The sequence below is a fragment of the Rhizobium sp. BK399 genome (assembly GCF_014194695.1).
GTDB lineage: Bacteria > Pseudomonadota > Alphaproteobacteria > Rhizobiales > Rhizobiaceae > Rhizobium.
Window position 1 is genome coordinate 170275 of the sequence record NZ_JACIAH010000007.1, and the last position, 56098, is coordinate 226372.

Genomic DNA, 56098 nt, shown 5'->3' on the forward strand with positions numbered 1-56098 from the left:
ATGAAGATCTTGCGGGAATAGTCAGCCGGGGTGAAGCCGTAAGCTTCGGGCGACAGTTCCTTATAGTCTTCGACCGGTGCCGCAATCCCCAGCGGATCGAGCTTGGCATGCAGGTGGCCGCGCATGCGATAGGCGCGGATCATCATGATGGCGCGGACGGAATCGCGCGTTGCCTGCAGGATGTCGGCACCATCGGTTGGCTTGCCGGCGGCTTCCGCCTTGCCCTTGACCTTGGTTTCGATGATCTTTTCGACTGTGCCCCAATCGCCATCGAGCGCAGAAACAAGGTCGCTCTTCGGCTGCAGGGGCCAGTTCGTCTTGCGCCAGGACGCACCCTTGGCCGCCTTCTTCACATCTTCCGGATTGTCTTCCAGTGCCTTGAAAAAGGACTGCCATTCCTCGTTGACCGAGCTCGGGTCTTCTTCATAGCGCGCATAGAGCTGCTCGATATACGCAGCATTGGCGCCATCCAGGAACGAGGTGATCTGAAACTGCTCGTTGGCTTCTTGCCGTGCCATGGTTACACGCGGACGCTTTCGTCCGCCTCCTGACTTGTGATTCCGCCGGATACTCGACCGGCTTGCCGCATTTGTCGTTAGCCGCCTGTCCGCGGCTCATTCATTCGAAGTCGAGGCCCGGGCAGACGCTAAGCCTGCCCGGGATATAGATCGGATCAGCCCTTGAGGACTTCAACCAGCGTCTTGCCGAGGCGAGCTGGCGACGGCGAAACGCGGATGCCAGCCGATTCCATGGCCGCGATCTTCGATTCCGCGTCACCCTTGCCGCCGGAGACGACAGCGCCGGCGTGGCCCATGGTGCGGCCCTTCGGAGCGGTACGGCCGGCGATGAAGCCTGCCATCGGCTTCTTGCGGCCCTTCTTGGCTTCGTCGATCAGGAACTGGGCTGCGTCTTCTTCAGCCGAGCCGCCGATTTCGCCGATCATGATGATCGACGTCGTGGCTTCGTCGGCCAGGAACATTTCCAGCACGTCGATGAACTCGGTGCCCTTGACCGGGTCGCCGCCGATGCCGACAGCCGTCGTCTGTCCGAGGCCTTCATTGGAGGTCTGGAACACGGCTTCGTAGGTCAGCGTGCCGGAGCGCGAGACAATACCAACCGAACCCTTGCGGAAGATCGAGCCCGGCATGATGCCGATCTTGCATTCTTCCGGCGTCAGGATGCCCGGGCAGTTCGGCCCGAGCAAGCGCGACTTCGACTTGTCGAGCTTGGCCTTGACGCGCACCATGTCCATGACCGGGATGCCTTCGGTGATGCAGGTGATGAACGGAACTTCGGCCTCGATCGCCTCGATGATCGCATCGGCGGCGCCTGCCGGCGGAACGTAGATCACAGTCGCATCGGCGCCCGTCCGTTCCTTGGCTTCGGCAACGCTTGCAAAGATCGGCAGCACCGTGCCGTCGACGCCCGACGACCAGGTTTCGCCACCCTTCTTCGGGTGAATACCGCCGACCATCTTGGTGCCGTAATAGGCAAGCGCCTGTTCGGTGTGGAAGGTGCCGGTCTTGCCGGTCAGGCCCTGAACGAGAACCTTGGTGTCTCTGTTGACGAGAATAGACATTCTTTCGGTCCTTCCGGATTAGGCCTTGATCGCCGCGACGATCTTCTTCGCCGCGTCGTCGAGATCGTCGGCAGCCGTAATCGCCAGACCCGACTCGTTGAGGATTTTCTTGCCGAGTTCGACGTTGGTACCTTCGAGGCGAACGACGAGCGGAACCTTCAGACCGACTTCCTGCACAGCTGCGACAACGCCTTCGGCGATGACGTCGCAACGCATGATGCCGCCGAAGATGTTGACGAGGATGCCCTCGACCTTCGGGTCAGCGGTGATGATCTTGAAGGCAGCCGCGACCTTCTCCTTGCCAGCGCCACCGCCGACGTCACAGAAGTTTGCCGGCTCCTTGCCGTAGAGCTTGATGATGTCCATCGTCGCCATGGCAAGGCCTGCGCCGTTGACCATGCAGCCGATGTTGCCGTCGAGAGCCACGTAGGCGAGATCCCACTTCGAGGCCTCGATTTCCTTGGCGTCTTCCTCGGTCTCGTCGCGCAGCGCCTTGACGTCGTCATGGCGGAACAGCGCATTGCCGTCGAACGACATCTTCGCATCGAGAACGCGCAGGTGGCCGTCCTTCATGACGATCAGCGGGTTAACCTCGAGGAGCGCCATGTCCTTTTCGCCGAACGCCTTGTAGAGCGCCGGGAACAGCGACTTGGCATCTTCGGCGGCAGCGCCGGTCAGTTCGAGAGCCTTGGAGATCGCGGTAACGTCGGCCGCCGTGACACCAGCCTCCGGATCGATGGCGATCGTGTGGATCTTCTCAGGCGTGTCGTGGGCGACGGCTTCGATGTCCATGCCGCCTTCGGTCGAAACCACGAAGGCAACGCGGCCAACCGAGCGATCGACCAGCAGCGAGCAGTACAGTTCGCGAGCAATGTCGGCGCCGTCTTCGATGTAGAGGCGGTTGACCTGCTTGCCGGCTTCGCCCGTCTGCGCAGTGACCAGCGTGTTTCCGAGCATCTCCTTGGCGTGAGCGACGACTTCATCGATCGACTTGGCGAGACGAACGCCGCCCTTGGCGTCGGGGCCGAGTTCCTTGAACTTGCCCTTGCCGCGGCCGCCGGCGTGGATCTGGCTCTTGACGACATAGAGCGGACCCGGCAGCGACTTGGCAGCAGCTTCGGCTTCCTCGACCTTGAGGATCGGCACACCCTTGGCGACCGGCGCGCCATAGCCCTTCAAGAGAGCCTTGGCCTGGTATTCATGAATATTCATGGATCTGTTCCTGTTTGGATTGCGTCGGCGCGCAACTGATTACTTCAGCGCAGGCGCGATGTTGATGCAGGCTTCGCACAGGCCGGCGACAGCACCGACGGACTTGTCGAACGCTTCCTTCTCGGCCTTATTGAGATCGATCTCGATGATGCGCTCGACGCCACCGGCACCGATGACGGTGGGCACACCGACATACATGTCCTTAACGCCGTACTGGCCGGTCAGCTGTGCTGCGCAGGGCAGGACGCGCTTCTTATCCTTGAGGTAGGATTCAGCCATCTCGATCGCCGAAGCGGCCGGCGCGTAGTAGGCAGAGCCGGTCTTCAGCAGGCCGACGATTTCGGCGCCGCCATCACGGGTGCGCTGGATGATCTCTTCCAGGCGCTCCTTGGTGACCCAACCCATGGTAACGAGGTCGGTGAGCGGAATGCCGGCAACGGTGGAGTAGCGAGCGAGCGGCACCATCGTGTCGCCGTGGCCACCGAGAACGAATGCGGTGACGTCCTGTACTGAAACGTTGAATTCCTTCGAGAGGAACAGTCGGAAGCGTGAGCTATCGAGAACGCCGGCCATGCCAACGACCTTGTTGGCCGGCAGGCCGGAGAACTTCTGCAGCGCCCAGACCATGGCGTCGAGCGGGTTGGTGATGCAGATCACGAACGCGTTCGGGGCATACTTCTTGATGCCGGCGCCGACCTGTTCCATGACCTTGAGATTGATGCCGAGCAGATCGTCGCGGCTCATGCCCGGCTTGCGGGCGACGCCGGCGGTGACGATGCAGACGTCGGCGCCTTCGATCGCGGAGTACTCGCTGGCGCCGGTGAGGTTGGCGTCAAAGCCTTCGACCGGCGAGGACTGAGCAATGTCGAGGCCCTTACCCTGAGGAATACCATCGGCGATGTCGAAGAGAACGATGTCACCCAGTTCCTTCAGGCCGGCGAGATGCGCCAGCGTGCCACCAATCATGCCAGAACCAATGAGTGCGATCTTGTTACGCGCCATTTCGCTGTTTCCTTTGCGATCAAAATTCGTCAGGCGACGCGCGGAGGGGGCATCGCCCAATGCCGCAATCGCATAGCCCCAAAGCCAAAAAATGGCAAATGATTATTTTTGAGCGAGGAATTTCAATCGTTTAGATCATAAAATTCTTACGTAAACGTAAGACAATTTGTCACCAAAACATTACTCGGCGGCCCGCCGTTCGTGGTGCAATGCGAGATACTCGGCGCTGCGCATTTCGAAAAGGCGCGACACGGTACGATCGAATTCGAAGCCCTCGGTACCACGCGCTTGTGTCAACAAATTTTCAGGCATCGCTGCTGCGGACACATAGAGCCGCACGGCATGATCGTAAAGCGTATCGATCAGGATAATGAAGCGTTTGGTCTGGTTGCGCTTCTCGGGACCTAGCAGCGGCACGTGATCCAAGAAGATGGCGTCGAAGCGTTCGGCAATGGCCAGGAAATCGGCTGGGCCCAACGGCTTCTCGCAGAGATCGGCGAAGGTGAAGCGCGCCATTCGGTCGACGGCACGTGGCACGTGGATCGATCGTCCCTTCATGGGAATTTCCAATGGCTGCGCCTTGCGGCCATGAAGCGCCTGCATCCAGGACGCATCCATCGCCATGTCCGTCCGGTCATCGATTGGCGTCAGGTAGACAGGTTGGCTATCGAGTTTCTCCATCCGGTAGTCGGTCGGAGAGTCCAACGTCACGATTTCGACGTTCTGCTTGAGAAGATCGACGAAGGGCAGGAACAGGCTTCGATTGAGGCCGTCCTTGTAGAGGTTATCGGGCTCGACATTCGAGGTCGCGACCAGCAGGCACCCGCGCCGGAAGAGTTCGGAAAAAAGCCGCGATAGGATCATCGCGTCAGCAATATCCGTCACCGTGAACTCGTCGAAGCAAAGCAATTCGGCCTCATCATAAAGAGCTGCCGCGACGACCGGGATGGGGTCGGCCTGCTTGGTCTCGCCTTGCTTGAGCTTCAGCCGGTGCGCTGCGATGCGATTGTGCACATCGGTCATGAACTCATGGAAATGCGCGCGCCGCTTCTTCGCGCAGGGTGCCATCGCGAAGAACATATCCATCAGCATCGTCTTGCCGCGGCCGACGCTGCCGTGAATGTATAGGCCCTTGACCGCCTCCGACGACTTCTTCTTGTTGGCGAACAGCCAGCCGAGAGCGCTTCCCTTTGCCGCCGGCCGCCGCTGCTTCAATCCCGACAGCACTCGATCCAGGCATTTCGCCACATGCATCTGGGCTGAATCGATTTGAAGCGCGCCCGAAGCCGTCAGCGACTTCAATTGTTCGCTGACGCTCAGGCTGTAGTCTGGCATGGGTTGCATAAAGGTCCGCCTATGGAGGATCGGCGGCCTTCGCCGCCCAATCTTTTAACGGCTGAGGCTGATCGGCTGTCCGGTATTGGTCTGGCCGCTGAAGGCATTGTCGGCTGTCTTGTAGACGCTGCCGATCTGGTTGCCGCTGCGGTCCTTCAGGAGAACCTGCTTGCCCGAGACTTCCCAGGAACCCATCGCCGTCAACTCGCCGACGCAACCGCGCGTACCGCCGCGCGAGCCGCTGCCGAGATTGGTGAGCGTCAGGAACATGTCGCAGGAGCCGTTGACGCGCCAGCTGCCGACCATCGATTCCTTGGTGACATCCATTGCATTCGCCGCCATCACGCCCGGCTGACCGCCAGCGACAGGTGCCGAGGTCGTCGGAGCAGCAGGGAACTGCGAAGAGCCGGAAGGCGGAGGAAGCTGCCCACCCTGAACCGACGGAACCGGCTGCGCCGTCAGTGGCGCCGGGGCGGAATAGCTCGCATCATTGTAAGCGGTGCGCTGGCAGCCAGCTAGCGACAGAATAACCACGAGACCTGTCGCCACATGTCTGAACTGCATCATGATACTCCCGATTTTTCCAGTATTGTCCTGAAATTGCCGCGCAATCACGGCGGAATTATCTTGAAAGGCTGTATTGAATCAAGCCAGCGCGAGGAGAAATTGTGTCGATGTGGGAGCAACGCCGCAACTCCGAGACAAATTTGGCGCAATCTCGAACAAAGCAACGCTCCGTGATCGCAGAGAGAAAAGGGCCGCATCGGGCCCTATGCTGAATTGATCAAACGCGGCGCTCGACCATCATCTTCTTGATTTCGGCGATCGCCTTTGCCGGGTTAAGACCCTTCGGGCAGGTCTGCGCACAATTCATGATTGTGTGGCAGCGATAGAGGCGGAAGGGATCCTCGAGGTTGTCCAGGCGTTCGCCGGTCGCCTCGTCGCGGGAATCGATCAGCCAGCGATAGGCCTGCAGCAGGACAGCTGGACCGAGATAGCGATCGCCGTTCCACCAGTAGCTCGGACAGGAGGTCGAGCAGCAGGCGCAGAGGATGCACTCGTAGAGGCCATCGAGCTTCTGGCGATCTTCGTGGCTTTGCTTCCATTCCTTGGCAGGCGTCGGCGAAACCGTCTTCAGCCACGGCTCGATCGAGCGATGCTGGGCATAGAAGTTGGTGAGATCAGGGACAAGATCCTTAACGACAGGTAGGTGAGGCAGCGGATAGATCTTCACCGAGCCTTTGATCTCGTCCCGGCCCTTCGTACAAGCAAGGGTATTGGTGCCGTCGATGTTCATCGCACAGGAACCGCAGATGCCCTCGCGACAGGAGCGACGCAACGTCAGCGTCGGGTCGATGTTGTTCTTGATGTAGAGGAGACCGTCGAGCACCATCGGGCCGCAATTATCGACATCGATATAGAAGGTGTCGATCGACGGGTTCTGGCCATCGTCGGGGCTCCAACGGTAGACGCGGAATTCGCGGGTATTCTTGGCGCCAGCCGGCTTTGGCCACACCTTGCCTTCGCGCATCTGGGAGTTCTTGGGAAGAGCGAGTTCAACCATGTCCAGTTCCTCTTAGTACACGCGAGCCTTGGGCGCGATCTTCTGGGGATCGATGCCCTCTGCGATGAGCTCGGTGTGAACCGGGCGGTAGTCGAGCTTGACGTCGCCTGCCTCGTTGACCCAGGCGAGCGTATGCTTGCGCCAGTTGACGTCGTCGCGGCCGGCGAATGCGCCTTCCGTGTAGTCTTCGCGGGCGTGAGAACCGCGGCTCTCTTTGCGTGCTTCGGCGCCGTAGATCGTGGTGATGGCATTGGCCATCAGGTTCTGCAGCTCGAGTGTTTCGACAAGGTCGGAGTTCCAGATCATCGAACGGTCGGTGACCTTGATGTCACGCATTTCCTGCCAGATGGCGGAGATGCGCTTGCAGCCTGACTCCAGCGATTCCTGCGTACGGAACACGGCAGCGTCCTCCTGCATGGCGCGCTGCATCTTTTCGCGCAGCACCGCCGTCGGCGTACCGCCGCTGGCATTGCGCAGGCCATCGAAGCGATCCATGATCTTGTCACAGGCGGCGACATTCAGATGCGGCACCGGTGCTGCACGGTCGATCACCTCTCCAGCGCGGATCGCGGCAGCGCGGCCGAAGACCACGAGGTCGATCAGCGAATTGGAACCGAGGCGATTGGCGCCGTGCACCGAGGCGCAACCGGCCTCGCCGACCGCCATCAGGCCCGGAATGATCCGCTCAGGATTGGAACTGTCGGCGTTGAGCACTTCGCCCCAATAATTCGTCGGAATACCGCCCATGTTGTAGTGAACGGTCGGCAGAACCGGGATCGGCTCGCGCGTCACGTCGACACCGGCGAAGATCTTGGCGCTCTCGGAAATACCCGGCAGGCGCTCGTGCAGAACGGCCGGATCGAGGTGGTCGAGATGCAGGAATATGTGGTCCTTGTTCTTGCCGACGCCGCGACCTTCACGGATCTCGAGCGTCATGCAGCGCGAAACGACGTCGCGCGAGGCAAGGTCCTTGGCCGAAGGAGCATAGCGTTCCATGAAGCGCTCGCCCTCGGAGTTGACGAGGTAACCGCCCTCGCCGCGTGCGCCTTCGGTGATCAGACAGCCCGAACCGTAGATGCCGGTCGGGTGGAACTGAACGAATTCCATGTCCTGCAAAGGCAGGCCGGCGCGTGCCGCCATGCCGCCGCCGTCGCCGGTGCAGGTGTGCGCCGAGGTCGCCGAGAAATAGGCGCGGCCGTAGCCGCCGGTCGCCAGCACCACCATCTTGGCGGCGAAGCGATGGATCGTGCCGTCATCGAGGCACCAGGCGACGACGCCGGTGCAGCGGCTGCCGTCATCCGACATGATCAGGTCGAGCGCGAAATACTCGATGAAGAATTCGGCGTTGTTGCGCAGCGACTGGCCATAGAGCGTGTGCAGGATGGCGTGGCCGGTACGGTCGGCCACGGCGCAGGTGCGCTGTACCGGCGGGCCTTCGCCGTAGTTCTGCATGTGGCCACCGAACGGCCGCTGATAGATTTTACCTTCTTCGTTACGCGAGAAGGGAACGCCGTAGTGTTCGAGCTCATAGACCGCCTTCGGCGCTTCCATGGTCAGATACTGCATGGCATCGACGTCGCCGAGCCAGTCAGAACCCTTGACGGTGTCATAGAGGTGCCATTGCCAGCTGTCGGGCGTCATGTTGCGCAGAGAAGCGGCGATACCGCCCTGCGCGGCGACCGTGTGCGAGCGGGTCGGGAATACCTTGGTGATGCAGGCCGTGCGGAAACCCTGTTCGGCCATCCCAAGCGTGGCGCGAAGACCGGCGCCGCCGGCGCCGACGACGATCACGTCATATGAGTGATCGACGTATTTGTAGGCCTTCCCATTCTGAGCGGGTGAAGTCGGTGCCATGATACGGTTATCCTACGAATGCAATTTTCAGAATGGCGAAGAGACAGAGCCCCGCCATCAGGATCGAAAAGAAGGTATTCAGCATCAGTAGGCCGATCTTGGCAAACTCGCCGTGAACGTAGTCCTCGATGATGACCTGCATGCCGAGCCGCATGTGAATGATGCCGGACACGACCATCAAACCCATGATGACTGCGACAAGCGGGTTCGACAGGGCGTGAACCACGTCGGAATAAGGCTCGCCCGCGTGGACGATCATGAAAATGATGAAGAAGAGAAAAAGGGGCACATTGGCAACCGCAGTGACGCGCTGGCGCCAGAAATGATCGGTTCCTTCCTTGGCCGAGCCAAGGCCGCGAACCTTACCCAGGGGGGTGCGCATATCCATGAGAACAACCTTCAGAAGCGAATAAGGAAGCCGATCACCCAGACCAGCACGGTCAGACAGAGCGATATGACGATTGAGGCCTGGGCCATCCTGGTCGAGACTTCCTTGTCGAAGCCGTAACCGAGATCCCAGACGAAGTGACGGAAACCGCCGACCATATGGTGCAAGAGAGCCCAGGTATAGCCGAGCAACACGAGCTTGCCGACGATGCTGCCGAGGATCCAGTTGACCCAGTCATAGTAGGCTTGACCGGTCGCAGCCGCGATCAGCCACCAGGCGACCAGCAGCGTCCCGACGTAAAGAGCGCCACCGGTAATGCGGTGAACGATCGACATGACCATGGTGGGGATTGGTTTGTAAATTTGCAAATGCGGCGACAGGGGCCGGTTATTTGTCACATTCGCCATCAGAACCTCGCGGCGTCTTCTCTGCGCTCCCGACATCAGGGAGCATTCAAGGCGATCACACGAAGGACAAATTTGTTTGTGTGCGTCGCATCAATGGCGACGTTTAATCACGTAAGCCCCTAACGACAAGTATAATTGCAACCCCAATTTAATTTAATCGATTTGCGTCTCTGGGTGGCGCGAACTGCGCTTGACGGCCGGCCTGGCTCCCGACGCAAGCGGCATGTCGGGGTGTCTTCTGGACAATTAGCTGCTTTTGGCGCATTTTGCGGTTAACGCTTTGTTAACAGTTCCATTTTGGAGATCCGCGCGATGCTGAAGCTTGCCTCCGTGCTCGTTTCCCTTGCCGCTGCCGCTTTGATCGCAATGCCGACCTCCGCCGGCGACTTCGGCCACAATTCGTTCTCTCGCCACGGTGGCAAGGTTTTCATTGGGCATCGTACTCCCATGATCCTCGGCCGGCCGTTTCGTGGCTTGAACCATGGGCGCCCACATTTCGCCGATGGATACGGCCGGTTCGGCTATGGCCACGGTCGCACGCCTTTGATCAAGCGCGCCTCGTTTCCTTATCGCGGCTACAACGGCTTTGGCGGCGGTTACGGCGGTTATGGTGGACGCAATGTAATCGTCGTCGTTGCGCCACAGAGCGGCGGAAGCGTAGGCGGCACCTATGCGGGATCGTCCTACGTCTACGACAGCGACGGCGGAACTTACGCGGTCGGCAGCAGCTATGGCTTTCCGGTGCCAGTCCAAACCACCGGTCTGGCGCCAATGGCCAAGGTCATCAGCGTGACGGCAAAGAGCAGCGCTTGCTCCTACGAGGCAGGTGTTTGTGTGATCAGGCCGTGAACCGCCAAACAGTTGTTTTCTTCACCTCGCTGTCCTCAAGTGCCCGCGTAACCGGGACTTGATAGGCTGCGCAGAATTCCAGGCGCTCCCTGGGAAGGTAGGCGCGGCCCGGATCGCCGACGAAGACCGTGATGCCCTGGCGACTGAGCGTCTCGAACCACGGAACGATCGCCGTGGCAAAATCGCTGTCGTAGAAGACATCGCCAGCGAGCAGAATATCCGCTTCGACGTGGCTGCCGATCAGATCGGCATCGCTGAAATCGACCTCGACCTTGTTCAGCCCGGTGTTGAGCCGCACAGCGGTTTTCGTCCAGGGATCAATGTCGGCGGCAACGACTTTGGCCGCTCCGGCCATTTTTGCCGCGATCGCGACAAGGCCGGAGCCCGTGGCGAAATCGACAACGCGCTTGCCGGCAACAGTATCAGGATGGTCGAGTATGTACCGCGCCAGTCCCTGACCGCCCGCCCAGGCAAACGCCCAGAACGGCGGCGGCAGACCGATCTCCGCGAGTTCCTCTTCCGTCTTGAGCCACAAGTCATGTGCCTCAGCCGCCAGATGCAGCCGAATCTCCGGCACATGCGGCGGCGCCATCACGCCGGTATTGGCGCGGATGAAGATTTCGGGATCAGTCTTCAATGGTCGCTCAACGCGGCGGATTGTCGAGCCCGCCCAAGCGGCAGATCTCCAGATACTCCTCGTCCGTGACCGGCTGGACCGAAAGTCGCATGGAGGTGACGAGCGACATCTTGGCGAACTTCTCGTTGGCCTTGATGTCCTTCAGCGAGACCGGCTTGGGGATGTCGCAGACGGCGCGAATATCGACGCAGTCCCAGCGGTCATCGCCCTTGGCGGTCGAGTCAGGGTGAGACAGTGCGCAGACCTCGACGATACCGACGATCTCGAGGCCCTCGTTGGAGTGATAGAAGAAGCCCTTGTCCCCCAACTGCATCGCCCGCATGTTGTTGCGCGCGAGATAGTTCCGGACACCGGTCCATTCGGTGCCCTTCTCGCCGGCAGCCTTTTGCTGCTCCCACGACCAGGAAGCGGGTTCGGATTTGTAAAGCCAATGCGCCACGCTCATGCCTCCGGATTGTTGAAGACCCAGTTGAAGGGCTTGATATCGACGCTCTCAAAGAGACCGGCCTTGGTGTAGGGATCGCTGTCGGCCAGCGCCTTAGCTGCTTCGATCGTATCGGCATGAATGATCACGAGGCTGCCGCAGGGCTTGCCTTCGGCGTCCAGAAACGGGCCGGCCATCTTCAGCACACCCTCGGCATTGAGCTTGTTGAGGTGTTCCACGTGGGCGGGTCTCGCCTCCATGCGAACGTTGAGATGATCGGGTTTATCCTTGCAGAGGAGAGCAAAAAGCATATCGGAACTCCTATTCAGTCGTTATCGGACGCGTCATGAGCTGATCGATGGCCTCGGGGATGCCGAGCTTGCCTTCGATGATGGCGGACACGGCATCGGTAATTGGCATGCTGACACCAAGAGACTGTGCCAGGCGCGATGCCACGGCGGCGGCAAACGCACCCTCGACAAGTTCGCCATGGGAGGGATCGACCGTCTCGCCGCGACCGAGCGCGATCCCGAAGCGCAGGTTGCGCGACTGATGGCTGGTCGCCGTCAAGACCAGATCACCAAGGCCGGAGAGGCCAGGCACAGTATCCGCCTGCCCGCCTTTGGCGACGACAAACCGCGACATCTCGGCAAGCCCGCGGGCAATTAGCGCCGCGCGCGCAGAGTCGCCGATCCCTGCGCCCTCCACGATCCCGCAGGCGATCGCCAGGACATTCTTCAGTGCGCCGCCAAGCTGGACGCCGATCCGATCAGACGAGGCATAGAGCCGGAACGTCCGCCCGGAAATGGCGTGGGCCAGCCTTTCGGCAACGTCTATATCCGCTGCGGCGATCGCCATCGCCGTTGGCAGTCCCTTGGCAATGTCGGCAGCAAAGCCAGGCCCCGACAGCACGGCCACGGGGTGACCCGGAATTTCGCGCTCCAGCATGTCAGTCAAGAGGTTGCCTGTCGCCCTCTCGATGCCCTTCGCGCAGGTCACCACGATGGCATTGCTTGCAAGATAGGGTCGGTACTGCCTCGCCGCATCCGCCTGTGCCTGCGACGGCATCGCGAAGAGCACGATCTCAGCATCAGAAATTGCATCCGGTTCGGCGGAAAAGCCGAGCGCCTCCGGCAAGGCAATGCCCGGCAAGGCCGCGTCATGCCGGTGCTCGGCCTTCAGGTCGGCGATCAACTCAGGATCGCGGCCGACCAGCGTGACTGCATTGCGCTCCGTCAGGGCAATCACTGCGGCAAGCGCCGTTCCAAAGGCGCCAGCGCCGACGACAGCAATCTTTTCGCTCATGCTTTCGCTCCACGCTTGCCGAAGCCAAGCAATGTCTCGGCGTTTGAATCCAGCGGCCAGCGCGACCGCGGCTGCACATCGAGATCATCCGGCTCGACGCCCGTTGCCATGCGCTCCAGACCTGCCCAGGCAATCATCACAGCGTTATCCGTACACAAATGCAGCGGCGGCGCGACGAAACGAAAGCCATGCTTGTCGCAAAGCGACTGCAAGGTACTGCGAACCTCCAGATTGGCCGCAACCCCACCGGCAACCACAAGGGCCGGTCGACCGTCGACATTTGGGAATTCGGCCTTGAAGCGCTCGAGCCCACGGCCAATGCGATCCTTCAGCGTGCCCGAGATTGCCTTCTGGAACGAGGCGCAGATATCCGCGACATCCTGCTCCGTCAACGGCGCGATTTCGCTCGCCGCCTGACGCACAGCCGTCTTCAGGCCGGAGAACGAGAAATTGAGCTTTGTCTCTCCAACTAGCGGTCGCGGAAAGTTGAACCGATCGGGGTTACCGCTCTTGGCGGCGCGCTCGACCGCGGGTCCGCCGGGATACGGCAGACTCAGCAACTTCGCCGTCTTGTCGAAGGCCTCGCCAAGCGCGTCGTCGATCGTCGTACCCCAGCGTTCATATTGTCCGACGCCGCGCACGAGAATAAGCTGCGTATGGCCGCCGGACACGAGCAGCATCAGATAGGGAAATGCAAGCCCGTCCGTCAGCCGCGCCGTCAATGCATGCCCTTCGAGGTGATTGACCGCATAGAGCGGTTTCCCGGACGCCTTGGCGATCGCTTTGCCGGTCATGAGCCCGACGAGCAGACCACCGATCAGCCCAGGCCCCGAGGTTGCCGCGATGGCATCGATATCGGAGAGTGACACATTGGCGCGTTTCAAGGCCTCGTCGATCAGCGTATCGAGGGCCTCGACATGGGCGCGCGCGGCGATCTCGGGCACCACGCCGCCGTAAGCGCTATGCTCTTCGAGCTGGCTCAAGACAACGTCAGAGCGCACTGTCGGCTGCCCGTCGATAGCACGCTCGACCACTGCTGCGGCGGTTTCGTCGCAGCTTGTTTCGATGCCGAGGATGCGTAGAAAGGGCGCCATGAAACCTGATCGTTGATTGCGATGGGTCTTAAACCCGTTTACGAGGAACTCCGGTAACAACGGATCAATGCGGATGCAAACAAAACCTTTCCGGATCGGCACCCGAGGTAGCCCGCTGGCGCTCGCCCAGGCTCACGAAGCGCGTGACAGGCTGATGGCAGCGCATGGGCTTCCCGCAGAGATGTTCGAAATCGTCGTTCTCAGCACCAAGGGCGATCGCATCACCGACCGCTCGCTGGCCGAGATCGGCGGCAAGGGGCTTTTCACCGAAGAACTGGAACAGCAGCTTGCAAGCGGCGATCTCGACATTGCCGTGCATTCCGCCAAGGACATGCCGACACGACTTCCGGAGGGGCTCTGTCTTTCCGCCTACCTGCCACGCGAGGATGTCCGCGACGCGGTGATCGGGCGCACGGCGCCGAAGCTGATCGATCTGCCACATGGCGCAACCGTTGGCTCTTCGTCGCTCCGCCGCCAGGCGCTGATCCGCAGAATGCGGCCCGACATCAACGTCATTACCTTTCGCGGCCTTGTCGATACGCGACTGAGAAAGTTGCAGGAAGGCCAGGTCGACGCCACGCTACTTGCGCTCGCCGGCTTGAAGCGTCTCGGCAAGGTCGACGTGATAACCGATATTCTTTCGGCGGATACCTTTCCGCCCGCACCGGCACAGGGGGCGATCTGCATCGAAAGCCGCATTAGCGATGCCCGCGTCGACGACCTGCTTGTACCCATCAATGATGCCGCGACCTTCGACGCGGTTTCCTGTGAAAGGGCTTTTCTCGCCGCTTTGGATGGCTCCTGCCGCACGCCAATCGGCGGCTATGCCATTTGCGAAGGCGACCAGGTTCGCTTTTCCGGGCTGATCATCACGCCTGACGGTCGCAATCAGCACGCTGTCAGCGTCGACGGCCACAGGCGCGACGCGGCCGCCCTTGGCACCCGTGCCGGGCAGGAAATCCGCGCACGCGCCGGCAGCAGCTTCTTCGACGACTGGAGTTGACGCTTCGATGCGCGTGCTCGTGACCCGTCCTCAGCATTCGGGCGAGCGCACCGCCAAGCGTCTTCGCGAGTTGGGGCACGAGCCCATACTGCTGCCACTGTCGCGACCGGTTCACGACGCCAGTGCGGCGCTGCGCGGCTTAACCACGACCAAGGGCAGCATAGCGATCACCAGTGCCGAAGCGATCAGGGCGCTTACATCGCATGCAGCCGAACTTGCCATCCATCGTGCGCGCCCCGTCTTTGCGGTCGGCGATGCAACGGCCGAAGAAGCGCGGAAGATCGGCTTTACCTCCATCACCGCATCAGGCGGCAGCGGCACCGACCTTGCCGAGACAATCGCGAAACAGGCAGGCGGCGCTGTCGTCTATCTCGCCGGCTCGCCAAGAGCAGCGACCTTCGAGAAGCGTGCGCAGGAAATGGGTCTGCAGATCGTCGTTGTGGAATGTTACCGGATGGAGCCGATCGAGCCCTCACCTCAAACGTTGGAAACGATCCTCATCGATCAACGGCCCGACGCGGTGCTCCTTTATTCACGCCAAACGGCTGAAAATTTCTTCCATGTGGCCGCGGCACTGATGCAGGACGGCAGCACGGATGGAATGCGCTTTCTTTGCCTCAGCAAGTCCGTCGCGGAGGTGATCCCTGCGCCGCTGCAGAGTGCGGTCAGCATTGCGGAGATGCCGGAAGAGCGCAGCCTTTTGTCGCTCCTTTGAACGCAAGCGCGCCCAAATTTTATCAAACCTCTTTCCTTGAATAGCATCACTGACTAGTTTCGTTGCAATGCATCAGTAAGAGGATCTCATGGCACCAGGAAATCCGCCTCGCCACTCGAAGAACACCGAAGAGCCGGTCACCATCGATCTGGACGCGCAGGAATTTGCTTCTGCCAAGGATGCCGAAACGAAAGCCGATAAGCCGTCCGAAGCGCCCGATACGAACGCTGCGGACGAGCCTCCAGCACAGCCCGACCTGACCAGCGAGCCGTTGCCCGAAGAAACGCTGGTGGCCGCTGCCGAACCCTCACCAGAGCCGCACGAGCCAAGCAATCCCGTTCCGCCAGCACCGCCCGCCGCCCCACCGCACAGCGGTACGTCGGGCCTGATCGCAGCCGGGATCGTCGGCGGCCTGATTGCGCTTGTTGGCGCAGGCGCCATTCAGTATGCCGGCTACCTGCCAAGCTCATCGGCGCCTGCGACACCATCGGCTGACGTCGCCAACTTCTCCGCCGAGATCGACGGCCTTAAGCAATCAGTCGCCAATCTCGCCGCCGCTCCGCCCACCTCCGACACCGGTGCGCTGGAACAACGTATCGCGGCATTGGAGGCGACGACCAAGAACCCGCCCGCTGCGGCCGACACGACTGCGGTCGATGCTCTCAATCAGAAGATTGCAGATTTGACCGGCCAGGTCGATCAACTGCGTGGCGCCGTCACTCAAGCGTCGGAGCAGAAATCCTCCGACAGCGCGGATATTGAGCAACGCCTTGCCGAGGCGGAAAAGAAGCTCAATGAGCCACGGCAGGATGTCGCCGTCGCCCGGGCGATCGCCGCCGCCGCGCTGAAGGCAGCAATTGATCGCGGCGGTCCGTTCGTCGCCGAACTCGACACCTTTGCAGGGGTTTCCCCCGATGATCCGGCGACCGCGGATCTGCGCAAATTTGCGGAGACCGGCGTTCCCTCGCGTGCCGAGTTGGTCCGCCAGGTGCCGGATGTCGCAACAGCAATCGTTGATTCCGTCAATCAGACCGATGCCAACCAGAGTTGGTCCGACCGGTTGATGGCGGGCGCCAAGTCGCTTGTAAAGGTCCGGCCTGTCGGCAACGTCGATGGCGAAAGCGTCGAAGCGATCGCCGCACGCATGGAAGACAAAGTGAAAAACGGCGACCTGCAGGGCGCCGCATCGGAATGGGCCGCCTTGCCGGCTGAGGCCAAACAGGCCTCCGCCGCATTCCAGCAATCCCTGGAAGCCCGCATCCGCGTCGAGGATCTCGTGGGCAGCGCAGTGTCCAAGGCTGTTTCCAACGCTGGCAAGGAGGGCTGAGGCATGATCAGGCTCGTCGTATTCGCCCTCCTCGTTCTGGCGCTTGGCTATGGATTTTCGTGGCTGGCCGATCGCCCGGGCGATCTTTCGCTGATTTGGGAAGGCCAGCTCTACCAAACCCGGCTCATCGTCGCTGCGAGCGCCCTGATCGCGCTCATTGCGGTCGTGATGATCGTATGGTGGCTGCTGCGAACAATCTGGACGTCGCCCTATTCCGTCACCCGCTATTTTCGCGCCCGCAAGCGCGATCGCGGCTATCAGGCGCTGTCGACTGGCTTAATTGCAGCAGGCGCGGGCAACGCGCTGATGGCTCGCAAAATGGCCGCCCGCTCCCGCGGTTTGATCCGCGCCGATCAGGAGCCGCTGATCGCACTTCTCGAGGCGCAGGCCGCGTTGATCGAGGGCCGCCACGACGAAGCGCGTGCCAAGTTCGAGGAAATGACAAACGATCCCGAGACTCGCGAACTCGGGTTGCGTGGGCTGTATCTCGAAGCCAAGCGCCTCGGCGCCAACGAAGCGGCCCGGCAGTATGCCGAAAAGGCTGCCGACAACGCGCCCTATCTGCCATGGGCCGCCCAGGCAACGCTCGAGTATCGCAGCCAGGCCGGGCGCTGGGATGATGCGATGCGGTTGCTGGAGCAGCAAAAGGCAGGTCGCGTCATCGAAAAGGCCGAGGCTGACAGGCTTCGCGCCGTTCTGTTGACCGCTCGCGCCACCGAGAAACTCGAGAACGATCCGGCGGGCGCGCGCGACGACGCTACGCATGCCCTCAAGCTTTCGGCCGACTTCGAGCCTGCCGCAATTATCGCCGCGAAAGCCCTGTTCCGTGAAGACAAGCTGCGCAAGGCGGCCTCCATCCTCGAACAGGCATGGAAGTCGAACCCGCATCCGGACATCGGCGGCACCTATGTGCGTGCGCGCAGCGGCGATTCTGCTGCCGACCGCCTCAAGCGCGCCGAGCGCCTGGAAGCAATGCGGCCAAACAACGTCGAATCTCTGCTCCTGGTCGCTCAGGCCGCTCTCGACACTCAGGATTTTGCCAAGGCCCGCGCCAAGGCGGAGGCCGCCGCCCGCATCGAGCCACGCGAAGCCGTTTTCCTGCTGCTTGCCGACATCGAGGAGGCCGAAACCGGCGATCAAGGTCGTATTCGCCACTGGCTTGCCCAAGCCCTGAAGGCTCCGCGCGATCCGGCATGGGTGGCGGACGGTTTCGTTTCCGACAAATGGTTGCCGCTCTCGCCAGTCAGCGGTCGATTGGACGCTTTTGTCTGGAAAGCGCCGTTCGACCACGTGGACAAGGCAGTTGACGAAAGCACAACGATCTCGATCGACAGCGCTCTGAAAACGCTCCCCCCCGTGCGCGAAGCCCGTTCTGAAAACCTGGCAAGCGATCATCGCATCATCGAACTCGAGCGGGCTGCAACGATCGCCGAGGCGGCGCGACCGTCTCCGAAGCAGCCGGGAACAAGCAAACAGCCGACTGACGCAGCACCTTCACCCGAACCGCGCCCCTTCTTTGGCGGCCTGCCGGACGATCCCGGCGTTCGCAATCCAGCAGCGGAACCAGAACCCAAGACACGGCTCCGCCTTTTCTAATTAAACAGGACCTAAATGTTCGAACGCTTCCAGGAATTCTTTCAGAATCTGACTTCCGACAACACAAAGAAGGGCTTTGCGCCCGACGATCCGCGCATCGCTGTGGCCGCGCTCTGCATGCAGGTCATGGAGGCCGATGGGCAGGTCAAGGACAGCGAAACGAAGCGACTTCGCAAGCTGCTGAAGGATCAGTACGGGCTCGATCGCAAGCAACTCGACGCGCTGATCGCCGCCGGCCAGGAGGCGGAAAGCGATGCCGTCGACTACTACCGCTTCACCTCGGATCTCAAGCGTCACCTTAACACCGAACAGCGGCTCGAGCTGATCGGGGTTCTCTGGGACATCGTCTATGCCGATGGAGAGCGTAGCGAGATGGAGGATGATGCGATCTGGCGCATTGCCGAGCTTCTCGGTGTCTCCGCCCGCGAGCGTATCCAGAAGCGGCAGGAGGCAGCGCGACGGGTCACGGATGCCGAGGTGGTGCAGGACGATGCCGACTGACCGTTTACCGGAGGACGACAAACGTCCCGTCTTGATCGTCCTCCATCAGGAGCGTTCGAGCCCCGGACGGGTCGGTCAGCTACTGGTCGAGAAGGGATACCGGCTCGATATCCGACGCCCGGTTCTCGGCGATAGGCTTCCCTCGACGCTTGCGGAACATGCGGGTGCCGTCGTCTTCGGTGGTCCGATGAGCGCCAACGATACAGATGACTTCGTCAAGACGGAAATCAATTGGCTCGATGTGCCGCTCAGAGAAAAGCGTCCACTGCTCGGCATCTGCCTTGGCGCGCAGATGCTTGTCCGGCAACTCGGCGGCAAGGTCCAGGCAAATGCCGACGGCTCCACCGAAATCGGCTGGTATCCTTTGCGCCCGACCGAGAAAGGCCGCCTGCTGATGCACTGGCCGAGGATGGTCTATCACTTTCACCGCGAAGGCTTTGACCTGCCACACGGAGCGGAATTGCTGGCTGAAGGCGACACCTATCCCAATCAGGCCTTTCGTTATGATGGCCATGCCTGGGGGCTCCAGTTCCATGCCGAGCTGACACGCGCGATGATGCACCGCTGGGTGGTCCACGGCGCTCATCGCTTCATACTTCCGAATGCGCAACAGGGCCGTGAACACCTGGAAGGACGCATGCTCTTCGACGCGCCGCTAAAGGCATGGCTGAGTGAGTTCCTCGATATTGTTTTCGAGGCCAAGAAATCCGTCGCAACGTCCAAGGCCGTCCTTTCCGCTTAGCGGCGTGCGCCCTGCACCGCGGCGTGCTAGGATCGCCAACGACCACTTTGGCGATACCCGCCAGTAAGAATGTTCCGATCCAAGATCAGATCTTCGGATTTCCGTACCCGAGCAATGACGAGCAAAGCTATCTCCGGAGGAATTCCATGGCCAATTACGAGCAGAGACTTGCCGCGTTGGGATTGGTTCTACCGCAGCCATTGAAACTGCCTTCCAATATGGTCCTGCCATTTCCGTGGGTGAACGTGCGCGGTAATCGCGCATTCGTCTCGGGTCACGGCCCACAGAATACCGATGGTACGCCTGCAGGCCCGTTCGGAGCGGTTGGTGAGAACATCTCCATTGAGGAGGCCAAGGCATCCGCTCGGAAAGTAGCGCTTTCCATGTTGGGCAGTCTGAAGCGGGAACTAGGCAGCCTTGATCGCATTACTGGCTGGTGCCGCGTTTTCGGTATGGTGAATTGCGCGCCGCGCTTTGCCAATTCGCCGGCCGTCATCAACGGTTTCACCGAGCTGATCATCGAAGTGTTCGGACCGGAAGTCGGTAGCCACTCCCGATCAGCGATTGGCGTTGCCGGCCTACCGCTGAACTTTCCCGTCGAAATCGAAGCAGAGGTCATTATCTCGACCTGAAGACCGTCACGCCTGTCCAAGCCGCTCGGGCGCATCAAGGCTGTCGATCTTGCGCAGCTTAGGAAAGCTCGTTGCCCAAATTGCCGCTACGGCAAGTGTCCCAATGCCGCCAATGACAACCGCAGGGACGGCGCCAAAAATGGACGCCATGGTGCCGGCGCGAAACTCTCCGAGTTCATTGGAGGCGCCGACAAAGACCATGTTGACGGCATTGACTCGGCCGCGCAATTCGTCCGGCGTCCAGAGGGCGATCAGGCTTTCCCGCACATAGACGGAAATCATGTCGGCCGCCCCCATGATGGCCAGCGCTGCGATCGATAGTTCCGTGCTGGTCGAGAATCCGAACGCGATGGTGCCAATACCGAACAGGGCAACGCCGATGAACATGGCAACGCCCGCACGATGCCTGAGTGGATAGGCAGCGAGAAAAATCGCCATTGCAATGGCGCCGACCCCGGGTGCCGATCGCAGGAGACCAAGCCCCCATGGGCCGAGGGTCAGGATATCCCGCGCAAAGATCGGCATCAGTGCCGTCGCGCCACCGAGCAGCACCGCAAAGAGGTCCAGCGATATGGCGCCGAGTACGACCTTCTCGGCACGGATGAAGCGGAAGCCACCGAGGATCATATCCCAGCTCTTGGCTTCGCCGGTCGTTTTCTGCGGCGGTTTGGGGATCATGTAGAGCAGTGCTGCGCCCAGTGCGGCGAAGACAACAGCAACCGTGTAGGCCGTGTGAGGACTGATGCCATACAAGAGACCGCCGAGAACCGGTCCTGTAATCGCCGCTAGTTGCCATGAGGACGAATTCCAGGCGATGGCATTCGACAAGTCTTGTGCTGGCACAAGGTTTGGTGCGAGCGACTGAACGGCCGGCGACATGAAGGCGCGTTCGATGCCAAACACCAGCAGCACAGCAAATACCGGTAGTGGCGAGAACGTGCCCGTAATCGTCATCAACAACAGTGCGAGCGTGCACAGCGCGCTTACGAGCGAGCAAAGGGCAGCGATCGCACGCCGGTTATGCCGGTCGGCGACCGACCCCGTGACAAGGATCAGTACCAAGGACGGCAGAAATTGCACCAGGCCAATCAGGCCGAGATAGATGGCGCTGCCGGTCTGATCGTACATCTGCCAGCCAACTGCCACGCTGACGATCTGTTGCGAAAAGGACAGGAGAAATCGTGCGAAGAAGAACCGAGTATATGAAGGATGCCGGAACGCGGCAAAACGGTCTCCGGTTGGCGAAAAGGACATGAGGGCTTTCCAGGACAACAGGCCAGACGCCAACGCACGACGCCGCTGTTAAACATGATTTACAATGCGTTTCGAGACAGCACTTGCTCGTTTAGTCGCCAATGTCTACATGTCTGTCAACAACGAACTGGAGATTGCAATGCTTGCGCTTTTTCAAACCATTGATTTGGCTTTGAATCTCTATACTTGGGTGCTGATCGCCAGCGCCATCTTCTCCTGGCTGTATGCGTTCAACGTAATCAACTCCAGCAATCAGTTCGTCAATTCGGTCGGCATGTTCCTCTACAACGTCACCGAACCGCTGCTACGGCCGATCCGTCGCGTGCTGCCGAACCTTGGCGGTATCGACATTTCGCCAATCATCCTGCTGCTGATCATCTTCTTCGTGCGCTCGCTGATGTGGAATTCGATCTTCCCGCTGGTGGCATGAACCGGCCCTGGGCTGCTTTCACCGACCACATATCTCTGGCAGTTCGCTTGACGCCCAACGGCGGGCGCGATGCCATTGACGGCATTGAAGTAGACGCCGAGGACAAGTCTCACCTCAAAGCCAGGGTGGCTGTGGCTCCCGAGAAGGGTAAGGCGAACAAAGCCTTGATCGCGCTCATAGCGAGGTCGCTTGCGGTCGCGAAATCATCCGTCAGTATCGCCTCCGGCGACACATCGCGTAAAAAAATCCTCCGGATCGATGGCGACCCGGAGGATTTGATCAGGAAATTGAGTGCTCGTCTCGAAAGCTGATTACGCTTTTTCCTTCTTGGCGCGTTCGATCGCCTCGAGGATCAGTGCGCCAGCTTCCTTGGAATCGCCCCAACCAAAAATCTTCACCCACTTGCCGGGCTCAAGATCCTTGTAATGCTCGAAGAAGTGCTCGATCTGCTTCAGCGTGATATCCGGAAGGTCGGTGTAGTCCTTCACCTTCTCGTAGCGCAGCGTGAGCTTCGGCGAAGGTACGGCGATGATCTTCTCGTCCTTGCCGGAATTGTCTTCCATCTTCAGAACGCCGATTGGGCGCACGTTGATAACACAGCCCGGAACGAGCGGACGGGTGCTGGCGATGAGGACGTCGATCGGGTCGCCGTCTTCGGAGAGCGTATGCGGCACGAAGCCGTAGTTGCCCGGATAAGTCATCGGCGTATAGAGGAAGCGATCGACAACCAGCGTACCGGCTTCCTTGTCCATTTCGTACTTAATCGGGTGGCCGCCGACGGGCACCTCAACGATGACGTTGACATCTTCCGGCGGGTTCTTGCCAATGGAAACGGCGTCGATGCGCATAGAGCTTCCCTCTAAAGGTTAAGTCGATGGTTGCCAGATACTGGGAATCATCCCGCAACGCAACACGCCAATGTGGATTGGGCCCGTCTAAGAGGTCGTCAAGGCGACACGCGACTTCTCTGTTGTTCCCTTACAAGGGGCCGACCGGATCCGAACGACATCCCCTGTCGGCCTGACTGGCGCAGGCAATCGCCGAGCCAGCTCAACCCTGCCCACAAGCGTTGGCCAAGCATGATGCGACGCTGGAGCTGATGGGCAAGTATGCCGCTCAATAGACCGGACACGACCGATACTGCGACCGGTAGCGGCGCGTTAAAGGTCGCGGGATCGGCGCTATCAAACAGGGCCTCCGGCAGAATCCGGTGTAGCAGGTAAATGTGATAGCTCCCGGCAGCGATCGCAACCAGCACGGCGGCAAGCGTCGCGGGCAGCTTGACCCGAGGCACGTAGAGAAGGACGGCAAGTACCGGCAACTGCATACCATAGAGGACCCAGGACCCTGACCAGTTTCCGCCAGTATAGGCCATAAGCGGCATGACCGCGCATCCGGCGGCGATTACCGCAAGTCGTCGGCTCCTCGAATTTGCAAAAGCCGCGCACCATCCGAAAACCGCAAGGTGCAACACCCAGGCAAGGGTGAATATCTGCCGCTGCCCAACTGGCGAGAGCGCCGGGACCGCGAAATGCGCGAGGACGGCAAACGCCAAAAACAGCATGCCGAAACGGAAAGGATCCCTTGCCGCAGAACGGCGAATGCTCGGCACAGCAAACAAGGCTCCCCAAAGCACCAGAAGCTGCGCGAAAGCCTCCACGAACCAGTAGAGATAAGGCAGCATTTCATGTCGATCAGGCTCAGCGAAGCCAAGGTTGCCGACCAGGAAGACCGAGGCCCACGGTATTGCACCCCAGGCAATACTGAAACCCAGGACGACAAGGTAGTAGGGCCAGAGAACTAGGCTAAGCGGCAGCAGAAAACGCCTCAGGTCCCCGGCGAAAAGCGCACTGGACTGGAAGCGCGCCAGCCCGTATCCGCACAGCACCAACATTGTGCCCGCACCGCCAGGAATGGGCCACGGCGTGGCGTGATGGAGCACCACCAGCAGGATTGCAATGGATTTCAGGAGAATGTCACTGGCGATCGTTCGTTGGGGGCTCGACGAATGCGATAGACCCGCCAGCACACCGACAGTTATCTTTTCCCAACCATCCGGCACCCTGCCAAGCAGCCGCTCGAGACCGACTGTAAGCTCGAGATAACGCAACGAATCCCCGCCAAGCTCTGCAAAGCTGTCGTTGGGCGAGACGCGTCGGGGAAAAAACACTTCGCGAAACAGGCTCAAGACCGTGGCTTGCTCGCACGCCGTCGGGGATTCCATGCGTAGGCGGAGGTGTGCGTAGTCAATCTTACCGTTGGCAAGCCGCGGCAGCTCCTCAAAGCCGATCGCGCGCACCTGTGGCAAGCCGATGCCTGCAATCACCGCCAGCGCCTCACGAACATCCTCCTCGCGTTGCGACCCTGCAAAGGCCGCAAGCAGCTGCTGGTCGTTGCCCACGACCGCGGCTGTGATGCCTTTCGCAGCCAGCGCTGCTTCAAGCGCATCGTGGCCGAGACGGACACCGCCGATCTTGGACATCCGCCGCAAACGGCCCGTGATCCGAAACAGTCCGTCCGCATCGCGCGCGGCCAGATCACCGGTCCGAAGCTCCTCAATATCAGCACCGCGCGCCAGATCTTGACGGGTGTCGGCGTAGCCGAGCATGACGTTGGGCCCACGATAGACCAGCTCGCCGGCAACGTCGGTGTCCGTGATTATTGCACCCTTCTCGTCGACCAGCCACAGCTCACCGCCCGGCACCGCGGTCCCGATCCGATCTGCACTCCCAGGCAGATGCTCAGGAGGGACGTAAGCAATTCGTGCGGTCGCTTCTGTCTGTCCATACATCACGTAGAAGCGCTGCCCCTCGTATTGCAGCCACCCGTGGTAGCGCCGCACCGCCTCCAACTCCATACGTCCGCCGGCAACCGTCATGAAGCGAAGATCGGGATAGTGCTGCTCGCGAAACCCGCGTTGCTCGAGGAGCTCGTAGGAATGCGGAACACCTGCGAAGTTGGTGCATCGGGCGGCACTGAAATCATCGAGGAATGTCGGTTCAAGGACAGATGTACCTGGCACCCAGATCGCGGCACCGACGGCAAGGTGGGAATTGAGAACAGACAAACCGTATGAATAGTGAAGCGGCAGGACCAGCGCACCAACATCGCTTTCCAGCAGTTCAAGATAGTCGGCAATCTGCTCTGCGTTGGCGGCCACCGCTGTCTTCGACAACCTCACGGCCTTTCCACTGCCCGTACTACCCGATGTCACAAGCATGAGGGCAAGATCAGGATGCACCGCCACATCACCGGAATTGAGGTTTGTTTCGGTGAGCCGCCAGCGCCGACCCTCACGGCGGTAGACGATCTCGGGCGCAAACCGCTCAAGGAAGGATGACCAGGCGACGCGGTCCTCAGACGGCAGCAATGCAACCGCGTGCCCGCCGGCAAGGGCTGCGAGATAGGCAATAATTGAATGCTCCGAATGCGCAGCTTCGATGGCCATCAGCTTTTTGGTTGGGCCCAGAGCGCGGCCGAGTGTTGCGACGCGATCGGCAAGCTCGCTGTAAGTAATGGCGGGTCGGGAGGGCAGCAGCAACGCGGGCCGGTCACCCCCGCGGTCGAGACGCGTCCAAAAGCCATCCAACATGCTTGTCCCCCTCACGCGCCAAGAGCGTGAGCCGCGACTTATATAAGTTGAATGTTATTTGCAAGTTTTCGTGACGACGGCAACTGTCAATTTCGCTGGAAAAAACGATAGGGAAAGGAAGATCCTCAACCCCAGATGAAGCCGATCTTTTTTAGCTGCTTCTGGTCGAAGGTTTCCATGCCTTCGCAATAGTCGATACCACCATGGCTGCGGTAGAAGTGAGCCCCGTTCTCGTTCTCCTCAAGGCACCACACAACCAGCCCTTTGCAGCCCAATGACTTCAGAAGGCGTCTCGCTTCGCCGAAGAGCATATGTCCGAGGCCAATGCCCTGATATTCTGGGCGAAGGTAGAGTTCGTAGATCTCACCTTCCTGAGGCAGGGCGCGGGCGCGATTGAGGCCAAGCGTTGCGTAACCAGCGACCGTTCCGGCAACATCGAGAACGAGAAGCGTTGCCGGCCCTCGGGTGGCCTTGCGCCACCAATTCTCACCGCGACGCTCGATCATCTGTCGCAACGCACGGTGCGGGATGATTCCCGCATAGGTGTGCTGCCACGCAAGCCGATGCACCTCCGAAATAGCTCGGGAATCGTGCGGCTCGGCCCGCCGAACATCGATCGACAACGTCTTCATAACGCGTACTCTGGTCCGATTGCCGGCAATTAACCATATGCGTCCGGCGCATTCAGGTCGCTTGCCCACAGACTTAACATGTGGACGACAACTGAAATTTAACGCTTCTTTAACTATTGCGACAAGCCGGATTCGACGCGGCACACAATAAAAAACCCCGGCACGGTGGCCGGGGTTTTGGTGTTCAGAATGCCTGGATGACTCAGGCCGTCTTCGCCTTGGCGAAGCGCTTGCGATCGTTCGCATCCAGATACATCTTGCGCAGACGGATCGACTTCGGCGTCACTTCCATCAGCTCGTCGTCCTGGATCCAGGAGAGAGCGCGGTCGAGCGTCATGCGGATCGGCGGCGTCAGCTTGACGGCTTCGTCCTTGCCGGCGGCGCGGATGTTGGTCAGCTGCTTGCCCTTGAGGACGTTGACCTCGAGGTCGTTGTCACGGCTGTGGATGCCGATGATCATGCCCATGTAGACCTTTTCGCCGGGCTCGATCATCATCGGGCCGCGATCTTCAAGGTTGAACATGGCGTAGGCAACGGCTTCGCCCGGAGCGTTAGCAAGGAGAACGCCGTTCGTACGGCCACCGATTTCGCCCTTGAAGGGCTGGTAGTCCTTGAACAGGCGGTTCATCACGGCGGTACCGCGCGTGTCGGTCAGCAGTTCGGACTGGTAGCCGATCAGGCCGCGGGTCGGCGCGTTGAACACCAGGCGAACGCGGTTGCCGCCCGAAGGACGCAGCTCGGTCATTTCAGCCTTGCGCTCGGACATCTTCTGCACGACGACGCCGGAGTGCTCTTCGTCGACGTCGATGACGACTTCTTCGATCGGTTCCATCGTGTTGCCGCTGTCATCCTTGTGCATGACGACGCGCGGACGCGACACGGCGAGCTCGAAGCCTTCGCGGCGCATGGTTTCGATCAGAACAGCGAGCTGCAATTCGCCGCGGCCGGATACGTAGAACGAATCCTTGCCTTCGGCTTCTTCGATCTTCAGCGCGACGTTGCCTTCGGCTTCCTTGAACAAGCGGTCGCGGATGACGCGCGAGGTAACCTTGTCACCCTCGGTGCCAGCCAGCGGGCTGTCGTTGACGATGAAGGACATGGTGACGGTCGGCGGATCGATCGGCTGCGCGGTCAGCGCTTCGGTGATCGCCGGATCACAGAAGGTGTCGGCAACCGTGCCCTTGGAGAGGCCGGCGATCGCGACGATGTCGCCTGCATGCGCTTCGTCGATCGAGGTGCGCTCGATACCGCGGAAGGCGAGGATCTTCGAGATACGACCGCTTTCGATCAGCTTGCCATCCTGGCCGAGAACCTTGACGGCCTGGTTCGGCTTGATCGAGCCGGAATTGATACGGCCGGTGATGATGCGGCCGAGGAAGGGGTTGGCTTCGAGGATCGTGCCGATCATCGTGAACGGGCCATCGGCAACCGTCGGCTCCGGAACGTGGTTCAGCACGAGGTCGAGCAGCGGTGCGAGACCCTGGTCCTTCGGGCCCTCAGGATTGACGTTCATCCAGCCATCGCGACCCGAACCGTAGAGGATCGGGAAGTCGAGCTGCTCGTCCGTGGCGTCGAGGCTGGCGAAGAGGTCGAACACTTCGTTGATGACTTCCTCGTGGCGGCCATCGGGACGGTCGATCTTGTTGATCGCGACGATCGGACGGAGGCCGACCTTCAGCGCCTTGGAGACGACGAACTTGGTCTGCGGCATCGGGCCTTCCGACGAGTCGACCAGAACGATCGCGCCATCCACCATCGAGAGAATACGCTCGACTTCACCGCCGAAGTCGGCGTGGCCGGGGGTGTCGACGATGTTGATGCGAACACCCTTCCACTCGACCGAGGTCGCCTTGGCAAGAATCGTGATGCCGCGCTCCTTTTCCAGGTCGTTGGAGTCCATGACGCGTTCTGCAACGCGCTGGTTCTCGCGGAACGAGCCGGACTGTTTCAGGAGTTCGTCAACCAGTGTCGTCTTGCCATGGTCAACGTGCGCGATAATCGCGATGTTGCGAAGTGCCATATGTCTATATCTCTGAAGCTGGGGCGCCGCGCTGGGAGAAGGCGCCAATTTCATTTGGGCGGCTCATACAGTGTTTTTCGCGTTTGCGAAAGGGGGGAGGCCGGATTGCCTGCCATGCATGGACGTCAACTCGATATCTGCGGATCGAGCGTCGTCCGCCACAGCTCGGTATCGTTCCGATCCATCAGCCTCACGGTCAGTTGCTCGGTCTGCCCATCGATGTCGACAAGCCCGAAGAACTGCATGCCGGCCGAGGGCGGCAGGTTCTGCTCCGCACCGCCAGGTGCGGCTTTCATGAACTTCACCTGCGGCCCGAAAGTCATGTCGAGTTCCTGCTGACCATAGGTTCCGGAATGTAACGGACCCGCCACGAACTCCCAGAACGGCAGGAACTCATGGAACTTCGCCTTACCTGGATCGTAGTAGTGCGCAGCCGTATAGTGCACGTCGGCTGTCAGCCAGATCATGTTCGCTATGCCGGCATCGCGGATGAAGCGCAGCAGATCGGCAAACTCAAGCTCGCGACCGCGCGGGGCGCCATTGTCACCATTGGAAATCGACTCGCTGCCCGTCCGGTGACCGTAATCGTCCCAGATCACCAACCCGATCGGCAGATCGCAGGCGATGACCTTCCAGGTCGCTGTCGAGCGCACCAGCTCGCGCTTCAGCCACGCCACCTGCCGCTCGCCCAGAAGCCGACACTCCGGGTTTGGCTCGACATCCAGCCCATGACTGTTCGGGCCACGATAGGAGCGCAGGTCGATGAAGAAGACGTCGAGCAGTGGACCGTAGGACACCTTGCGATAAATCCGGCCCGGCTCATCGGCCACGTAACGAATTGGCGTCATCTCATGAAAGGCACGGCTTGCGCGGGATGCAAGCGTGGCGATCGATTTTTCCTTGTAGCGATCATCGTCGCGAAGGTCGGTCGAGGGCGACCAGTTGTTCAGCACCTCATGATCATCCCATTGATAGAACACCGGACAGACCGCGTTGAACGCCTTCACATGGTCGTCGAGCAGATTATAGGCCCACTGGCCACGAAACTGGTCGAGCGTCTGCGCAATGTCGCGCTTTGCTTCGGTGACGATGCGGTTCTTCCAGACACTACCGTCTCGTAGCCTGACCTCATCGGCAATGGGATTGTCGGCATAGATGGTGTCGCCGGAGTGGATCATGAAATCCGGCCGGTGGTAGGCGATCGTCGAATAGGTCCGCATCCCCTCGTCATCAATGCCCCAGCCCTGGCCGGCCGTATCCCCCGACCACGCAAAACGGATGTTGCGTTTACCCGCCGGCGCCGTGCGAAACTGTCCATGGATCGGCTCCGACAGATCGTTGACGTCCTGCAGGTCGGCCGCACGGAAGCGATAGAATATCTCCTGATCATCAGGGAGATTCTGGAGCAGCAACTTTCCCGCCAGATTGGTATCCGGCGTCACGTCAATGGGCGCGACGCGCACCGCATTGGCGAACCGGTCGCTCGTCGAATACTCGACATAGAGCCGTGCCGGCCGGCTCACCTGCGCCCAGACCACGCCCGAATTCGCATCGACATCGCCGGATTGCACGCCCGCAGTAAAGACTGGGCGACTGGACGAGCCGCGTGCGTAATAGGGCATCGCCAGCCCGGCCAGTGCAAATCCGCCAACGGCGCCCATGGATGAAAGGAAGCGTCGACGGGTCGTTTCAGTCAATGTCATGCCAAGGTCTATCCGGCTAACGGGAGGGCCGAACCTATGGCGGCTGTCATGTCATTCGCTTGAAGGTGGCATGACCGTTTTTCGAAACTTCAGCGACAGTTTTGTTACGAGAGCGCCGCTGGCGAGGCGCTATTCCGCCACCAATCCGCTGCGGCGAAGCAGCGTCAGCAGCAGAAGCGGCAAAAGCGTCGTGATGAGGATGGCGATGAAGGCCATCGCCATGCCGAGGCCAATCGACCCCTGCTCGAACTGCCGCCAGATGAAGGTGGCGATCGTCTGCATGCCGACAGGTGCGACGACGACCGAAGCCACCAGTTCGCGCGACGCAAGCGCAAAGACCAACAGCATTGCGGAAGCGAGGCTCGGAAAGACGAGCGGCAGGAGGATGCGGCGGAACGCAGTCACTCCGCTTGCACCAAAGACCCGAGCCGCGGCTTCCAGGCTGTCCCCGATCTGCTGGAATGCCGCCGTCGTGTAACGCACGGGCTGCGGCAGCAGGATGCAGCAATAGGCGAGAAGCAGGATAAATGCCGTGTTGTAGGGGGTCGCCGGCAGCCAGGGCATGTTCCAGGCAAGGATCAGGCCGACGGCAACAACGATGCCTGGCAGCGCATTCGGCAGGATCGTCATCGTGTCGATCGCCACGCGCCCGCGGATCTTCGTCTTGACCACAGTATAGGCGGCCAATACGCCGATGAGGCCGGTAATCAACGCCGTGCCGATGCCCAGCGAGAAGCTGTTGAGAAGCGCGCCCAGTGCACCGGCGCTGTTGTTGAAGACGGACAGGAAGTTCTCGACGCTGATGTTGTCGAGCGCCAGACCACCCGAGATCGTGCGCGACAGTGCGGTGAACAGGATCGAGAGCAGCGGCACGCCCGTCGCAAGGAAGGCGACGACGGCGAAGGCGATCATCACGGGAACCTTCATCGCCCCAAGCGGCCGCTTGTCCTTGGCAGCGGGTTTGCCGCCCACGGTCTGATAGGACCGCCGGGCAAGGATCCATCGCTGCAGCAGGAAAGTCAGCAGCGACATGACGACAAGCAGGATCGACAGGATCGCGGCCCCCGGCAGATCGATCGGCCAATCCGAGATCCGCAGGTCGATACCGGTGACCAGCACCTGGAAGCCGGCGCGACGACCAAGCGCTGCCGGCGTACCGTATTCCTCGATCGCTGCGGCAAAGACCAGCATCAGGCTGGCAACGAGCCCGGGCGCCGACAGTGGTAGCGTGATCCGAAAGAACGCCCGCGCCGGCGATGCGCCGAAGACGCGACCGACGTCCGCATAACGCGCACCAACAGCCTCGACCGTGCGCGATACTGCGAAATAGACGACGGGAAAAGTGTTGAAGGCCATGACCATGGTCATGCCGAACAGCGAAAAAAGAGAGGGTGCGAGGTTGAATCCCGCGATCTGCTGAAGATAGCCGCGCGGTTGCAACGTCATGATCCAGCCAAGTGTGGCGATGTAAGGCGGGATCATGAACGGAACGAGCAGCAACACATCCCAGAGCGGCGCGAGCGGGATGCGATAGAGCGCCCGAAACACGCCGAGCGGCACCGCCACCAGCGCCGAGGCCAGCACCACGCAACTGCCGAGCAGAATGGTGTTCCCGGCCATGCCAACAAGCGCGCTATCGAAAAGTGTCGCAACAAGCGAGGAGAAAGGGCCCGCGAACGAGCCCTGTCCGAGGTTGGGAAAGATGCCCTGAAGCACAACGGCGATGAATGGAACGCCGACGATAACGATCAACCCCGCGATCGCCAGCCAGGCGGCCGGCGCAGCGCCGCTACCATCGTTCGTCCTCATCGCCCTGTCCTTACTTGCCGCCGAACGTGTCGGTGACCTGCTTCAGCGTTTCCTTCCGCTTGCCGTAGACAGCAGCAGTGTCGTACTTCAGCAGCTTCAGATCGCTGATCAGCGGACGGCTTGCCGGAATGTCGCTACGAGCCGGCATCAGCATCTGGTCGGCAACAAGCTTCTGGCCTTCGTCAGAGAGCATGTAGTCGATGAACTTCTTCGCCTCATCCTGGTTCTTCGACCAGTTGAGGATCATGGCCGGACGCGGCGCGATAACAGTGCCGGATTCTGGGAAGATCACATCGATGTTCTCGCCCTTTTCCTTGGCATTGAGGGTGATGTAATCAACGGCGCCGAAGACGGCAGCCTTCGCACCCTGCAGAACCGGGTTCAGAGCCTCGGCATTGGCACCCGCGATGATGGCGCCGTTGTCCTTCAGATCCTTGAAGAGCTTGAAGTCATCCTGGCCGGCAAGCGCCGCCGTCAGCTCGAAGGACGAGCCGGACTGCGCCGGATCCGGAATGTTGACGAGGTCTTTGTATTCAGGCTTCGTCAGGTCGGCCCACTCGACCGGCTTCGGCGTGCCGCTCTTGGTGTTCCAGGCGATGCCGAGCGCCGAGATCCCCTGGGCAACGGCCGTGTCGGTTTTCAGGAAGTCAGGAACCTTGGCGGCGTTCGGGCTGGTGTAGGACACGAGCCAGCCGCGCTTGGCGAAGTCGGTCGCCGTATCCCAGGAAGCCGAAATAAGAACGTCGACGACCGGGTTCGAGGCTTCGGCCTCGATACGGGCCATGACCTTGCCGGTCGTTGCTTGGAAGACGTTAACTTTGACGCCCGTCTGCTTGGTAAAGCCGGCCGACATTTTGTCGATCAGCCCCTGCGGACCAGCGGTGTAGACCGTGATGTCGGCGTGGGCGACGCCCGCCATCAGCGTTGCGGCGAGAACGCCGAAAGTGATGCTCTTCAACGACTTAAACATGCTCCAAATTCTCCTCTTTGGACGACTGAACCTCTTTGCCGAACCACCGGATCTGGCCGGGATCGATCGACAGACCGATGCCCTCGCCGGGTCGCAGCTTGGCGCGGCTCAAAACCTGCAATTCGATTGTCTCGGCGCCGACCAGAGAGACGGTCGCCAGATGGCCATCGCCGCGGAACTGCGAGCGCAGCACCGTTGCGGCAAGCGTGCCCGGCAGGATCTCTCCCGCGGTGATCGATCCGGTGGGAATGAGGACGCGAACGGCGCAATCGACGCCATCGGCACCGCGCAGCAGGGCGAGGCCGCTGCCTTTGAAGAACCAGTGTTCATCACGATACTCGAGCTCAGCAACGCCGCCGAGGCGCAGGAAGTCGGCGACCTCAGGCGTTGCCGGCTTCTCGATCAGCTCATCGGGCGATGCCAACTGCTCGATCAACCCACCACGCATGACGGCGACGTCGTCGGCCAGCGTCAGCGCCTCGCTATGATCGTGGGTGACATAAATTGCCGTCAGGCCGAGCGTCGCGATCAGCTCGGCAAGTTCGCCGACCATGTTCTCGCGCAACTCGCGATCGAGATTGGACAGCGGTTCGTCGAAGAGAATGAGCTGCGGCTCGGCAACGATCGCCCTCGCAATCGCGACACGCTGCTGCTGACCACCGGAGAGATCGCTCGGTCGGCGATCGGCATAAGCGCCGAGACCGACGCGTTCCAACGCCCGCATTGTCCGGGATCCCCGCTCGGATTTGCCGATACCGCGCATTTCGAGGGGAAAGGAGACGTTGCCGCCAACGGTCATGTGCGGCCAGAGCGCATAGTCCTGAAACACCATGCCGAGATTGCGCTTTTCCGGCGGTGAGAAGGCGCCGCTTGCGGCATCGGCAACTGTGCGTCCGGCAATCGCGATCGAACCTCTCGTCGGCGCGAGCAATCCCGCGACGAGTCTCAGCAGAGTAGTCTTTCCGCAGCCGGACGGCCCAAGCAGCGCCAGCGTCTTTCCCTTGGAAAGCGAGAGATCAATACCCTTCAGAACGGGCGTCGACCCATAGTGCAATTCCACGCTGGCCGTCGAAACGGCCGCATTGGTCTCTGAAGGTTGAGGGGTCATGAAAAAACCGGCATCGGTTGAAAATCGATGCCGGTTGCTTATTAATCTTCAATGACAGTCATGTGACGAAGCGGCAAGATGCCATCTTCCGTCAATACTTTAGCCCTCACGCATCGATTATGCGCGACCTGCTGCCTCAGGCGTCGCTGCCGGATCGTTCTTCGAAGGTCGCCAGACCCTTCTTGACCAGCATGGCATCCGGGCTCGGCAACTTGCCGCGGAAAGCCTTGTAGGCATCCTCAGGGTCGATCGCGCCACCGACGGAATAGATGTTGTCCTTGAGCTTGGCCGCCATCTCGCGATTGAAGGCATCGCCCGTTTCCTCGAAGGCAGCAAAGGCATCCGCATCGAGAACTTCGGACCACATGTACGAATAGTAGCCGGCTGAATAGCCGCCGGAGAAGATGTGCTGGAAGTGCGGCGAGGCGTGCCGCATGACGATCGACTTCGGCATGCCGAGCTCCGACAGCACCTCTTTCTGCACCGCCATCGGATCCTCGACCTTGTCGCGGGTATGGAACGCCATATCGACAAGCGCCGACGAGGTGAACTCGACCGTATTGAAGCCGGAGTTGAACGTCCGTGCTGCCAGAACCTTGTCGAGCAGGGCCTGCGGCATCGGCTCGCCGGTTTCGAAGTGCACGGCATATTGCTTCAGGATCGCGGGCACCGTCAGCCAGTGTTCGTAAAGCTGCGACGGCAGCTCGACGAAGTCGCGGGAAACGCCTGTGCCCGAGACCGAGGGATATGTGACGTTTGACAGCATCCCGTGCAGCGCATGGCCGAACTCGTGGAACAGCGTACGCGCGTCATCGAGTGACAAGAGCGCCGGCTTGCCTTCGGCTGGCTTCGCGAAGTTGCAGACATTGTAGATGATCGGCAGTTCGCCGCTGCGACCATTCTTCAGCGGCAGCTTGTGCTGCGACTGGAACGAGCTCATCCAGGCCCCGGAACGCTTGGAACTGCGGGCGAAATAATCGCCAAGGAAGAGTGCCACCAGCCGGTCCTCGCGATCGCGGATCTCGAACACGCGCGCATCGGGATGGTAGGCGGGGACACCCTTCTTCTCGACGGCGCGAATGCCGAACAACCGGCCAGCGACGTCGAAGCAGGCGTCGATGATCTTCTCCAGCTGCAGGTAGGGCTTCAGCTCGGCCTCTGAGAAATTGAACCGCTGCGCCCGGATCTTCTCGGCATAGTGGCGCCAGTCCCAGGGCATGACGTCGTGGTTCTTGCCTTCATCAGCGATCAGCTTGGCGATATCGGCTTCTTCCTCGCCGGCACGCTTTACCGCCTTGGCCCATACCTCCCGAAGCAGATGGTTGACGGCCTCAGGCGTCTTCGCCATCGTGTTGTCGAGCTTCAGTTCGGCGAAGTTGCCATAGCCGAGGAGCTTTGCCACCTCGTCGCGGAGCGCAAGCGTATCCCTGATGATGCCGCGATTATCGGTAGCGCCATCGTTCTCGCCACGCGAGACCCAGGCCTTGAAAGCCTGCTCGCGCAGGTCGCGCCGCTCCGAGAAGGTCAGGAACGGTTCGATGATCGAGCGCGACAGCGTGACAGCAAACTTGCCCTCTTCGCCACGCTCGCGCGCAGCCGCCGCCATCGCATCCTTCAGAAAGTCGGGAATACCATCGAGATCCGCGCCGTCGGAAAGGATCAGCGCCCAGCTCTTCTCGTCGGCAAGCACGTTCTGGCCGAACTGGGTGCCGAGACCCGCGAGCTTCTCGTTGATGCCCGCGAGCTTCTCCTGCTCGGACTTTGGCAGCTTCGCGCCCGATTTGACGAAGCCCTTCCAGTGGCGCTCCAGCACCCGCGTTTGCTCCAGCGTCAGGCCGAGGCTTTCGCGCGCTTCCCACAAGGCATCGATACGCGCAAACAGCGCCGCATTCATGCCGATCTTGGAATAGTGGCGCGACATCTTCGGCGAGATATCCCGCTCCAGCGCCTGGATCGTATCGTTGGTATGGGCGCCTGCCCGATTCCAGAACAGTGCCGACACGCGCGACAGTTCATCACCCGCGATCTCGAGCGCAACGACGGTGTTCTCGAATGTCGGGGCCTCCGGATTTCCCGCGATCGCGTCGATCTCTTTCTCGTGCGCCGCGAGTGCTGCATCGAAGGCGGGAGCAAAGTCGCCATCATTGAGAGCGTCGAAACGCGGCAGGCCGTGGAGACCGTTCCATTCGACAAGTGCCGGGTTGAATTCTGATGTGGAAGGCATGCGGAGATCCTTTGTGGCAGGCAACTGAACAGGCAATATAGGGATGCGCATCCGCAATTGGTATTGGCGATCAGACGCACATCACCCGCCCTGACTGCGAAAACTTCATGGCAAGAAATGATGCATAAGAATTAACTAATCGTTAACGATTGACGTACGTTCGCCACGCGCGGTAGTTTCACTCATCATCTTTTTGCAAGTGGATACGCGCCATGGAAATCCTTTCTGTGCGGTCTTCGCCGAGTTTCCTTTTCAAAAGAAACCAAGATAATTCCAATTATTACAGTGAATTAGAAGAGCAGATCGGCACAAAGACAAAGGCCTCAGCGTCGTTTCAAATCGATGAAACGAACGCGAACGCGCCAGATTTTTCCGCGATCAGCGCCAGCGAACTACGCCTCTATGCAAGGCAGAGCTTCGATGCCGGCGCGATCGATCAGGATACCTATGCTGCTATCTCCGAACCGCTGCCGATGCGAACAATCGACCCGTCGGGCAACATCCTCGACCTGTCGGATGTCACCGACGCGACGAGCTTCAATTTTCGGGACTATTACAAGGAACAGCTGCAGATCGCGACATCGATCGGTGACCCGCAGACCGTAGAACGGCTGAATTCGGTCGTCAGCTTCCTCGACGCCTGATCTCAGGCCTTCCGCCAGCCGAGCAGGCCGGGCGTCGCATGCCAGAGCGCCTGCGCGGCAAAGCCCATGAAGAGCACACCGGAGCAGCGCACGATCAGCCGCTCATGCGCGCGGTAGAATCGCCGTACCGTTCCTGCGCCGATGATTGTGATCAGGATCATGTCGGCCACGATGAAGCCCAGGAACGAAACTGCCAGCAGCACGGGCAGTGTGTGGAACTGCAGTGCGCTCGCGGAACCAGCAACGAGGGCAGTGAATGTCGCCAGCGCGACCGGATATCCCTTCGGATTGGTGACCCCGAAGATCAAGCCGCGGCGGAACGGCCGCTCCACCACCATCAGTGCCTGCCCCTCACCCTTCGGCTTTGCCCGAACCGCATTCCAGCCGATCCAGGCAAGATAGAAACCGCAGAGCAGACCAAGCGCGTCGAAGACGAAAGTACCGATCGTCTTCGCCCCAATGATCGCGATCAGCGCCAGCGACGCCCACAGCAGATCGCCGACCAGATGGCCACCGACGAACATGGCGCCTGCTCGACGCCCCTGCCCGGCGCCGATGCCAAGCAGCGCAAGGAAGGCAGGCCCTGGAATGAGCACGTAGAGAAGGGCAGCCAGAAAGGCGCCCGCGAGCAAGGATTGCGTCATCGAGAAACTCCGGAAAGGACAGCCGCAGCTTATGCGCCAATCGAAACGCGTCAAGCTGTCATGGCGGCCATGACATTTTTGAATTGCCGGATCACGCCGCTTGCGACAGAAGAAAAACCGCAGCCTTCGCGCTGACCGCGCATGTTACCAGAACCGAGTACCCCTATGCCCCCATTCCGGATGAGCGAACGGCGAACGAGCATGCTCGGCGCGCTCCTCGCGACCATCGGCCCGATCTCGATGTCGATCTACACGCCGGCGATGCCCGAGCTCGTCCATGCGTTCCAGACATCGGACTCGGCGATCAAGATGACGCTGTCCGTCTATTTCGCCGGCTTCTCGGTTGCGCAGCTGCTTGCTGGTCCGCTTTCGGATGCGTTCGGCCGCCGTGCGGCGACCCTGCTGTTCATCGGCATCTATGTGGTTGGCAGCCTGCTTGCGGCCTTTGCGCCCGGCATCGAATGGCTGCTTGCCGGCCGTCTGATCCAGGGCATCGGCGCCTCCGTCGGGATTACCGTGGCGCGCGCCATCGTCCGCGACCAGTTCACCGGCACCGAAGCCTCCCGCATCATGAACCTGATCGGCATCATGATCGCCATCGGACCGGCCGCCGCGCCAACCGTCGGCGGCTTGGCGCTGGCCGCGTTTGGCTGGCAGTCGGTCTTCTTCCTCCTCATCGGCTTCGGACTGCTGATCTGTTTCGGAGTGATCGTCTTCATGCGCGAGACGAGCGTGCCGGATCCGCGCCGCGCGCTCCCGGGGCCCCTGCTTCGCGCCTATCTGGAGCTTGCCTGCGAAAGCCGCTTCGTCTCCGCTTCGCTTGTCCTCGGCGGTTCGATCGGCGCCCTCTACGCCCAGGCGACACTTCTTCCCTTCATCCTCATCAAGGTCGTCGGTCTGTCACCGACCGCCTTCGGCTTGGGCATGCTGATGCAATCAGGGTCCTACTTCCTCGGCTCCGTGTGCCTTCGCTATGCGGCGCCGCGTCTGGGCGGCGACGGCTCCGTACGCGTCGGGCTTGGCCTGCTGGGCTTTGCCGGCATCATGATCGCGCTATCAGTCCACTTCGTCACGCCATCCTATCTTTCGATCATGGGGCCGATCGCGTTCCTCGCCTTCGGCTTGGCGTTCCTGACCCCGCATATGACCACGTCAGGTCTCTACCCATTCCCGCATATCGCTGGCTCGGCATCCGCGATGATGGGCTTCATTCAGATGGGTGGCGGCTTTGCCGGCGGCGTCGCGGGTTCGTTGATCGGCATGCCACTGCTCGCCTTTGGAACGGTGATCCCGATCATGGCGCTGATTTCGATCATCAGCTACGTCTGGTTCGTGCGCGCCTCGCAACGCACGGCACAACTCTCCCACACCACAACGGACCAATGAAAAGGCCCGCACGAGGCGGGCCTTTGATATCAGGCAGACTGCTCTCGATTACTTCGAGAGGTTGCGCTTGGCGAGCGTGCGCAGGCGCAGCGCGTTGAGCTTGATGAAGCCGGCGGCGTCCTTCTGGTCGTAGGCGCCCTGGTCGTCTTCGAAGGTAACCAGCTTGTCGGAGTAGAGCGACTTCGGGCTCTCGCGACCGGTAACCATGACATTGCCCTTGTAGAGCTTCAGCGTCACTTCGCCTTCGACATGCTCCTGGCTCTTGTCGATCAGCGCCTGCAGCATTTCGCGCTCCGGCGAGAACCAGAAGCCGTAGTAGATCAGCTCCGCATAGCGCGGCATCAGTTCGTCCTTGAGGTGGGCGGCACCGCGGTCGAGCGTGATGGATTCGATGGCGCGGTGCGCGGCAAGCAGGATCGTGCCGCCGGGCGTCTCATAGACGCCGCGCGACTTCATGCCGACGAAGCGGTTTTCCACGAGGTCGAGGCGACCGATGCCGTTGTCACGGCCGTAATTGTTCAGCGTTGCGAGCAGCGTCGCCGGGCTCATGCGTACGCCGTTGATCGAAACCGCGTCACCCTTCTCGAAGCCAACCTTGATGGTAGTTGCCTTGTCGGGAGCCGCTTCCGGAGAAATCGTGCGCATATGCACGTATTCGGGGGCTTCCTGGGCCGGATCTTCCAGAACCTTGCCCTCGGACGAGGAATGCAGCAGGTTGGCGTCGACGGAGAACGGCGCCTCGCCCTTCTTGTCCTTGGCAACCGGGATCTGGTGGGCTTCGGCAAAGGCCAGCAGATCGGTACGGCTCTTGAACGACCAGTCGCGCCATGGCGCAATGATCTTGATGTCGGGGTTCAGGGCATAGGCGGAGAGCTCGAAGCGGACCTGGTCGTTGCCCTTGCCCGTTGCGCCATGCGCGATCGCATCGGCGCCGGTCTTGCGAGCAATGTCGATCAGGTGCTTGGAGATCAGCGGACGGGCGATCGAGGTGCCGAGCAGGTAAACGCCCTCATAGACGGCATTGGCGCGGAACATCGGGAACACGAAGTCCTTCACGAACTCTTCGCGGACATCCTCGATGTAGATCTCCTTGATGCCGAGCATTTCGGCCTTCTTGCGTGCAGGCTCCAGCTCTTCACCCTGGCCGAGGTCGGCGGTGAACGTCACGACTTCTGCGCCGAGTTCGGTCTGCAGCCACTTCAGGATGATCGAGGTGTCGAGACCGCCGGAATAGGCGAGGACGACTTTCTTTACGTCTTTGTGCGATGCCATGATGATGAGGTCCGTTGCAAAAGGGCGGCGGCAAGCCCGCCAAGCCCGGTATGGCTGGGCACTTTTAGCGAGATCGGCGCAGGACGCAAGGGCAACGGCGGCCCTACGCGGCTCGGATAATGTTTGACAGGCAGAAAGCGCAACCCATATCTGCCAGCGTCCGCACAATGCTGAGGAGAGGCTGGCCGTGACGAAAATCCAAGACATCATCAAGAAATCCAATGTCGCCGTCATCACCGGCGGTGCTTCGGGCATCGGGCTTGCGGCGGCAAAGCACTTTGCCCGTGCCGGCATGAGCGTTGCCATCGCCGATCTCGGCGGCGACCGGTTGGCAGCGGCGGCAGCCGAGCTGAAGTCGATATCGGGAGAGGAGCATGTGCTCGCCGTTGAGACCGACGTCGCGCAGAAGGACTCGCTAGAGGCGCTCGAGAGAACCGTGATCCAGCGCTTCGGCCGCGTTCATATCCTCATGAACAACGCCGGGATCGGCCCGGCGACCTCGATTTTCAGCGCCCAAGCCGATTGGGACAGCATCCTTGGCGTCAACCTGCTCGGAGTCATCAACGGAACGCGGACCTTCGGCCAGCACATGCTCTCGCATGGCGAACCCGGCCTGATCATCAACACCGGTTCCAAGCAGGGCATCACTACGCCACCCGGCAATCCGGCCTATAACGTCTCGAAGGCCGGCGTGAAGGTGTTCACCGAAGCGCTCGAGCATGAATTGCGCAACACCGAAGGCTCGAAGATCTCCGCTCACCTGCTGATCCCCGGCTTCGTTTTTACCGGCCTCACCAAGGGCGACCGCGCGGAAAAGCCAGCCGCCGCATGGACCGCGGAACAGACCGTCGACTTCATGATTGAAAGCCTGGAACGCGGCGACTTCTACATCCTCTGCCCTGACAACGACGTCGCCCGCGCCGTGGACGAGCGCCGCATGGCCTGGGCGATGGGTGACATCATCGAGAACCGTCCGCCGCTGTCGCGGTGGCACAAGGATTATGCCGACAAGTTCAAGACCTATCTCGAACGCAAGGAATAGGTCGTATTAGAAGGTTTGATTAGACATTTTCGGAGAGCCGGATAAAAGCAACCAACGTTTTTCCGGCTCTCAGAGTGTAACATGGACTTTTTGCCCAGCTTTGCCACGCTTCTCGCCTTTGCTGCTGCGACTTTGCTGCTTGCGGCAACGCCCGGCCCAGACATGACGCTGTCGATCAGCCGCGCTCTGGCGCAGGGCAAGAAGGCGGCGCTGTTCGTCGTGCTCGGCACCAGTCTCGGTATCGTCGTCCACACGATGCTGGTGGCCTTCGGCGTCTCGGCGCTGATCACCGCCTCGCCGACCGCCTTCCTGATGCTGAAGACCGGCGGTGCCGCCTATCTGCTTTGGCTTGCCGTCCAGGCGATCCGCTACGGCTCGAAGTTTTCGGTCAACAAGGTGGAAACAGCGACAGGAACGCCGCTTGCCAACATCTCCTCGGGCTTCTGGGTCAACCTTTTGAACCCGAAGGTGATCATCTTCTTCATGACCTTCCTGCCGCAGTTCGTCAGCGCCGGCGATCCGACGGTGACGCAGAAGCTGCTGTTTCTCGGCTTCTGCTTCATTGTGATCGGCATGCCGGTCAACGCTGCTGTGGTTTTTGCGGCCGACTGGCTGGCCAGCTGGCTGCAGAACAACAAGAAGGTTTTGCGCGGCATGGACTTTACCTTTGCCGGCGTCTTCTCCGTCTTCGCGGCAAAAATCCTGCTGACGCAGGCTCGCTAAGCAATCTCCGGGAAGTCTGACTTCCCGGAAAATTGTCTATCGTCAGCCGATCAGCAACGCATCGTCGTCAAGCGTCTGGCCGCGCATCTTGCGGAACATCGCGATCAGGTCTTCGACCTGCAACGTCTTGCGGCTGTCGCCGCTGACGTCGAGAACGATCTCGCCACCATGCAGCATGATCGTGCGGTGGCCATAGTCGAGCGCCTGTCGCATGGAGTGGGTGACCATCAGCGTTGTCAGCTTGCGCTCCGAGACGATCTTCTGCGTGAGCCCCATGACGAACTCGGCCATGCCAGGATCGAGCGCCGCCGTATGCTCGTCGAGCAACAGCACTTCCGAACCGGCAAGCGTCGCCATGACAAGCGAAACAGCCTGACGCTGACCGCCGGATAGCAGGTCCATGCGGTCCCGCATCCGATTCTCAAGACCGAGATTAAGTTCGGCGATCCGCTCGCGAAAATGCTCGCGCCGCTTCGGACCCAGCGCCGAGACGAGCCCCCGCCTTTCACCGCGACGCGCGGCAAGTGCAAGGTTTTCCTCGATCGAGAGCGAGCCGCAGCTTCCCGTCAGTGGATCCTGAAAGACACGGGCAACGAGGCCCGCACGCGCGGCCGTTGATTTGCGCGTGACATCGGTCTTGCCGATGAGAACCTGGCCTTCGCTGGCGAGCACATCGCCGGCAAGAACGCCGAGCAGCGTCGACTTGCCCGCCCCGTTCGAGCCGATAACCGTGACGAACGAGCCTTCCTCGATTGTCAGGCTGACGCCGTTCAGCGCCTGCTTCTGCAGCGGCGTACCTTTGCCGAAGACGACTTTGATATCCTTGAGCGTGATCACGATGCGGCACCTCCGCGGCGAAGACGGGGAAGAATGAGCGCTATTGTAACCAGAACGGCCGTCACGAAATTAAGGTCCGATGCCTGCAGCCCGATGACATCGGTCGAGAGTGCCAGCTGGATGGCGATACGGTAGAGGATGGAGCCGAGCACACAGCCGACCAGCGCGATCAGCAGGCCACGACGACCGAGCAGCGTTTCGCCGATGATGACGGCCGCCAGACCGACGACGATCGTTCCAACGCCCGAAGTAACGTCCGCAAAACCGTTGGTTTGCGCGAAGAGCGCGCCACCGAAGGCAACCAACGCATTCGAGATCGCCATGCCGAGATAGATCTGGCGGCTTGTGTCGACGCCCTGCGCGCGGGCCATGCGAGCATTCGCACCCGTCGCGCGCATCGCCAGACCCGAGTCGCTTTCAAGAAAACGCCAAACGACGATCACGGCAACGACGACAAGGACGCCGACAAACAGCGGCCGAACATAAAACTCACGCAGGCCATGGCCAAAAAACGGACTGATCATCGTATCCGCATTGATCAGAGCGACGTTCGGTTTGCCCATGACGCGCAGGTTGACCGAGAAGAGCGCGATCATCGTCAGAATCGATGCAAGCAGGTTCAGAATCTTGAAGCGCACATTGAGCATCGCCGTAACCAGACCGGCCGCAGCGCCCGCAACCATCGCAATAAGCGCAGCAAGCCAGGCATTGACGCCAGCGATGATCAACACCGCCGTTACCGCAGCACCCAGCGGAAAAGAGCCGTCAACCGTCAGATCCGGAAAATCCAGCACACGGAATGCGAGGTAAACGCCGAGTGCGACGAAGGCATAGACCAACCCCAGCTCCACGGCTCCCCAGAATGCGATCTGACTCAAGGCTCCTGCCCTTTCCTCTGACTTGCCCCGCCTGTCATCGGGTCCAAGCTTTTAATACCATCAGCCGCCCCCGCGTAAAACGGGAGCGGCTGGATGACCAGTTTCTCAAAACTATACGGCGATCAGTCGATCGTCTTCGTTGCGCGCTTCACGACACTTTCCGGCAGGGTGACGCCCATCTTGGTCGCTGCGCCCTTGTTGATGACGAGATCGCTGCCGGCAGCAACCTTCACCGGAATGTCGCCCGGGTTTTCACCCTTGAGGATGCGAACGACGATCTCGCCCGTCTGCTTGCCGACATCGTAATAGTTGAAGCCGAGGGCAGCGATCGCACCGCGCGAAACGGAGTCCGTGTCAGCGGTGAAGAGCGGCAGCTTGCTTTCTTCGGCAACAGCGACGGCGCCTTCGAGTGCAGAGATGATCGTGTTGTCAGTCGGGATATAGATGGCGTCTGCGCGGCCGACGAGTGCACGGGCAGCACCCTGCACTTCAGCGGACTTGGTGGCGGCCGACTCGACAACCTTCAGCCCAGCTTTCTCAGCCTCCGCCTTCAGGACAGCAAGCAACGATACGGAGTTGGCTTCACCGGAGTTGTAGAGATAGCCGATCGTTTTGACGTTCGGCAGGATTTCCTTGATAAGCGCAAGATGCTCGGCAACCGGCGACATGTCGGAAAGACCGGTGACATTGCCGCCCGGCTTGTCCATATCCTTTACGAGCTGCGCGCCGAGCGGATCGGATACGGCGGTGAAGACAACCGGAATGTCGCGTGTTGCGGAAACGACCGCCTGAGCGGATGGCGTGGAGATCGGCACGATAACGTTCGGGCCCTCGCCTGCGAACTGGCGAGCGATCTGCGCAGCCGTTGCCGGGTTGCCCTGGGCCGACTCGAACATGAACTTCAGGTTCTCGCCTTCCTTGTAGCCGGCAGCCGTCAGCACATCGAGGACGCCCTTGCGCGCTGCATCGAGAGCAGGATGCTCGACGATCGCCGTAACAGCGACGGTGACATCTTCTGCCTTGGCAGGCAGGGTCAGGGCCAGCGTGGCCGCGACAGCAAGCAGAATTGAACGCATTGGGTATCCTCCAGATATGATTTTGGCCTGCTTCTAGGAAAAGCAGGCCATGAAATCAATCGTCAGGAGGTGTTTGAAGGATCAAACTTGCTGATCAATCATCCGCGCCATGGTTGGCGATCATCATCGCCTCGAAGGCCAGCCGCTCGGTCTTGCGCATGCGCTCCGACTCCGACTTCAGCTGGCCGCAGGCCGCCAGAATGTCGCGGCCGCGTGGCGTGCGGATCGGCGAGGCATAGCCGGCCGAGTTGATAAAATCGGCAAACTTCTCGATCTGCGCCCAGTCGGAACACTGATAGTTGGTGCCCGGCCACGGGTTGAACGGAATGAGGTTGATCTTCGCCGGCACGCCTTTCAGCAGCTGAACGAGACCCTTAGCATCCTCAAGACTGTCGTTGACGTCCTTCAGCATCACATATTCGAAGGTGATGCGGCGGGCGTTCGACAGGCCCGGATACTTCCGGCAGGCCTCGATCAGTTCCTTCAGCGGGTACTTCTTGTTGATCGGCACGAGGATATCGCGCAGATCGTCGCGCACGGCATGCAGCGAGATCGCCAGCATCACGCCGATTTCGTCGCCGGTCCGGAAGATTTCAGGCACGACACCCGAGGTCGACAGCGTCACCCGGCGCTTCGAGAGCGACAACCCGTCGCCATCGGTTGCGATCAGCAGCGCCTGCTTGACGGCATCGAAATTGTAAAGCGGCTCGCCCATGCCCATCATGACGATATTGCTGACCTTGCGGCCTTCCGCCGGCATGATCGTGCCTTGCGGCGCTTCGCGGTCCGGGAAATCGCCGAGCCGATCACGGGCCAGGAGAAGCTGTGAAAGGATCTCCTCGGCCGTCAAGTTGCGCACCAGCCGCTGCGTGCCGGTATGACAGAACGAACAGGTCAGCGTGCAGCCGACCTGGCTCGAGATGCAAAGCGTGCCGCGGCCCTCTTCCGGGATGTAGACCGCCTCGATCTCGACCGGACGCCCGGCTCCCCGCGGAGGGAAACGCAGCAGCCACTTCCGCGTACCGTCATTGGAAACCTGTTCTTCGACGATCTCGGGACGCGCGATGGTGAAATGCCGCTTCAGCATCTCGCGCATGTCCTTGGCGACGTTCGTCATGTGATCGAAATCGGAGACGCCGCGCACGTAGATCCAGTTCCAGAGCTGCGCAACGCGCATCTTGATCTGCTTGTCCGGCACGCCCTTTTCGCGCAGCGCAGCACCCATCTCTTCACGGCTGAGGCCGATCAGCGAGGGCTTCTGGCCGGCGTCGAGCTGCGGCAGCACTCCGGCAGGCTTGGTAACAGTCATCGCATCCATGACGGACATAGTCTCTAATCCCGAATTCAACATGCGATCGCCCCGGTAAGCCAGATGACTTGCGGGCACGACAGGCATGATGGCAGAAATTGAATGCGGAACCGGCGGCAAAGCCGCGATCTATCCGCTGTTGCGCGGGCCTTTAGCATCATTTTCACCGCGCGTCACTATAGATGGAAACGACGAAGGCCGGCGCAAGGCCGGCCTCCTGAAATTTCGTTACCGCGACAGCAAGCTTACTTGCAGCCTTCAACCTGCTTGAGTGCGGCGGAGATACCTGACAGCGAGTAGCTGTACGACGTCGATGTTCCCTTGCGCGATGTCGCGTTGACGGTCATCGAGTGGCCGCTCTTCATGGCCGCGACGAGCGCCGGCTCCTGAGCCGCATTCTCGACCCAGCCGGCCTTGTCCTTGGTGAACATCACGAAGGTCTTGTTGTCGATAACGACATCGATCTTCGAGTTTTCCTTGACGATGTAGCCCATCATTGCCTGCGGCTCGTAGGAAATGTTCTGGCCGGGGCGCTGCGAGACGATGAAGAAGTTGTCACCGTGATCGATGTTGGCCGGTTTCTTTTCCGTCGGTACGGACAACACATAGCAAACGGTGCTCGCGCCGGACTTGTACGAATAGGCACCCCAGGCCTGGAACTGCTGTATCCGCGTCGGCGCTGTCGAAGCCGGAGCAGCCTGCTGCTGCGCTGCCGGTGCCGCGGGCTGCGTCTTCTTGGTCTGAGCGGATGCAATGCCGGCGCCGGCGAGAACGAGGGAAATGGCGATTGCGGTAGTTTTACGAAACATGGATATCCTGCCGGTTCTTGCGATTCGAGCCCGAAGCGAACGGGCGGCGCATAATCACGATCTGCTTTATTTTGACTTAATTCAGGTTACCAAAGCGTCAACAGGGACTGCGAGAAGTCCCTGCCTGTGCCATTCTCACCCAAGCGTCAACGTCGGGCGCTGGCGCCTCGCCCGTGGTGGCGTAGTACTGTGTGCGCACGCAGACCATCGTCACGAATGATTTAAGACATAAAGATTCAGGCAAGAGTTTGACCTTTTCAGAAACCGTTGTAGGTCAATAAGCGTTGGAAATCCGTTGGAGAATTCGCGGCGGCAGGGGACTTTGCACGGGACATGAATGCCGAGGAGAAACAGCGCTTCGCCGCCCTCGTCAGGGCCGTTGCGGAACGCCGCGACCAAGAGGCATTCACCGTGCTGTTCGACTACTTTGCGCCGCGGCTAAAATCCTGGCTGTTGCGCCAAAGAATGGCGAGCAGCGAGGCCGAGGAACTCGTCCAGGAAGTGATGATCGTGCTCTGGCACAAAGCAGGGCTCTACGATGCAACTCGATCGTCTCTGTCGACCTGGCTTTTTCGCATTGCCCGCAACCGCCGAATCGATCTGCAGCGCCGGGCCAATGCGCGTGTCCTGGATCATGCAGATCCGGCTTTGAGACCGGTTGCGGAAACCGGCGCAGATGAAATCGTCGCGAACGACGACCGTGACGCCAACGTGCGCGCCGCTGTTCGTCAATTGCCGGAAGAGCAACGGGAAATGCTGCGCGCCGCCTTCTTTCTCGGTCAATCGCATTCACAGATCGCCGAGGCGACGGGCCTGCCACTCGGAACGGTCAAGTCCCGTATCCGGCTGGCCTTTGGAAAACTCAGGAAGATACTTGAGGCCGAGGGTACCTGACGCGCCGGCACAACTAGATCGTCTTCATCCCCTCGGGCTTGTCGGCGAGCGCGCGATCAGCAGCTTCATAGTGCCTTGGCTGCAAATGCCTGCTGACCATGGCAAAGGCTGCGGAAAGAACCGCAACGTCGTCCGAAAAACCTATCACGGCGAACACATCCGGGATCATGTCGATCGGCATGACGAAGTAGGCAAGGGCGGCAAGAAGCACACCGCGCACCCGCGTGGGCGTCTGTGGATCCATCGCGCAATAGAATGCTGCGACGACATCGCGTGTGAATGGAATCTGCCGCACGGCCTTCTTGAAGGTCGGCCAGAATTTCTTGCGCACAGTCTGCTCTCGCCGGCTTTGCGTATCCTCGTCGCCCGGCAGCAGGATCTCACCGAATTTGACGTCGTCCATTCCAGATTGGTCCTCTTGTTCACGCGCACATATGGTGATGATGGCAGCGGATTCAATCAAGCCGGCGTGCCGCCGCTTTCTCCATTTCCGCGGCCAGCCTGAAGTCCAGCTCGGTCAGGCCGCCTGCATCGTGCGTATTCAGCTTGATGTCGACGCGCGAATAGACATTGAACCACTCCGGATGATGATTGAGCCGTTCCGCCGCGAGTGCGGCTTCCGTCATGAAGCCGAAAGCCTCGACGAAATTGCGGAACTTGAAGCTTCGCGATATCGCTGCGCCGCTTTCATCGAGCGACCATCCGTCAAGCTTGGAAAGTTCGGCAGCGATGGCTTGGCGTTCCAGTTTTTCCCGTTTCATGCGATCGTCCCTCCTCTTTTGCAATATGGACCACAGATGAAACGCATTAGCATCCTCTTTGTTTGCATGGGCAATATCTGCCGTTCGCCTCTGGCCGAGGGGATCTTCTCGCATCTTGTCGAGGAGGCGGGCTTTGCTGGTCGTTTCGAGATCGATTCTGCCGGCACGGGCAGCTGGCATCAAGGTGATCATCCCGATCGGCACTCGATCACAACGGCCAGAGGACACGGGATAGACATCTCTCGGCAACGCGCTCGCCAGATCACGATGGAGGATTTCGGCCATTTCGACCTGATCCTCGCGATGGATCAGGAAAATCTATCCGAACTTCGCCGCAGGCATCCCGAAGCCATGAATGTCCACTTGTTCGGAGACATTGCGCTCGAAACCGGCGAGGACATTCCCGACCCCTACTACGGCGGCGCGGACGACTTCGAACTTGTCTATGCCAGGCTCTTTACCGGCTGCAGGAAGCTGCTGGAAGGGCTGGGAACAGACAATGCCTCATGGAGAGGGAAAATCTCTTCCGTCAGATAGGGACCGCCACCAACCGATTCCCGTGACGATAGCAGCACGAAACGCGGAACAGTGAAGGCCGAAGTCTGGAAATTGCCGCGACCCGCCAGATAGTGCACCACGTCATCGACGCGAGATGACTTCAGCCGCGCGAGCGTGACGTGCGGCGTGAACTTACGGGGATCCGGCGGCAATCCGATGCGCTGGCAGATCCGTTCGATTTCCGCCTGCAGAGCATGCATCTCAGGCGAAGGCGAAACACCGGCCCAAACGGAATGCGGCTTCTTGGATCCGAAGGCGCCGATACCATCAAGACGGATCTGGAATTCGGGCCGGTCGATGCGGTCGAGCCGGTCGACAATTTCGTCTGCCGTACGCCCATCGACATCGCCGATAAACCGCAAAGTGATGTGGTAGTTTTCCACATCGATCCATCTTGCACCAGGGAGACCACCGCGCAGCAATGAGAGGCTCATTGCGGCATTGCGCGGAATTTCGAGGGCGGTAAACAGTCTCGGCATAACGAGCACTCCCCGAATCTTTTGCAGGTGCTCACACGGAATCACGCATTGAACACCTGCGCAAGTCCCTAATTCTTCACAGTAGAAATCGTTCCCAAGAATTGCGTGATAGCCGGCTCCATCCTTTCGACCATCACATCGATGCCTCTGCTGTTCGGATGCATGCCATCATCAAGCTTCAGACCGGCATCGACAGCAACCCCGTCCAAGAAGAAAGGATAAAGCGCAACGCCATGTTTTTGCGCAAGTTTCTGGTAGATGGAGTTGAACTGTGCCGCATAGTCTCCGCCCATGTTCGGCGGCGCCAGCATGCCCACAAGAAGGACCGCGATACCTCGTTCCTTTAGCCGGGCAATCATCTGATCGAGATTCTTTTCACTCTCTTGTGGAGGGATGCCGCGCAGCGCATCATTGGCGCCGAGCTCGAGGATGACGCCATCGGTGCCGTCGGGGATAGACCAGTCTATGCGTGCGAGACCGCCGGTCGTCGTGTCCCCAGACACGCCTGCATTGGCGATTGAGATATCCACTCCCTTGGCCTTCAGAGATGCCTGCAACTTCTCTGGAAAGCCGTCGCCGGGCGGGAGTTGATAGCCCGCCATCAGGCTGTCGCCAAAGCCAACCAGGCTGATTGTCCGTGCACTGGCGGCGACCGCAAAGGTCAGCGAAGCAACAATGACGGCGATGTGAAGGCCGGCAACTTTAAATCTCATTCCGCTTTCCCTAGATTGGCAGCACGATCGGCACTTATATAGGGCGAATACTGTTGGCAAAAACCATCATCGAGTTGAAGCGCGCCGATTTGACGCTTGGCAGTGCCGCCGCCTCCGTCCATGTCCTGAAAGGCATCGACTTGACGATTGCCGCCGGTGAGTCGGTCGGTATCGTGGGGCCATCGGGGTCCGGCAAATCGACATTGCTGATGGTGCTTGCCGGACTTGAGAAGCTTGATAGTGGCGAGATCAACGTCAGTGGCACGCCATTGCATGCGTTAAGTGAAGACCAGGTAGCCGACTTCCGTGGGCGCAACATCGGTATCGTCTTCCAGTCCTTTCATCTGATTGCCAACATGACGGCGCTGGAAAACGTCGCCGTGCCGCTCGAACTCGCCAACCTTCCCAATCCCTTCGAGATCGCCCGTCGTGAGCTTAAATCCGTGGGGCTCGGCGATCGATTGAACCACTATCCCGGCCAGCTTTCCGGGGGCGAGCAGCAACGTGTAGCCATTGCACGCGCGCTCGCACCCTCGCCTGCACTGCTGATCGCCGACGAACCAACCGGCAACCTCGACACCGACACCGGCCGCCAGATTGCCGATCTCCTGTTTTCGAAGCAGGCTGAGCGTGGCATGACGCTGTTGCTCGTCACCCACGACGCGGCACTCGCCAAACGCTGCTCCAGGCAGATTCGGGTTCGGTCCGGCCAGATCGAGGGCGATAGCGCGCCAGTGCAGCCTGAGGCGGCCATTGCATGACACTGGTGAGCCCGCGCGTCTCCCTGGCCCTTCGTCTCGCGCTTCGGGAGCTGCGCGGTGGGCTTGGTGGCTTCTACATCTTTCTCGCCTGTATTGCTCTCGGCACCGGCGCCATTGCGGCGGTTAACTCCGTTTCGCAGTCGATTACCGACACGATCGCCACGCAGGGCCAGGAGATCCTCGCCGGCGACGTGCGCTTCGAGCTCAATAATCGCGAGGCGACGGAAGCAGAAATGGGCTTCCTGCGCGGCTTCGGAAACGTGTCAGTGTCGACTGGCCTGCGTTCGATGGCGCGCAAGCCCGACGGCTCGGATCAGGCCTTGGTCGATGTCAAGGCGGTCGACAGCGCCTATCCGCTCTACGGCACTTTCGAAGCCGCCCCGAATTACCCATTGCACACGCTTCTATCCGGACAGAGCGGTACGTTCGGCGCCGTGGCGGCGCCGCTGCTCCTGGAGCGCCTCGGTCTTTCCATTGGCGATGAAATCCTGCTCGGCAATGCCATTCTGAACATTACCGGTACGATCAAGACCGAGCCGGACGCAGTTTCGGAAGGCTTCGGCTTCGCCCCGCGCCTGCTGGTGAGCAGGGACGCTCTCAAGGCATCGGGCCTCATCCAGACGGGCAGCTTGGTCGAACACGTTTACAAGATCCGCATGGACGATCCCACCGAGAGATCCACAATCCGCGATCGGGCCGCGAAGGAATTTCCGTCGGCCGGCTGGTCGATTCGCACGAGCGATCGCGCCGCCCCCTCACTGACTCAAAACATCGAGCGTTTCTCGCAGTTCCTGACGTTGGTCGGACTGACGGCGCTGATAGTCGGCGGTGTCGGCGTCGCGAATGCCGTCCGCGCCTTCCTGGATTCCAAGCGTACGACGATCGCAACGTTCAAATGCCTCGGCGCACCGGCGGCGACGGTGGTTCTGATCTACCTTTTTCAGATTGCAATCATTGCTCTCGGCGGCATTGTCGTCGGCTTGGTCATCGGTGCGCTGGCGCCGATCGTCGCATCGCAATTTCTGGCGCAATTCCTACCCGTTTCCACCGACCTCACATTCTACCCCGGAGCCTTGGCTCTCGCGGTCCTGTTCGGCATTTTGACAACGCTGGCGTTTGCCATAATGCCGCTCGGACATTCCCGCGAGGTTCCGGCAACAGCGCTGTTCCGCGAGCAGGGTTTTGAAGCGCGCGGCCTTCCCTCCTGGCCTTACATCCTCCTTGCCGCAGCCTTTCTCCTTGCGCTTGCCGGTCTCGCCATCGCCACCGCCTACGATCGCTTTATTGCCATCGTCTTTGTCGGGGCAATCGCCTTCGCTTTCGTTATCCTGAGGCTGGTCGCGGCCGGTATTGCGTGGCTCGCGCGCCGCAGTCCGCGTGTCAACTCGCCGGCCCTCCGCCTCGCGATCGGAAACATCCATCGCCCCGGCGCTCTGACGCCCTCCGTCGTGCTGTCGCTCGGTCTTGGGCTCGCGCTGCTCGTCACCCTCACCCTGATCGACGGCAACATGCGGCACCAGTTGACCGGACGCATGGCCGCCGGCGCGCCGAACTTCTTCTTCGTCGACATTCAGGGATCCGAACTCGAGAAATTCCGGAGCGTCGTCAAAGCCGGCTCCCCGGACGGCAAATTGGTCGAAGTGCCGATGCTGCGTGGCCGCATCCTCGCTTTCAATGGTGAGGACGTGACGAAGCGGAAGGTCCCGCCGGGCGGCCAGTGGGTACTGCGCGGCGACCGCGGCATCACATATTCGGAAGCCCTGCCGGAAAATGCATCATTGACCGAGGGGTCATGGTGGCCGAAGGAATACAGCGGCGAGCCGCTGGTCTCCTTTTCCGCCGAGGAAGCCAAGGAACTCGGCTTGAAGATCGGCGACACCGTCACCGTCAACGTGCTTGGCCGCAACATCACCGCCAAGATCGCCAATCTCCGCAAGGTCGAATGGGAATCGCTTTCCATCAACTTCGTGATGATCTTCTCGCCGAATACGTTCCGCGGCGCCCCGCATGCGTGGCTGGCGACGCTAACCGACCCGACGGCAACCTCCGCCGCGGAGGCTGCGATCCTGAAGTCGGTAACGAACACCTATCCGACGATCACCAGCGTCCGGGTCAAGGACGCAATCGACATCGTCAATGCGTTGGTGGGGCAACTGGCCACAGCGATCCGCGCCGCCGCCTCCGTTGCACTCATCGCATCGGTCCTCGTGCTCGCAGGCGCACTTGCCGCCGGCAACCGCGCTCGTACCCATGACGCGGTCGTCCTCAAGACACTTGGCGCGACGCGGCGAATGCTGATCCGCGCATTCTGCTACGAGTACCTCATCCTTGGCGCCGCGACTGCGGTATTCGCTCTCTTTGCCGGCGGCGTCGCGGCATGGTTCATCACTGCCCGGATCATGCGTATCCCATCCCACTTCCTGCCTGACGTCGCCGGGCTGACGCTCGTCACTGCCCTGGTGCTCACCGTGGGCATAGGGCTCGTCGGCACATGGCGCATCTTGGGGCAGAAGGCAGCACCCGTTTTGCGCGAACTCTGATTGACCGAACGGAGAAATTCCCTTCACCTTACGGCGATTTAACCCGATCTCGGGTTGCAAGGGCCTTGTTTGCGAAAGCCGAAAGGCTCATATTGTCTGCAGGCATGCTGGGCTCCGCAGCGGCGCCCGGGTTTTTGCGCCCGACACCGTGTCCACACCGGAGCTTGTAAGAGGAAACTATGGCTGACCTTCGTAATTACCAAGGCCGCGTACAGACTGGCGAGATGATCGACCAGGGCCTACGCAGCTATATGCTCAAGGTCTACAACCTGATGGCGCTGGGTCTGGCGATCACGGGTGTAGCCGCCTATCTGGGCTTCAATTTCGCCGTCCAGAACGGCCAACTGACGCAGTTTGGCGTATTGCTTTTCCAATCGCCGCTGCGCTGGGTGGTCATTCTTGCACCGCTGGCCGCCGTGTTCTTCCTGAGCTTCAGGATTAACCGGATGAGTGTTGCCGCTGCGCAGACGACCTTCTGGGTCTACGCCGCGCTGGTGGGCCTGTCGCTTTCGTCGATCTTTCTGGTCTACACACAGTCGAGCATCACGCAGACGTTCTTCGTAACGGCCGCTTCCTTCGGTGCACTTTCGCTCTATGGTTACACGACCAAGCGTGATCTCTCTGCAATGGGCTCGTTCCTGATGATGGGTCTCTTCGGCCTGATTATCGCGTCGCTCGTGAACCTCTTCCTGGCATCGTCTGCCATGCAGTTCGCGATCTCCGTGATTGGCGTGCTGATCTTTGCGGGCCTCACCGCCTACGACACGCAGCGTATCAAGGAACTGTACTACGAAGCAGACGGCGCAGATGTTGCCGGCCGCAAGGCGATCATGGGCGCACTGACCCTGTATCTCGACTTCATCAACCTCTTCATGTTCCTCCTGCAGTTCATGGGCAACCGCAAGTAAGGAACAGAGGCATATCGAAAAAGGCGGCTTCGGCCGCCTTTTTTGTTGCTAGGTCGTCCGCAGAATGATTTTTGGAGGGGTCCTTTAGTCAACGCCGGCCGACCGAATGCCCATCTCCCTCCGCGACGCTTCCCCATCCGACCTCCCTGCTATTACGACGATCTATCGAGAATCCGTTCTGAATGGTGTCGCAAGCTATGAGCTCGTCCCGCCCGAACAGGACGAGATGGCGGCGCGATTTTCCGCCATCACGGGTCAGGGCTATCCGTACATCGCCGCGATCGACGAGGGTGGCAACCTGCTTGGTTATGCCTATGCTTCGGCTTTCCGTACACGACCGGCCTATCGTTGGATGGTGGAGGATTCCATCTATCTTGGGCCTGAGGCACGCGGCCGGGGAATCGGAAGACTGCTGCTTACCGAACTTATTCAACGCTGCAGCGATCTCGGCTTTCGTCAGATGGCCGCCGTCATCGGTGGCGCACATCCGGCATCAATTGCCCTGCATCGCGCGTTGGGTTTTGAGGATACGGGTCGCCTGAAAGCGACAGGCTACAAACACGGACGCTGGCTCGACACGATGATCATGCAACGTGCCTTGGGCGAGGGCGCAGCCTCGGACCCGGATGCTTCGACCTATCCCGGCACCCTCTTCAAAGCCTGAGTCGCTTACTTCTCGACCAGCTTCAAAGCCTTGTTGAAGACCTTCAAGACCTGCTGTAACTCGTGCCCGCGCTTCAGGATGACGCCGTGGATGTTGGTAACGGAGTAGGCGCCCTGCTTGGTTGCAAGCTTCGGATTCTTCTCAATGCGAAAGAGCGGCATTTCGCCCGATCGCTTGAAAACCGAGAAGACCGCGCGGTCCTTCAGATGATCGATCGCATAGTCCCGCCACTCTCCCTCGCCGACCATGCGGCCATAGATCCAGAGAATCGCATCGAGTTCGCGCCGGTGGAATGTGACCGGAGCGGGATCCTTGCTCTGCTTGTATTCCTTGAGATCCACGACGACTGAGGAACTGCTCTCGGCTGACCGGCTTTCGCCGCGCCGCAAATCCGGCTGATCTGTCATCAGTCTCCCGGTGCCTCCACTCGTGACAGGTAAATGACAGTTTGCCTTAGCGTTTACAAATTGCAAGCAGGCGATCAGTCACATTAATCATACTCTGTGCAATCTCCCGAGCGCCGCAATTCAGTCAAAACAGCGCCTCATTTGCAAGGGAAATTCCCTCACGACTGCGCCGCGGGCCCGTTCGGACCTACGTCGCACCCGATTCGTGCATGATCTTTGCCTGATTTTATAGGCATAAAAGGTCGTGCGTGAGTTTGGCGCCAGCGCGCCAAAGGGCCCGGCTGACCGTATCGACCTTAACCCCAGCCCCGAATACGATCAGCCGGGCCGCCCCGTTTTCCATCCACAGAAGCAGATGAAACGGCTAGATGTTCTTCCCGGCCATGACGACCGTCGCTCCGAGAATCGCGGATGGATTGCCATCGGCGGTGGAGGATTGAAGTAGAATCGCGCAGCCCTCGAGGTCCGGCTTCTGCATCACGCTTGCCGGCAGCGTCAAGCTTGTTTCCTTGCCTTCCCACATACCGACCGTCTCCACATCGGCAACGCTGTTCAGGTAGGCAATCTTCTGGCCGCTGTTCTCGCCCTTCTCGACGTCGATGGTCTTCTCACGGTTGAAATAGACCATGACGACATTGGCCTTGCCTTGCCCTGCCCCGATCTTGATCTCGAGTTGGTCGCCGCGCATCTCGGCCTTCACCGGCACGGAAAGGCCCATCCCTTCGGCTGCATAGCCGTCGATCTTCTTGTTGATCGCACCGAGGTCAGCGCCGGCCACATGGTCGCGGCCGTTGATGATGACCTGCGGCGTATAGACATTGGCGCGACCCATCGTCTGCGCGTAGCCATACTGCCGCTCCGTGTTTTCCTTCGAACTCAGCGTGT

General features: G+C 60.4%; 58 protein-coding genes (2 of these 58 running past the window's edge). 20 read left to right on the forward strand and 38 right to left on the reverse strand.

The features are described 5' to 3' along the window. The 10 genes from FHT97_RS16775 to sdhC form a co-directional block, all read right to left on the reverse strand. A protein-coding gene (locus FHT97_RS16775) for a 2-oxoglutarate dehydrogenase E1 component (protein WP_183863702.1) crosses the window boundary here: on the reverse strand, positions 1-518 show its beginning. The gene continues 2467 nt to the left of window position 1, outside the view; 518 of the gene's 2985 nt are visible here — the first part of the coding sequence; it begins with the start codon at positions 516-518; the stop codon falls past the left edge of the window. Positions 519-673: 155 nt separating this feature from the next. After that, positions 674-1579, reverse strand: a complete 906-nt coding sequence (gene sucD / locus FHT97_RS16780) for a succinate--CoA ligase subunit alpha (RefSeq protein WP_183863703.1) — start codon at positions 1577-1579, stop codon at positions 674-676. Between the two features lie 18 nt (positions 1580-1597). Further along, positions 1598-2791 carry an ADP-forming succinate--CoA ligase subunit beta gene (sucC, locus tag FHT97_RS16785; protein WP_183863704.1) on the reverse strand — a complete coding sequence of 398 codons (1194 nt, stop codon included), beginning with the start codon at positions 2789-2791 and terminating at the stop codon, positions 1598-1600. A gap of 39 nt (positions 2792-2830) precedes the next feature. Further along, on the reverse strand, positions 2831-3793 hold the full coding sequence (gene mdh / locus FHT97_RS16790; RefSeq protein WP_183863705.1) for a malate dehydrogenase: 963 nt from the start codon (positions 3791-3793) through the stop codon (positions 2831-2833). Between the two features lie 180 nt (positions 3794-3973). Continuing rightward, entirely contained in the window at positions 3974-5137 is a 1164-nt protein-coding gene (gene zapE, locus FHT97_RS16795) for a cell division protein ZapE (protein WP_183863706.1), read from the reverse strand. Positions 5138-5182: 45 nt separating this feature from the next. Further along, positions 5183-5692, reverse strand: a complete 510-nt coding sequence (locus FHT97_RS16800) for a protease inhibitor Inh/omp19 family protein (RefSeq protein WP_183863824.1) — start codon at positions 5690-5692, stop codon at positions 5183-5185. A 220-nt stretch (positions 5693-5912) separates the two neighbouring features. After that, a complete protein-coding gene (locus FHT97_RS16805; RefSeq protein WP_183863707.1) occupies positions 5913-6692 on the reverse strand; it encodes a succinate dehydrogenase iron-sulfur subunit in 780 nt (259 codons plus the stop codon). A gap of 12 nt (positions 6693-6704) precedes the next feature. Continuing rightward, the gene (gene sdhA / locus FHT97_RS16810) at positions 6705-8546 is read right to left on the reverse strand and encodes a succinate dehydrogenase flavoprotein subunit (RefSeq protein WP_183863708.1); all 1842 of its coding nucleotides are present in this window, start codon (positions 8544-8546) and stop codon (positions 6705-6707) included. Between the two features lie 7 nt (positions 8547-8553). Beyond that, positions 8554-8934, reverse strand: a complete 381-nt coding sequence (gene sdhD / locus FHT97_RS16815; protein WP_183755182.1) for a succinate dehydrogenase, hydrophobic membrane anchor protein — start codon at positions 8932-8934, stop codon at positions 8554-8556. Positions 8935-8945: 11 nt separating this feature from the next. Further along, the gene (gene sdhC / locus FHT97_RS16820) at positions 8946-9341 is read right to left on the reverse strand and encodes a succinate dehydrogenase, cytochrome b556 subunit (RefSeq protein WP_183755181.1); all 396 of its coding nucleotides are present in this window, start codon (positions 9339-9341) and stop codon (positions 8946-8948) included. 312 nt (positions 9342-9653) lie between these two features. Here sdhC and FHT97_RS16825 point away from each other — a divergent pair, with 312 nt between their 5' ends. Next, positions 9654-10190, forward strand: a complete 537-nt coding sequence (locus FHT97_RS16825) for a hypothetical protein (RefSeq protein WP_183863709.1) — start codon at positions 9654-9656, stop codon at positions 10188-10190. On the opposite strand, the gene FHT97_RS16830 is transcribed toward FHT97_RS16825, so the two are convergent. From FHT97_RS16830 to tsaD, 5 genes are read right to left on the reverse strand one after another with little or no spacing between them, the layout of a single operon-like run. Further along, positions 10180-10827 carry a methyltransferase gene (locus FHT97_RS16830; RefSeq protein WP_183863710.1) on the reverse strand — a complete coding sequence of 216 codons (648 nt, stop codon included), beginning with the start codon at positions 10825-10827 and terminating at the stop codon, positions 10180-10182. The two genes, FHT97_RS16825 and FHT97_RS16830, sit on opposite strands and share 11 nt — an antisense overlap. 7 nt (positions 10828-10834) lie before the next feature. After that, on the reverse strand, positions 10835-11266 hold the full coding sequence (locus FHT97_RS16835; RefSeq protein WP_007794193.1) for an EVE domain-containing protein: 432 nt from the start codon (positions 11264-11266) through the stop codon (positions 10835-10837). A 2-nt stretch (positions 11267-11268) separates the two neighbouring features. Further along, positions 11269-11562, reverse strand: coding sequence for a YciI-like protein (locus tag FHT97_RS16840; RefSeq protein WP_114714021.1), 294 nt, complete (start codon positions 11560-11562; stop codon positions 11269-11271). A 10-nt stretch (positions 11563-11572) separates the two neighbouring features. Continuing rightward, positions 11573-12556, reverse strand: coding sequence for an NAD(P)H-dependent glycerol-3-phosphate dehydrogenase (locus FHT97_RS16845; protein WP_183863711.1), 984 nt, complete (start codon positions 12554-12556; stop codon positions 11573-11575). Continuing rightward, positions 12553-13650 carry a tRNA (adenosine(37)-N6)-threonylcarbamoyltransferase complex transferase subunit TsaD gene (gene tsaD, locus FHT97_RS16850; protein WP_183863712.1) on the reverse strand — a complete coding sequence of 366 codons (1098 nt, stop codon included), beginning with the start codon at positions 13648-13650 and terminating at the stop codon, positions 12553-12555. The genes FHT97_RS16845 and tsaD overlap by 4 nt, the downstream gene beginning before the upstream one ends. 73 nt (positions 13651-13723) lie before the next feature. Here tsaD and hemC point away from each other — a divergent pair, with 73 nt between their 5' ends. From hemC to FHT97_RS16885, 7 genes are all read left to right on the forward strand, one after another. After that, on the forward strand, positions 13724-14653 hold the full coding sequence (gene hemC / locus FHT97_RS16855; protein WP_183863713.1) for a hydroxymethylbilane synthase: 930 nt from the start codon (positions 13724-13726) through the stop codon (positions 14651-14653). 7 nt (positions 14654-14660) lie between these two features. Then, on the forward strand, positions 14661-15368 hold the full coding sequence (locus FHT97_RS16860; RefSeq protein ID WP_183863714.1) for a uroporphyrinogen-III synthase: 708 nt from the start codon (positions 14661-14663) through the stop codon (positions 15366-15368). Positions 15369-15456: 88 nt separating this feature from the next. Then, positions 15457-16695 carry a COG4223 family protein gene (locus FHT97_RS16865; protein WP_183863715.1) on the forward strand — a complete coding sequence of 413 codons (1239 nt, stop codon included), beginning with the start codon at positions 15457-15459 and terminating at the stop codon, positions 16693-16695. Positions 16696-16698: 3 nt separating this feature from the next. After that, on the forward strand, positions 16699-18291 hold the full coding sequence (locus FHT97_RS16870) for a heme biosynthesis protein HemY (RefSeq protein WP_183863716.1): 1593 nt from the start codon (positions 16699-16701) through the stop codon (positions 18289-18291). Between the two features lie 15 nt (positions 18292-18306). Continuing rightward, positions 18307-18792 carry a TerB family tellurite resistance protein gene (locus FHT97_RS16875; RefSeq protein WP_183755171.1) on the forward strand — a complete coding sequence of 162 codons (486 nt, stop codon included), beginning with the start codon at positions 18307-18309 and terminating at the stop codon, positions 18790-18792. Continuing rightward, on the forward strand, positions 18782-19534 hold the full coding sequence (locus FHT97_RS16880) for a glutamine amidotransferase (protein ID WP_183863717.1): 753 nt from the start codon (positions 18782-18784) through the stop codon (positions 19532-19534). The genes FHT97_RS16875 and FHT97_RS16880 overlap by 11 nt, the downstream gene beginning before the upstream one ends. A 146-nt stretch (positions 19535-19680) precedes the next feature. Next, positions 19681-20166 carry a RidA family protein gene (locus FHT97_RS16885; protein ID WP_016556604.1) on the forward strand — a complete coding sequence of 162 codons (486 nt, stop codon included), beginning with the start codon at positions 19681-19683 and terminating at the stop codon, positions 20164-20166. 6 nt (positions 20167-20172) lie between these two features. Here the strand turns inward: FHT97_RS16885 and FHT97_RS16890 are convergent, their stop codons facing one another. Next, positions 20173-21420, reverse strand: a complete 1248-nt coding sequence (locus FHT97_RS16890) for an MFS transporter (protein ID WP_183863718.1) — start codon at positions 21418-21420, stop codon at positions 20173-20175. A gap of 139 nt (positions 21421-21559) precedes the next feature. Between FHT97_RS16890 and FHT97_RS16895 the strand changes: the two genes are divergently transcribed. Further along, on the forward strand, positions 21560-21850 hold the full coding sequence (locus FHT97_RS16895) for a YggT family protein (RefSeq protein ID WP_016556606.1): 291 nt from the start codon (positions 21560-21562) through the stop codon (positions 21848-21850). After that, entirely contained in the window at positions 21847-22161 is a 315-nt protein-coding gene (locus tag FHT97_RS16900) for a DUF167 domain-containing protein (protein WP_183755168.1), read from the forward strand. The genes FHT97_RS16895 and FHT97_RS16900 overlap by 4 nt, the downstream gene beginning before the upstream one ends. On the opposite strand, the gene ppa is transcribed toward FHT97_RS16900, so the two are convergent. The 9 genes from ppa to FHT97_RS16945 form a co-directional block, all read right to left on the reverse strand. Beyond that, positions 22162-22698 carry an inorganic diphosphatase gene (ppa, locus tag FHT97_RS16905; protein ID WP_016556608.1) on the reverse strand — a complete coding sequence of 179 codons (537 nt, stop codon included), beginning with the start codon at positions 22696-22698 and terminating at the stop codon, positions 22162-22164. A gap of 98 nt (positions 22699-22796) precedes the next feature. Then, positions 22797-25442, reverse strand: coding sequence for an AMP-binding protein (locus FHT97_RS16910; protein WP_183863719.1), 2646 nt, complete (start codon positions 25440-25442; stop codon positions 22797-22799). Positions 25443-25567: 125 nt separating this feature from the next. Then, positions 25568-26074: a GNAT family N-acetyltransferase gene (locus tag FHT97_RS16915; protein ID WP_114714034.1), complete on the reverse strand. Its 507-nt coding sequence runs from the start codon at positions 26072-26074 to the stop codon at positions 25568-25570. 202 nt (positions 26075-26276) lie between these two features. Beyond that, entirely contained in the window at positions 26277-28094 is a 1818-nt protein-coding gene (gene typA / locus FHT97_RS16920; protein WP_183863720.1) for a translational GTPase TypA, read from the reverse strand. Between the two features lie 125 nt (positions 28095-28219). Further along, a complete protein-coding gene (locus tag FHT97_RS16925) occupies positions 28220-29797 on the reverse strand; it encodes an alkaline phosphatase D family protein (protein ID WP_183863721.1) in 1578 nt (525 codons plus the stop codon). Positions 29798-29926: 129 nt separating this feature from the next. Continuing rightward, the gene (locus tag FHT97_RS16930) at positions 29927-31606 is read right to left on the reverse strand and encodes an iron ABC transporter permease (protein WP_183863722.1); all 1680 of its coding nucleotides are present in this window, start codon (positions 31604-31606) and stop codon (positions 29927-29929) included. A gap of 10 nt (positions 31607-31616) precedes the next feature. Beyond that, positions 31617-32576: an ABC transporter substrate-binding protein gene (locus FHT97_RS16935; protein ID WP_183863723.1), complete on the reverse strand. Its 960-nt coding sequence runs from the start codon at positions 32574-32576 to the stop codon at positions 31617-31619. Continuing rightward, positions 32569-33684: an ABC transporter ATP-binding protein gene (locus FHT97_RS16940; protein ID WP_183863724.1), complete on the reverse strand. Its 1116-nt coding sequence runs from the start codon at positions 33682-33684 to the stop codon at positions 32569-32571. The genes FHT97_RS16935 and FHT97_RS16940 overlap by 8 nt, the downstream gene beginning before the upstream one ends. A 136-nt stretch (positions 33685-33820) precedes the next feature. After that, the gene (locus FHT97_RS16945) at positions 33821-35908 is read right to left on the reverse strand and encodes a M3 family metallopeptidase (RefSeq protein WP_183863725.1); all 2088 of its coding nucleotides are present in this window, start codon (positions 35906-35908) and stop codon (positions 33821-33823) included. Positions 35909-36120: 212 nt separating this feature from the next. On the opposite strand from FHT97_RS16945, the gene FHT97_RS16950 reads away from it, so the two are divergent. Further along, positions 36121-36552 (forward strand): hypothetical protein, encoded by a 432-nt coding sequence (locus FHT97_RS16950; protein ID WP_183863726.1) that lies wholly within the window; start codon positions 36121-36123, stop codon positions 36550-36552. 2 nt (positions 36553-36554) lie between these two features. Here the strand turns inward: FHT97_RS16950 and FHT97_RS16955 are convergent, their stop codons facing one another. Next, positions 36555-37196 (reverse strand): LysE family translocator, encoded by a 642-nt coding sequence (locus FHT97_RS16955; RefSeq protein ID WP_028827962.1) that lies wholly within the window; start codon positions 37194-37196, stop codon positions 36555-36557. A gap of 201 nt (positions 37197-37397) precedes the next feature. Here FHT97_RS16955 and FHT97_RS16960 point away from each other — a divergent pair, with 201 nt between their 5' ends. Then, positions 37398-38582, forward strand: coding sequence for a multidrug effflux MFS transporter (locus FHT97_RS16960; RefSeq protein WP_183863727.1), 1185 nt, complete (start codon positions 37398-37400; stop codon positions 38580-38582). A gap of 48 nt (positions 38583-38630) precedes the next feature. Here the strand turns inward: FHT97_RS16960 and FHT97_RS16965 are convergent, their stop codons facing one another. Then, positions 38631-39854 (reverse strand): argininosuccinate synthase, encoded by a 1224-nt coding sequence (locus FHT97_RS16965; protein ID WP_028827964.1) that lies wholly within the window; start codon positions 39852-39854, stop codon positions 38631-38633. Positions 39855-40041: 187 nt separating this feature from the next. Between FHT97_RS16965 and FHT97_RS16970 the strand changes: the two genes are divergently transcribed. After that, on the forward strand, positions 40042-40896 hold the full coding sequence (locus FHT97_RS16970; protein WP_183863728.1) for an SDR family NAD(P)-dependent oxidoreductase: 855 nt from the start codon (positions 40042-40044) through the stop codon (positions 40894-40896). An 81-nt stretch (positions 40897-40977) separates the two neighbouring features. Next, positions 40978-41619, forward strand: coding sequence for a LysE family translocator (locus tag FHT97_RS16975; protein WP_183863729.1), 642 nt, complete (start codon positions 40978-40980; stop codon positions 41617-41619). A gap of 42 nt (positions 41620-41661) precedes the next feature. Here FHT97_RS16975 and FHT97_RS16980 read toward each other — a convergent pair whose 3' ends face one another. The 5 genes from FHT97_RS16980 to FHT97_RS17000 all read right to left on the reverse strand — a co-directional run bounded on the left by FHT97_RS16980 (position 41662) and on the right by FHT97_RS17000 (position 46528). After that, the gene (locus FHT97_RS16980; protein WP_016556624.1) at positions 41662-42456 is read right to left on the reverse strand and encodes an ABC transporter ATP-binding protein; all 795 of its coding nucleotides are present in this window, start codon (positions 42454-42456) and stop codon (positions 41662-41664) included. Then, positions 42453-43334, reverse strand: coding sequence for an ABC transporter permease (locus FHT97_RS16985; protein WP_028827967.1), 882 nt, complete (start codon positions 43332-43334; stop codon positions 42453-42455). Before FHT97_RS16985 ends, FHT97_RS16980 begins: the two co-directional genes overlap by 4 nt. A gap of 122 nt (positions 43335-43456) precedes the next feature. Continuing rightward, a complete protein-coding gene (locus FHT97_RS16990) occupies positions 43457-44410 on the reverse strand; it encodes an ABC transporter substrate-binding protein (protein WP_028827968.1) in 954 nt (317 codons plus the stop codon). A 94-nt stretch (positions 44411-44504) separates the two neighbouring features. Then, entirely contained in the window at positions 44505-45737 is a 1233-nt protein-coding gene (gene rlmN, locus FHT97_RS16995; protein ID WP_183863730.1) for a 23S rRNA (adenine(2503)-C(2))-methyltransferase RlmN, read from the reverse strand. Positions 45738-45964: 227 nt separating this feature from the next. After that, the gene (locus tag FHT97_RS17000) at positions 45965-46528 is read right to left on the reverse strand and encodes an invasion associated locus B family protein (RefSeq protein ID WP_028827970.1); all 564 of its coding nucleotides are present in this window, start codon (positions 46526-46528) and stop codon (positions 45965-45967) included. A 333-nt stretch (positions 46529-46861) separates the two neighbouring features. Here FHT97_RS17000 and FHT97_RS17005 point away from each other — a divergent pair, with 333 nt between their 5' ends. Continuing rightward, positions 46862-47422 carry a sigma-70 family RNA polymerase sigma factor gene (locus tag FHT97_RS17005; protein WP_028827971.1) on the forward strand — a complete coding sequence of 187 codons (561 nt, stop codon included), beginning with the start codon at positions 46862-46864 and terminating at the stop codon, positions 47420-47422. A gap of 13 nt (positions 47423-47435) precedes the next feature. On the opposite strand, the gene FHT97_RS17010 is transcribed toward FHT97_RS17005, so the two are convergent. Beyond that, complete coding sequence (locus FHT97_RS17010) at positions 47436-47825, reverse strand: YkvA family protein (protein ID WP_016556630.1); 390 nt, start codon at positions 47823-47825, stop codon at positions 47436-47438. Positions 47826-47877: 52 nt separating this feature from the next. Beyond that, positions 47878-48183, reverse strand: a complete 306-nt coding sequence (locus FHT97_RS17015; RefSeq protein WP_028827972.1) for a 4a-hydroxytetrahydrobiopterin dehydratase — start codon at positions 48181-48183, stop codon at positions 47878-47880. Between the two features lie 36 nt (positions 48184-48219). Here FHT97_RS17015 and FHT97_RS17020 point away from each other — a divergent pair, with 36 nt between their 5' ends. Continuing rightward, a complete protein-coding gene (locus tag FHT97_RS17020; RefSeq protein ID WP_183863731.1) occupies positions 48220-48720 on the forward strand; it encodes a low molecular weight protein-tyrosine-phosphatase in 501 nt (166 codons plus the stop codon). Here FHT97_RS17020 and thpR read toward each other — a convergent pair. Then, positions 48627-49220 carry an RNA 2',3'-cyclic phosphodiesterase gene (gene thpR, locus FHT97_RS17025; RefSeq protein ID WP_016556634.1) on the reverse strand — a complete coding sequence of 198 codons (594 nt, stop codon included), beginning with the start codon at positions 49218-49220 and terminating at the stop codon, positions 48627-48629. The genes FHT97_RS17020 and thpR overlap by 94 nt on opposite strands. A 68-nt stretch (positions 49221-49288) precedes the next feature. After that, the gene (locus FHT97_RS17030) at positions 49289-49933 is read right to left on the reverse strand and encodes an arylesterase (protein WP_183863732.1); all 645 of its coding nucleotides are present in this window, start codon (positions 49931-49933) and stop codon (positions 49289-49291) included. Between the two features lie 53 nt (positions 49934-49986). Here FHT97_RS17030 and FHT97_RS17035 point away from each other — a divergent pair, with 53 nt between their 5' ends. The 4 genes from FHT97_RS17035 (at position 49987) to FHT97_RS17050 (ending at position 54806) form a co-directional block, all read left to right on the forward strand. Then, positions 49987-50694 carry an ABC transporter ATP-binding protein gene (locus FHT97_RS17035; protein WP_028827974.1) on the forward strand — a complete coding sequence of 236 codons (708 nt, stop codon included), beginning with the start codon at positions 49987-49989 and terminating at the stop codon, positions 50692-50694. Then, on the forward strand, positions 50691-53234 hold the full coding sequence (locus tag FHT97_RS17040; protein ID WP_183863733.1) for an ABC transporter permease: 2544 nt from the start codon (positions 50691-50693) through the stop codon (positions 53232-53234). The genes FHT97_RS17035 and FHT97_RS17040 overlap by 4 nt, the downstream gene beginning before the upstream one ends. Before the next feature lie 179 nt (positions 53235-53413). Then, positions 53414-54142, forward strand: coding sequence for a Bax inhibitor-1/YccA family protein (locus tag FHT97_RS17045; RefSeq protein ID WP_183863734.1), 729 nt, complete (start codon positions 53414-53416; stop codon positions 54140-54142). 106 nt (positions 54143-54248) lie between these two features. Beyond that, positions 54249-54806 (forward strand): GNAT family N-acetyltransferase, encoded by a 558-nt coding sequence (locus tag FHT97_RS17050; RefSeq protein ID WP_183863735.1) that lies wholly within the window; start codon positions 54249-54251, stop codon positions 54804-54806. A gap of 5 nt (positions 54807-54811) precedes the next feature. Here the strand turns inward: FHT97_RS17050 and FHT97_RS17055 are convergent, their stop codons facing one another. Further along, entirely contained in the window at positions 54812-55213 is a 402-nt protein-coding gene (locus FHT97_RS17055) for a DUF2794 domain-containing protein (RefSeq protein WP_183863736.1), read from the reverse strand. 364 nt (positions 55214-55577) lie between these two features. Continuing rightward, positions 55578-56098, reverse strand: the 3' portion of a protein-coding gene (locus FHT97_RS17060) for a thioredoxin family protein (protein WP_183863737.1). The gene runs 217 nt beyond the window's last position; 521 of the gene's 738 nt are visible here — the last part of the coding sequence; its start codon lies off the right edge, out of view — the gene reads right to left on this strand; the stop codon is at positions 55578-55580.

Excerpts from the sequence above, each read along its gene's own strand:
- sucD (WP_183863703.1), bottom strand. The coding sequence starts at position 1,579 with ATGTCTATTCTCGTCAACAGAGACACCAAGGTTCTCGTTCAGGGCCTG.
- sucC (WP_183863704.1), bottom strand. The coding sequence starts at position 2,791 with ATGAATATTCATGAATACCAGGCCAAGGCTCTCTTGAAGGGCTATGGC.
- mdh (WP_183863705.1), bottom strand. The coding sequence starts at position 3,793 with ATGGCGCGTAACAAGATCGCACTCATTGGTTCTGGCATGATTGGTGGC.
- zapE (WP_183863706.1), bottom strand. The coding sequence starts at position 5,137 with ATGCAACCCATGCCAGACTACAGCCTGAGCGTCAGCGAACAATTGAAG.
- FHT97_RS16800 (WP_183863824.1), bottom strand. The coding sequence starts at position 5,692 with ATGCAGTTCAGACATGTGGCGACAGGTCTCGTGGTTATTCTGTCGCTA.
- FHT97_RS16805 (WP_183863707.1), bottom strand. The coding sequence starts at position 6,692 with ATGGTTGAACTCGCTCTTCCCAAGAACTCCCAGATGCGCGAAGGCAAG.
- sdhA (WP_183863708.1), bottom strand. The coding sequence starts at position 8,546 with ATGGCACCGACTTCACCCGCTCAGAATGGGAAGGCCTACAAATACGTC.
- sdhD (WP_183755182.1), bottom strand. The coding sequence starts at position 8,934 with ATGGATATGCGCACCCCCCTGGGTAAGGTTCGCGGCCTTGGCTCGGCC.
- sdhC (WP_183755181.1), bottom strand. The coding sequence starts at position 9,341 with ATGGCGAATGTGACAAATAACCGGCCCCTGTCGCCGCATTTGCAAATT.
- FHT97_RS16825 (WP_183863709.1), top strand. The coding sequence starts at position 9,654 with ATGCTGAAGCTTGCCTCCGTGCTCGTTTCCCTTGCCGCTGCCGCTTTG.
- FHT97_RS16840 (WP_114714021.1), bottom strand. The coding sequence starts at position 11,562 with ATGCTTTTTGCTCTCCTCTGCAAGGATAAACCCGATCATCTCAACGTT.
- FHT97_RS16845 (WP_183863711.1), bottom strand. The coding sequence starts at position 12,556 with ATGAGCGAAAAGATTGCTGTCGTCGGCGCTGGCGCCTTTGGAACGGCG.
- tsaD (WP_183863712.1), bottom strand. The coding sequence starts at position 13,650 with ATGGCGCCCTTTCTACGCATCCTCGGCATCGAAACAAGCTGCGACGAA.
- hemC (WP_183863713.1), top strand. The coding sequence starts at position 13,724 with ATGCAAACAAAACCTTTCCGGATCGGCACCCGAGGTAGCCCGCTGGCG.
- FHT97_RS16860 (WP_183863714.1), top strand. The coding sequence starts at position 14,661 with ATGCGCGTGCTCGTGACCCGTCCTCAGCATTCGGGCGAGCGCACCGCC.
- FHT97_RS16865 (WP_183863715.1), top strand. The coding sequence starts at position 15,457 with ATGGCACCAGGAAATCCGCCTCGCCACTCGAAGAACACCGAAGAGCCG.
- FHT97_RS16870 (WP_183863716.1), top strand. The coding sequence starts at position 16,699 with ATGATCAGGCTCGTCGTATTCGCCCTCCTCGTTCTGGCGCTTGGCTAT.
- FHT97_RS16875 (WP_183755171.1), top strand. The coding sequence starts at position 18,307 with ATGTTCGAACGCTTCCAGGAATTCTTTCAGAATCTGACTTCCGACAAC.
- FHT97_RS16880 (WP_183863717.1), top strand. The coding sequence starts at position 18,782 with ATGCCGACTGACCGTTTACCGGAGGACGACAAACGTCCCGTCTTGATC.
- FHT97_RS16885 (WP_016556604.1), top strand. The coding sequence starts at position 19,681 with ATGGCCAATTACGAGCAGAGACTTGCCGCGTTGGGATTGGTTCTACCG.
- FHT97_RS16890 (WP_183863718.1), bottom strand. The coding sequence starts at position 21,420 with ATGTCCTTTTCGCCAACCGGAGACCGTTTTGCCGCGTTCCGGCATCCT.
- FHT97_RS16895 (WP_016556606.1), top strand. The coding sequence starts at position 21,560 with ATGCTTGCGCTTTTTCAAACCATTGATTTGGCTTTGAATCTCTATACT.
- FHT97_RS16900 (WP_183755168.1), top strand. The coding sequence starts at position 21,847 with ATGAACCGGCCCTGGGCTGCTTTCACCGACCACATATCTCTGGCAGTT.
- ppa (WP_016556608.1), bottom strand. The coding sequence starts at position 22,698 with ATGCGCATCGACGCCGTTTCCATTGGCAAGAACCCGCCGGAAGATGTC.
- FHT97_RS16910 (WP_183863719.1), bottom strand. The coding sequence starts at position 25,442 with ATGTTGGATGGCTTTTGGACGCGTCTCGACCGCGGGGGTGACCGGCCC.
- FHT97_RS16915 (WP_114714034.1), bottom strand. The coding sequence starts at position 26,074 with ATGAAGACGTTGTCGATCGATGTTCGGCGGGCCGAGCCGCACGATTCC.
- typA (WP_183863720.1), bottom strand. The coding sequence starts at position 28,094 with ATGGCACTTCGCAACATCGCGATTATCGCGCACGTTGACCATGGCAAG.
- FHT97_RS16925 (WP_183863721.1), bottom strand. The coding sequence starts at position 29,797 with ATGACATTGACTGAAACGACCCGTCGACGCTTCCTTTCATCCATGGGC.
- FHT97_RS16930 (WP_183863722.1), bottom strand. The coding sequence starts at position 31,606 with ATGAGGACGAACGATGGTAGCGGCGCTGCGCCGGCCGCCTGGCTGGCG.
- FHT97_RS16935 (WP_183863723.1), bottom strand. The coding sequence starts at position 32,576 with ATGTTTAAGTCGTTGAAGAGCATCACTTTCGGCGTTCTCGCCGCAACG.
- FHT97_RS16940 (WP_183863724.1), bottom strand. The coding sequence starts at position 33,684 with ATGACCCCTCAACCTTCAGAGACCAATGCGGCCGTTTCGACGGCCAGC.
- FHT97_RS16945 (WP_183863725.1), bottom strand. The coding sequence starts at position 35,908 with ATGCCTTCCACATCAGAATTCAACCCGGCACTTGTCGAATGGAACGGT.
- FHT97_RS16950 (WP_183863726.1), top strand. The coding sequence starts at position 36,121 with ATGGAAATCCTTTCTGTGCGGTCTTCGCCGAGTTTCCTTTTCAAAAGA.
- FHT97_RS16955 (WP_028827962.1), bottom strand. The coding sequence starts at position 37,196 with ATGACGCAATCCTTGCTCGCGGGCGCCTTTCTGGCTGCCCTTCTCTAC.
- FHT97_RS16960 (WP_183863727.1), top strand. The coding sequence starts at position 37,398 with ATGCTCGGCGCGCTCCTCGCGACCATCGGCCCGATCTCGATGTCGATC.
- FHT97_RS16965 (WP_028827964.1), bottom strand. The coding sequence starts at position 39,854 with ATGGCATCGCACAAAGACGTAAAGAAAGTCGTCCTCGCCTATTCCGGC.
- FHT97_RS16975 (WP_183863729.1), top strand. The coding sequence starts at position 40,978 with ATGGACTTTTTGCCCAGCTTTGCCACGCTTCTCGCCTTTGCTGCTGCG.
- FHT97_RS16990 (WP_028827968.1), bottom strand. The coding sequence starts at position 44,410 with ATGCGTTCAATTCTGCTTGCTGTCGCGGCCACGCTGGCCCTGACCCTG.
- rlmN (WP_183863730.1), bottom strand. The coding sequence starts at position 45,737 with ATGTCCGTCATGGATGCGATGACTGTTACCAAGCCTGCCGGAGTGCTG.
- FHT97_RS17000 (WP_028827970.1), bottom strand. The coding sequence starts at position 46,528 with ATGTTTCGTAAAACTACCGCAATCGCCATTTCCCTCGTTCTCGCCGGC.
- FHT97_RS17005 (WP_028827971.1), top strand. The coding sequence starts at position 46,862 with ATGAATGCCGAGGAGAAACAGCGCTTCGCCGCCCTCGTCAGGGCCGTT.
- FHT97_RS17010 (WP_016556630.1), bottom strand. The coding sequence starts at position 47,825 with ATGGACGACGTCAAATTCGGTGAGATCCTGCTGCCGGGCGACGAGGAT.
- FHT97_RS17015 (WP_028827972.1), bottom strand. The coding sequence starts at position 48,183 with ATGAAACGGGAAAAACTGGAACGCCAAGCCATCGCTGCCGAACTTTCC.
- FHT97_RS17020 (WP_183863731.1), top strand. The coding sequence starts at position 48,220 with ATGAAACGCATTAGCATCCTCTTTGTTTGCATGGGCAATATCTGCCGT.
- thpR (WP_016556634.1), bottom strand. The coding sequence starts at position 49,220 with ATGCCGAGACTGTTTACCGCCCTCGAAATTCCGCGCAATGCCGCAATG.
- FHT97_RS17030 (WP_183863732.1), bottom strand. The coding sequence starts at position 49,933 with ATGAGATTTAAAGTTGCCGGCCTTCACATCGCCGTCATTGTTGCTTCG.
- FHT97_RS17040 (WP_183863733.1), top strand. The coding sequence starts at position 50,691 with ATGACACTGGTGAGCCCGCGCGTCTCCCTGGCCCTTCGTCTCGCGCTT.
- FHT97_RS17045 (WP_183863734.1), top strand. The coding sequence starts at position 53,414 with ATGGCTGACCTTCGTAATTACCAAGGCCGCGTACAGACTGGCGAGATG.
- FHT97_RS17050 (WP_183863735.1), top strand. The coding sequence starts at position 54,249 with ATGCCCATCTCCCTCCGCGACGCTTCCCCATCCGACCTCCCTGCTATT.
- FHT97_RS17055 (WP_183863736.1), bottom strand. The coding sequence starts at position 55,213 with ATGACAGATCAGCCGGATTTGCGGCGCGGCGAAAGCCGGTCAGCCGAG.